Here is a 56,746-nt window from a genome sequence, read left to right on the forward strand (position 1 = left end):
GCGGAGACCGCCACGCCGGTGTCCGCATACCTCGAGCAGCTCGCCGAGCAGACGGCACGGGTGCTGGGCCTGAACCAGCCGGCCGGCTACCCGCAGCCGGTGGCGGCGACGTGGAACGTGTCGATCGAACGGCTCCAGTCCCGCTCCCCCGCCGCCGTGCGGCTGCTCCAGCTGTGCGCCTTCTTCGCGCCGGAGCCGATATCGGCGAACCTCCTCTACAGCAAGGAGATGATCGACGCGCTCAAGCCGTACGACGCCTCCCTCCAGGAGAAGCTGGTGCTGGGCCGGGTGATCCGGGAGATCGGCCGGTTCGCGATGGCCAAGGTCGACCAGGTCGGCAACAGCATCCAGGTGCACCGGCTGGTCCAGGCCGTGATCCGCGCGCAGCTGTCGGAGGAGGAGCAGCGCGAGGCGCGGCACGCGGTGCACCGGATCCTGGCGGGCGCCCGCCCGGACGACGACGAGCCGATAGACAACCCGGAGACGTGGCCGAGGTTCAACACGATCTGGCCGCACCTGAACCCGTCCGAGGCCCGGTTCTGCACGGAGCCGGAGACCCGCAGGCTCCTGATCGACCGGGTGCGCTACCTGTGGAAGCGCGGTGACTTCAAGGCGGCGTACGCGCTGGGCGAGGAACTGCGCGAGGTCTGGCGCGAGATGCTGGGCAGCGACGACCTCCAGTACCTGTACCTGCGGTTCCACCTCTCGAACATCCTGCGTTCGCAGGGCCGGTTCGTGGAGGCGAAGGAGCTGGACGAGGTCACGCTGGACCGGCAGCGGGCCGCGCTGGGCCCCTCGCACCCGCACACGTACATGACCACCAGCGGCCTGGCGATGGACCTGGGCGCGCTCGGCCGGTACGGGGAGGCGATGGAACTGGCCACGGCCGCCCACGAGGGCTTCGGGCAGATCTTCCACGAGGCGCACCCGCGCACCCTGGCCGCGGCGAACAACCTGGCGCTGAACCTGCGGATGGTGGGGCAGTACGCGCGGGCCCGGGAGATCGACCAGGAGGTCTTCGACCGGCGCACCGAGGTGCTGGGCCCGGACCACCCGTACACCCTGTCCTCGGCGCAGAACCTGGCCCGGGACCTGCGCGAGGTGGGCCGGTACGACGATTCGGTGCAGTTGCTGAGCCGGACGTACGAGATCTACAAGCGGCAGCTGGGCCGGGCCTTCCCGGGCACGCTGTCGGCGGCGAAGAACCTGGCGGTGTCGCTGCGGCGGGCCGGGGAGCTGGAGAACGCGCTGCGGCTGACGACGGCGACCCGCAACCGGTACCGGGCCAAGTACACCTCGGTCAATCCCGACCTGCTGGCCTGTGAGCTGAACCTGGCGTCGGACCTGTTCGCGACGGGTGACGCGGGCGCGGCGCGGGACCTGGCGCAGGAGGTCGTGGACGAGTACATGAAGGTGCCGGGCGAGAAGCACCCGTACACCCTGGCGGCGGTCAACAACCTGGCGGTCTTCCACTGGGGGACGGGCGCGGCGGAGACGGCGGAGCCGATGCTGCGGCAGGCGATCCGCGGCATGCGCGAGGTGCTGGGCGACGACCACCCGCACACGATCTTCGCGCATCTGAACCTGGCGAACGTCCGGGCCGATCTGGGGGATCCCGAGGGGGCCCTGGAGCTGGAGCGGGCCGCGGTGGTGCGGTTGCGCGGGGCGCTGGGGGCGCACCATCCGGAGACCCTGGCGAGCGCGTCGAACATGGCGGTCAGCCTGGACATGATGGGCCGCAAGAAGGAGGCGGCGCGGGTGCGGGCGGAGACGGTGTCCGAGCTGACGCGGCTGCTCGGGGAGGACCACGGTCTGACCCGGTACGCCCGTGACGAGCGGCGGGTCCACCGGGACCTGGAGCCGCTCGCGGTGTGATCCGACGGCGGACGGCGGGCCCCGTGGCCGCGGGGTCCCCGGCGTCCGCCACCCGAGAGTGGGGGGGGCGCTGTGCCCGACAGCATGACCTTTCGCAACGAGGACCTGCCGGTCCTCTTCCACCACACCGACCAGGCGGCGGTCTCCCGGCAGCGGGAGTCCACGCTGGCGACGCGCGCGCAGTTGCTGCTGCTGGTCGCGGCGGCGGGGGCCGCGGCCCTGCCGGCCGGGCCGGCGGTGGGCGGGCTGCACGTGTTCGCGGCGGTGAGCGCGCTGGCGTACGCCGGGGTGCTGGCCGTGGGCGTACGGGCGGCCGGGCGCCGGGCCCGTCCGCAGTGGCAGCTCAACCGCAGCGCGGCGGAGTTCATCAAGTCCCTGGCGTGGCGCTACGCCGTGCACGGGGCGCCCTTCGGGTCGGAGGTCGCCGGGCCGGAGGGGGTGTACCGGGCGCGGCTGGAGAAGGGGCTGGACGAGCTGCGCAAGATGGGCTGGCAGGATCCGCGGGCGGCGGGCCTGGTGCCGGAGGGAGGGGAGATCACGGGGGCCATGCAGCGGCTGCGCGGGCTGGACTACCAGGTGCGCAGGGAGACGTACGTCCGGGACCGGCTGATCGAGCAGCGCGACTGGTACCGGCGCCGGACGGAGGGGTCGCGGCGGACGACCGCGCTGTGGTCGTGGACGATCGTGCTGCTGACGTGCCTGGCGCTGCTGCTGGCGCTGCTGGGTGCGTTCGGCTCGGGTCCGGGGGCGGGTGCGGCGGGGCTGCTGAGCGCGGCCGCGGCGGCGGGGATCGCCTGGAACGAGGTGCGCCGCCACCATCCGCTGATCGAGGCGCACGCCCTGATCGAGCAGGACCTGTCGGCGATGATGGTGGTGATGCAGACGACCATCACGGAGTCCCAGTGGCCGTCCGCCGTCTACGAGACGGAGCGGTACGTGTCCCCGCAGCACACCGACTGGCTGGCCCGGCACAGCAGTTGAGCCGGGCGGAGGGGGCGTGGGTCAGTCGCGGGCCACGCCCTCGCGCCAGATGACGGTGACGGGTTTGCCGAGGGCCCGGGCGTAGGCGACGATCTCGCCGGTGCCGCCGTGGCCGCGCGCGGGGAGGCCGTCCCAGACGGCGACGAGCCGGTCGCATCGGTCGGCGATGTAGGTGCCGGCGGCGTAATAGGCCTCGTCGGTGGAGCGGGCGAAGGCCATGCGGACTTCCTGGGCGGCCCGGCGCCGGAGCCGCCGGTAGCGGGCGAGGGCGTCCGGGTCATCGAAGGTGTCCTCGTAGTCCCCGCTGGGGATCACGACGGTGAGGTCCGCGCCGTGTTCCAGGGCGATGCCGGCGAAGAGCTGGTCGGCTCCGTCGGCGAGGCTGGAGTAGGCCTCCAGGGGGCCCCGGTGGCCCGCGAGGACGGCCCGCAGGCCGTCCTCCACGTGGCCGAGCACCTCGTCGGGAATCGACCGGTGGCCGGTCACGCCGATGCGCTTCATAGGAGCTCCTCCCCCGGGACGCCCTGGACATCCTCCCAGAAGCGGGGAGGACGTCCAGGGTGCCTGTGCCGGGGGCCGGCGGATCAGTAGACGCTGACGCCGTAGGCGTTCAGGGCTTCGACGACGGGCTGGAAGTAGGTGGTCCCGCCCGAGGAGCAGTTGCCGCTGCCGCCGGAGGTGAGGCCGACGGCGCGGCTGCCGGAGTAGAGGGGGCCGCCGCTGTCGCCGGGTTCGGCGCAGACGTTGGTCTTGATCATGCCGTAGACGATGTCGCCGCCGCCGTAGTTCACGGTGGCGTTGAGGCCGGTCACGGAGCCGCTGTGGGTGCCGGTGGTGGAGCCGCGCCGGGTGACGGACATGCCGGTGCTGGCGTTGACGGCGCTGGTGATGTCCTGGCCGCCGACGGTACCGGGCGGGACCGGGCTGTTGCTGGCGTACTTGATCAGCCCGTAGTCGTTGGTCGGGAAGCTGCTGCCCGCGGTGGAGCCGAGGACGGTGGTGCGCGCGGAGTTGGCCCACCAGGTGCCCGCGCCCTCGGTGCAGTGGCCGGCGGTCAGGGCGTAGTAGTTGGTTCCGTTGCGGACGTTGAAGCCGAGCGAGCAGCGCCAGCTGTTGGCGTAGATGGCGTCGCCGCCGGAGAGCAGCTTGGTCAGTTTGCCGGGGGTGCGTTCGATGCGCAGGGCGGCGGCGTCCGGGCCGGCCTCGCGGCGGATTCTGGCGATGTCGGCGCTGGTGACGGTGGAGTCGGCGGTGACCACGAGGGTTCCGGTGGCGGGATCGGTGTGCCAGGCGGTGCCGGCGACGTCGGCGCGCAGGACGGAGGCCCCGGCGGCGGCGAGCCGGTCGGCGCTGAAGCCGGTGCCGTTGTCGTCGGCGCTGGCGGCGGTGGGGGCGGCGAGGGCCGCCGTGGCGGCCAGGCCGGCGGCCAGGGCGAGCAGCCGCAGTCGGGTGGTGCTGTTGGTCCTCACTTCACGTCCTCCCGGGTGGGGATCGGGGGCCCGGCTCGGATGGTGGGGGTGCCGGAGCCCGTGAGCGGCGGTGGGGGGACACGGCGGGGGCACGGCCGGGAAGCCGCACTCTCGACGTGACCCTGACAAGTCCGCCGGGTGACGCTGAACGGGAGTGTGCGGGCGTCAGTATCCGGCGGCAAGGGCGCCTTTCAGCCGTCGCTCCCCGGCGGTCACCTCGAAGGGCAGGGTGTTGCCGGGGGGCGGGAACGGGCAGACGAAGTGGTCGGCGAAGGCGCAGGGCGGGAGCTGGGCCCGGTTGAGGTCCACGGTGACGGATCCGTCCGGGCCGGGGGTGCTTGGGTACAGGAAGCGGAAGCGGTAGCTGGAAGTGCCGCTCGTGGCATCGCCGAAGACGGCCCGGAGACTGCCGTCGTCCGCGTCCACGGCCACCTGGAGGGTGTGCGCGACGCCGTCGCGGGTGAAGCCCAGCTCGCCGCCGAGGCCGAGACCGCGGGCGCGGCCGTCGGCGTTCGCGACCTGGACCGTCCGCGGCGCGGGGTAGGGACGGAAGCGTCCCGGCAGCACGAAGGCCGGGTCGTACGGGGTGGCCTCGATGCCTTCGAAGGCGCGCCGGGCCGCCGCTCCCGGGTCGTAGACGCGCACCGCCCACTGCCCCTCGCGGCGGATCACCGGGAGCCGCACCTCCCCGGCGGTCAGCCGGGCCTGCGCGGGCCCGCCCTCGTCCGCGGTGAGGACGGTCCGTCCTGTGAGGGGCCGTCCGTCGAGCGCGAGGCCGTCCCCGGCGGTGGCGGTCAGCACCACCGCCCCGCCCTGGACGCGCCAGTGTCCCGGAACGGCGGGAATTCGACCTTCCGGGTAGTCGGCGATCCAGCGGGTTCCCGTCAGGGCGAGGGGACCGTAGGGGGCGGAGACGGTGGTCACCCGGTGCTCGTGCCACTCCCGCCAGGCCGTGCTCGCTTCTTCGGCGCTCATGCCGCTCAGCCCTTCCCCCGCCGGGCGGACGGGAACCTCCGGGTAACCCGTCCGGACCTGGGCGGCTGACGGCGGATCAGCAGTCGCAGCCGCACCCGTCACAGCAGCAGCCGTCACAGTTGCAGCAGTCGCAGCAGTCGCACCCGTCACAGTTGTCGCACCAGGCATCACGCTTCTGCCGCGACCAGGGGCCTTCGTGTTCGGTGCAGCAGAGCTGGCAGGTGCAGAAGAGGCCGATCGCCACCGCGCAGCCGTGCAGCAGTCCGCGGCGCGGCTTCTGCGGGGGCGGCCCGCCGAAGCCGCCGCCGGGGCCGCCCGGCCCCATCGGCGGCGTCCCGGGCCCGCCCGGGGCGTACGGGGCGTACGGGCCGCCCTGGCCCCCGCCGTACGGGCCCGCGCCGTACGGGCCGCCCTGGCCGTACGCGGCGTGCGGCGCGCCCGCGGCCGGGCCCTGCGGGGGCGGCCCGTACCCCTGCGGGGGCTGCCCGTGGCCCTGGCCCGCGGGGTGCGCGGCGGTGTGCCCGCACGAGGAGGTGCCGAACGCCCGGTCCACGGAGGTGCGCAGCTCGTGCACCAGCAGCCGGTGGGCGAGCCCCGCGTCGGCGAACTCCACCTCCCGCAGCGCCAGCCGTATCCCGCGCAGCGCGTCGTCACACAGCCGGCGGGCCTCGGCGAGGGAGGTGCCGGTGGCGGTGAGCGGGTTCCAGGCGCCCGCCTCGGCGTCGGCGCGCTGGTCCTCGACGGCGTCCAGCAGGTGCGCGAGCCGCCCGAAGTACCGGCCGGCCTCGGCGAGGGCGGGGCCGTTGCCCGGCCGGCCCGCGAGGACCGCGGTATGGGCGAAGGCGGCCGCGGTCGCGGTCTCCGTCGGCTCGGTGACCACCAGCACGGGCGTGCCCGGACCGGCCAGGGTCTCGATGCCGCCCTGGCGGTCCACGGCGTCCACCAGCACCGCCGTGTCGAAGCCGAGCGAGGCTCCGGTGCGGGCGCCGGCCCGGTCCCAGCCCCGGGCCACCCTGCGCGCGGCGGCGGCGATCGGGGCGCGGGCCAACAGCCCGTCCCGGTCGGCCACGTGGTCCCGCACCTTCGCCGAGGCGAGCACCAGCGAGACGGCCGCCGCGAGCCGGGCGCCCTCGCCGTTGGCCACGGGCGCGGTGCGCATGCCGCGCAGCGGGCACGGCCCGGCGGTGTGCCGGGCACCGGGCAGCGGTCCGGACTGAGCCTCCGTCAGAACGGAGACGAGCAGCCCGTCGTAGTTGGTGACGATCCTGGCGAACTGCCCGTGGTCACCGCGAAGTGCCAGGCAGAGCCCGCAGAGATGAGCCGTCCACTCGGTCTTGAAGCGCTCGCCCAGCCGGTGCGCGCAAGGTCTGACTATGCCGAACAACCGCTTCCCCCGTGTGTCATACGCGTATTTCCGGGGCATCGTATCCAGCCTGGCGGATCACTCTTACGCCCCAGCGGCTCACCCGGACGGCAGCGGCGGTCGTATTTTCACTCAGTCAGCAGCGGGAGCGTCCGGGAGCCTCGTCAGTGCAACGGATGTTCTGCACCAGTCCCGTCACGAAACATCTGCGCGGCGGCTATCCACTTGGCGCGTTGTCAGCATCATGGACGACGATAGGGGCAGCGGAGAAGAAGACGACTGGCCACGGTGAAAGGAGGCGTCCATGGGTTCGGTACGCAAGGCGAGTGCCTGGTTGGGTCTCGTAGAGGACAGCGACGACGAGCGGTACTACGACGACGACTACGCGGAGGCGGTGGAGCGCCAGCAGGGCTCGGTCTCCGGCCCCGGTGACCAGTGGGTCACCGACCCGCGGGTGAAGGTGGCCTCGGATTCCGCGGTCGAGCGCGGCCGGCGGATCGCGACCGTGACCCCGGACGGCTTCCGCGACGCGCGCGGCATCGGCGAGCTGTTCCGCGAGGGCGTCCCGGTCATCGTCAACCTGTCGTCGATGGACCCGGCCGACGCCAAGCGCGTGGTCGACTTCGCGGCCGGCCTGACCTTCGGACTGCGCGGGTCGATCGAGCGGGTGGCGACCAGGGTCTTCCTGCTGACCCCGGCCGACACGCAGATCGTCAGCGGCGAGGCGGGCGGCCGCGCCCGCGACTTCTTCAACCAGAGCTGAGTCCGGGGGACACCTCCGGGCGTCCCCCGGACGCGGCGGCCGGGGACCCCGCCGGTCTACCGGAAGGCGTCGAGCCCGGTGAGCGCCTTGCCCAGCACCAACTGGTGCATCTCGACGGTGCCCTCGTAGGTGAGCACCGACTCCAGGTTGGTGGCGTGCCGCATGACGGGGTACTCCAGGGAGATCCCGTTGGCCCCGAGGATGGTCCGCGCGGTGCGGCAGATGTCGATGGCCTCGCGGACGTTGTTGAGTTTGCCGAAGCTGATCTGCTCCGGCCGCAGGGTTCCCGCGTCCATGCGGCGGCCCAGGTGGTGGGCGAGCAGGATGCCCTTGTGGAGTTCCAGCGCCATGTCGGAGAGCTTGGCCTGGGTGAGCTGGAAGCCGCCGATCGGCCTGCCGAACTGCTCCCGCGTCCTGGCGTAGTCGAGCGCCGCCTCGAAGCTGGCGCGCGCCGCGCCCATGGACCCCCAGATGATCCCGTACCGCGCGTGGCTCAGGCAGCCCAGCGGTCCCTTGAGCCCCGTGACGTCCGGAAGCACCGCGTCCGCGGGCAGGCGTACGTCGTCCAGCACCAGCTCGCTCGTCACCGACGCGCGCAGCGACCACTTGTGCTTGATCTCGGGCGCCGAGAAGCCGGCGCTGTCGGTCGGTACGGCGAAGCCGCGGATCCCCTCGTCCGTCTGCGCCCAGACGACGGCGACGGCGGCCACCGAGCCGTTGGTGATCCACATCTTGCGGCCGTTCAGCACCCAGTCGGAGCCGTCGCGCTTGGCGTACGTGCGCATCGCGGCCGGGTCGGAGCCGATGTCGGGCTCGGTCAGCGCGAAGCAGCCGATCAGCTCGCCGGCGGCCATGCCGGGCAGCCAGCGCTGCTTCTGCTCCTCGGAGCCGTACTTCCAGATCGCGTACATGGCGAGGGAGCCCTGTACGGAGACCAGCGAGCGGATCCCGGAGTCCGCGGCCTCCAGCTCCAGGCAGGCCAGGCCGTACTGGACGGCGCTCGCGCCCGCGCAGCCGTAGCCGGTCAGGGACATGCCGAGGGCTCCGATCGAGCCGAGCTCGCGGGCCAGCTCCCGGATCGGGGGGAGCTCCCCGTCCTCGTACCACTGGGCGATGTGCGGCAGGATCCGGTCGGCGGCCCAGGAACGGACGGTGTCGCGGACGGCGAGGTCCTCGGGGCCGAGCAGCTCGTCGAGTCCGAGCGGGTCGGTGGGGGCGAACGGGGTCTTCGGCGCGGACAAAGGGGCCTCCCGGCGGCCACGTGGTTCGGAACCTAGCGGTGCAAGTTTGTCGCCGACCCGGCTCCCGGTCCACCCCCGGCCGGGCGGGAGGCTGGTCCGCTCAGCCCTGGCGGCCGGAGCTGCCGCCCAGCGCCGGATCGCGCTCGGCCCGGCCCGGGCCGGGGATCCCGGCGCCGGCGGACGGCCGGGACGGGCCGTCGGGCTGCGCGGGCAGGCGTACGGCGGCCCCGGTCTCCGCGGCGCCGGCCTCGCCGCGGTCGGCGGCCTCGGTGGTGTCCATGGTGCGCGGCAGCTTGAGCGCCATCACGGCGCCCGCCAGCAGCAGGCACGCGCTGACCACGAGGGTGACGTGCAGCCCGTGCACGAAGGAGTCGCGGGCGGCCGTGTAGAGGGACTCCCCCGCCGGGCCGCCGAGGTGGGCCGCGATCTGGTAGGCCTGCCCGAGGGAGTTCGCGGCGCCCGCCGCGTCCTTGGCGGGGACGCCGGGGACGTCCAGCAGGCCGGGCCGGTAGGCGGCGTTCATCACACTGCCGAGCAGGGCGATGCCCATGCCGGCGCCGAGCTGGTACGAGGTCTCGCCTATGGAGGCGGCGCCGCCGGCGGTTTCCGCCGGGGCCTCGCTCAGCATGGACTCGTAGGCGGCGAAGAGGGTGGTCTGGAGCCCGAAGCCGAGCAGGACGAAGCCCACGGTCAGCAGTGCGGGCCGGTCGTGCTGGCCCATCAGCGTCAGCAGCAGCACCGCGCCGGCGGTGACGACGAAGCCCAGCGAGACCATGGTGCGCGGGCCGACCCGCTGGAGGGTGTGGGAACCGGTGGCGCCCGCGGCCATGGCGGCGAAGGTGAGCGGCAGCAGCCGCAGGCCGGTCTCCAGCGGGCTGAGGTCCAGCACCAGCTGGAGGTACTGGACGGCGAGCAGTTCCAGGCCGACCAGGGCCAGCATGGCGAGGACGATGCAGCCGACGGAGGTGGAGAAGGCGGCCCGGGAGAACATCCGCATGTCGATCAGCGGGTGCTCGCGCCGCTTCTGGCGGCGTACGAAGAGGACCAGCAGCAGCACGCCGAGCACCAGCGGAACCAGCGCCCCGGGGTCGGTGAGCTGGCGTTCCGCGCCGATGCGCTTGATGCCGAGCACCGCGCCGAGGACGCCCGCGGCGGCCGTCAGCGCGCCGAGCACGTCCCAGGGACCGTCGGCCGCGCCCCTGGACTCGGGCAGCAGCCAGCGTCCGACCGGCAGGATCAGGGCCATCAGCGGGATGTTGATGAGGAAGACCGAGCCCCACCAGAAGTGCTGGACGAGGAAGCCGCCGAGGACCGGGCCGCCGGCCGCGCCGATGGCGGCGACGGCGGTCCAGATGCCGATGGCCAGCGCCCGCTCCCGCCGGTCGGGGAAGACCTGGCGCAGGATCGACAGGGTGGCCGGCATGATCATCGCCCCGCCGATGCCGAGCAGGGCGCGCGCGGCGATCAGCACCTGGGCGTTGTCGGCGAGGGCGGCGACGGCGGAGGCGACGCCGAAGAGGGTGTAGCCGAGGAGCAGGATCCGGCGGCGGCCGACCCGGTCGCCGAGCGTGCCGAAGAGGATCAGGAGCGCGGCGCAGACCAGCGGGTACGCGTCGACGATCCACAGGAGCTCCATCGAGCCGGGGCGCAGGTCCTCGGTGACGGAGGGGACGGCCACGTGCAGGATCGTCGCGTCGAGCGCGACGAGCACGAGGCTGACGCACAGGACCGCCAGGACCGCCCAGCGGTTGGCGCCGCCGGAGACCGCGGCGAGCCGCTGCCCGAGGGAGGTCCTCCTGTCGCCGGCCGTGTTCGTCCCCGACATGCATGTACCTCCCAGGTGGTCCCTCGCACTCGGCGGACAGCGTCGTGGGCGCCGCGGGTGGTGCGCTGTGCGGCGTCCTACGGGTCCGGCATCGACACGCGAGTGAAGGGTCAGCGTACGCGAGTTCGCGTGTCCCACACGTGGTCAAGCTCTCATCCCGGCGGGGGCCCGCGTGTGGTGTGCGCCACTCGCCCCGGGACGTTCCTCCCCCGTGTGCGCGGGCCCTCACGGTGGGTGCCCGCGATTGCGTTCCCGCCGGTCGCGGCGTCGATACTCGTCCCCGTGACCACTGTGCCCGTCGACGACGTCCCCGCGAAGCATCCCGGACCGCGCCGTGCCGCGCCCGCGCTCGCCGCCTTCGCCGCGGTGCGGCTGCTGGGGCTGGCGGTGATCGCCTTGTGGTGCGCGGCGGCCGGCAGCAGCCCGCACACCCTGCTCTCGGCCCGCTGGGACTCGCTCTGGTACGCGCGGATCGCCGCAGGGGGGTACGGGTACGAGGTGGTGCTGCCGCGCGGGGCCGTCCATTCCGACCTGGCCTTCTTCCCGCTGCTGCCGTGGCTGGAGCGGCTGGTGGCGGCGCCCACGGGGCTTTCGTACGGCTCGGCGGGCCTGGTGGTCTCCGCCGTGGCGGGACCGGCCGCCGCCTGGGGGATCTTCGCCGTCACCGGCCTGCGGTACGGGCGGCGTGCCGGGGTGCTCGCGGCGGCGCTGTGGGCCGCGCTGCCGGTGGGGATCGTGCAGTCCATGGCGTACAGCGAGTCGCTGTTCACCGCCCTGGCCGCCTGGGCGCTGTACGCGGCGCAGCGCGGGCGGTGGATCGCGGCGGGCCTGCTCGCGGCGGGAGCGGGGCTGACCCGGCCGGTCGGGGCGGCGGTGGTCGCGGCGGTGTGGGTGGCGGCCGCCCTGGCCTGGCGGCGCGGGGCCCGCTCGTGGCGGACGGTGGCCGGGGCGCTGCTCGCTCCGCTGGGGGCGGCGGCGTACGTGCTGTGGGTGGGCGCCCGGACCGGTGGCGGGCCGACGGGCTACCTGGACGTGCAGGCGGGCTGGGGCAACGGCTTCGACGGGGGCTGGGCCTTCGCCCGGTTCATCGGGTCGAAGCTGGGCTCCCCCGCCTTCCTCGCCGGCGCGGGCCTGGTCGCGGGGGTGCTGCTGGTGCTGTGGCTGTACCGGCTGTGCGTGCGCGACCGGCAGCCGGCCGCGCTGCTCGTGTACTGCGGGATCGTGGTGGCGCTGGCCCTGTGCGCCTCCGGGTACTTCGGCTCCAAGCCCCGGCTGCTGCTGCCGGCCTTCCCGCTGCTGCTGCCCCCGGCGGTGGCGCTGGCGCGGTGGCGGACCGGGCGGGCGGCGGCCGTAGTGGGTGCGCTGGCGCTGGCCTCGGCGGCGTACGGGGCCTTCTGGCTCAACGGTTCGGGACCTCCGTAGACCGGTGGCGGCGGGCGCGCGGGGACGGGGAACCGATCACGGAATGGATCATTCCTATCCATGATTGCGCAAAAGAATTGGCCGGCGGCAATACATCGCGTGTAAGTATGCCGATAATTGCGGTGGCGGGACTGCCGGAGTTGAATGCGGCGAGTTCCAACAAGTGTCGGAAGAAGGGGAATTAAGTCCCCCGTGAGACGCACTCCACATCACATGGTCATCACAAAGCGCGCGATTCGCCCGGGCTGCGCTTCAACGCGCGGTAACGTCGATTGAGTGCGTACCGACCAAATGCTTGCCCGTCTGGAGCCGGTGTTCGCCCGGCTCGACCGGGAACCAGAGCGACCGGCTCATCTGCAAACTCCGCAGATGAGCCGGCATCGCGTCGTGCTCCTCTCCGCGACGCTCGCCTTCTACCTGGTGACCGTCGTGGCCGTGCTGACGACCTCCTGGCTCGTCCGCCTGGACTGGCAGATCATGTTCTTCCGGCCCTACGAGCAGTGGCCGCAGGTGCACGCCTTCCTCGACTACCTCGTCGTGCTCGGCCAGCGCGGGCCCACCGCCGTGATGGTCGCGGCCTGGCTCGGCTGGCGCTCCTGGCGCCAGCACACCCTGCGCCCGCTGATCGCGCTCGGCGTGGCACTGCTGCTGCTCAACATCACCGTGGGCTCCGTGAAGCTCGGCCTCGGCCGGCTCGGCCCGCACTACGCCACCCAGATCGGTTCGGCCGAACTCTTCGCCGGCGGCGATATATTCCCTTCGGGCCACACCGCCAACGCCGTGGTGACCTGGGGGATCCTGGCCTACCTGGCCTCCACCACCGTCACCCGCCGGGTGCTGTCCGTGCTCTCCGCCGTCGTCTCGCTGAGCGTCGGCGCCACCACCGTGTACCTCGGCACCCACTGGGTGAGCGACGTGCTCCTCGGCTGGACCGCCGGACTGCTCATCATGCTGGCGCTGCCCTGGTTCGAGCCGCTCATCAGCCGCGCCGAAGCCTACGTCTTCGAGCTGCGCGAGCAGTGGCGCCGCCGGCTGGAGGAGGGCCGGATCTCCGAACCCGTCGCCGCCGCGATCACCCCGCTGCTCTCCGCGGGCGGCAAGTGGCAGCCCGGACGCGCCGGCGCCGACGGGGAGGAAGGGGCCCCGGCGCCCGCCGCCCAGGCTCCCACCGCGCACTCCCCCGCGCTGCGCCCCGCGGCGCACCAGCTCTCCCGCCAGCACGTCATCCGCTCGGAGCGGACGCCGCTCACGCCGGGGGGCAGCCGCCGCCCGGCCCACACCGAGCGGGCCTCCGCCCGGGGGGCCTCGGCCCGCCCGGCCACCGGCGGCTGACCCGCGCGGGGCCGGTACGCACAGCCCCACCCCGCACCGCGAGAAACGGCGGGCCGGTCCCTCGGACCGGCCCGCCGTCGGCGTTCATATGTCCGGACACGTCAGCCCGGTGAGCGGATGTTCCTCCGTGCCGGGTCACACTTGTGTCACGGGTTGTCGACAACCACCGCGGTAATCCCGGCGCGGCGCGGCACCTTTCGAATTCCGCCCGCTAAACGGAAATCCGGGGCCCGGACTTACTCCTGCCGGACTTCCGCGGTCCTGTCCACCGCCCGGCCCAGCAGGTCCCTCAGAGCCCGGATCCGGTCCGACAGCTCGGGCGGCTCCACCACCTCGAACTCACAGCCGAGCATCATCACGTGAATCACCAGGACGTCGAGGCTGACCGCCCCGGTGCGCAGCAGGCAGCTCTCCGCGTCGACCGGTTCCAGCACCCCGTCGGCGGGCCCGACGATCCCCGCCGCCTCCTCGGCGGGGACGCGCAGCCGCAGCAGCGCCCGTGCCGCGTACGCGCCGTGCGACACGCCCCGGGACACGTAGGCGGCGAGGTCATCGGCCGGTGCCGGGCGCGGTACGAAGCGCGGACCGTGCGGCGGGCGGGGCTCGATCCGGTCCGCGCGGAAGGTCCGCCAGTCCTCCCGGTCGAGGTCCCAGGCGACGAGGTACCAGCGCCGCTCGGTGCACACCAGCCGGTGCGGCTCCACGACGCGCCGGCTGACGTCGCCGCCGTGGTCCCGGTAGCCGAACCGGAGCCGCTCGCTGTCCCGGCAGGCGGCGGCGAGCTCCGTGAGCACCGAGGGGTCGACGGTGGCCGGACCGGGGCCGCGCAGCATGGGCACGGTGAACTCGTTGAGCGCCGAGACCCGTCGGCGCAGCCGGGACGGCAGCACCTGCTCCAGCTTCGCCAGGGCCCGTACGGAGGCCTCCCCGATCCCCTCGACGCCGTGGCCGGCGGCCGTGCGCAGCCCGACGGCGACCGCGACGGCCTCGTCGTCGTCCAGCAGCAGCGGCGGCAGCTCCGCCCCGGCCCCGAGCTGGTAGCCGCCGCCGGTGCCGGGGCTGGCGTTCACGGGGTAGCCGAGCTCGCGCAGCCGGTCGACGTCCCGGCGCACGGTGCGGGACGTGACTCCGAGCCGGGCGGCGAGGTCGGCACCGGTCCATTCCCGGTGGGCCTGGAGGAGGGAGAGCAGGCGAAGCAATCGCGCGGAGGTCTCGAGCACGCCCCCAGTGTGCCGCCTCCCCCCGCACCCGGCGGGCGGCGGACTCCCGTCAGGGCGCCGGGGCGGGGGACGGGGCCGCGGGGCCCGGGAACGCCGCGGACGGGACGGGCTCCGCCGGAGCGGGGGCGGCGGAACTCGCGGGCGCCGGCTTCACGGCCGGCACCGCGGGAGCCGGGGCGGCGGAACTCACGGGGGCCGGGCTCGCCGGGGCCGGGCTCGCCGGAGCCGGCGCCACGGGACCCGGGGAGGCCGACTGCGCCGGGGCCGGCTTCGCCGGAGCCGGGGTGGCGGGCCCCGCGGGGACCGGCTCCGCCGGGGGCTCGGCGGGCGGCTTCACCGGGGGGAGGGTGAGGAAGAGGCCCACCTTCAGCCGCGTCGGGGCCGGCCCGATCAGCGGGCGGTTCGCTTCGTAGAGGGGACGCCAGCCGCCGGGCACCCGGCGGCGGCGGGCGATGCCGTCCAGCGTCTCCCCCGCCCGCACCACGTGCATCCGCCCCGCCAGCCCGTACCGCTGCGCGCACACCGGCCACGCCTCCCAGCCCTGCGCCGCCAGCACCTCCTCCGCGACCCGGATCTGCTGCTCACGGCTCGCCAGGTCGGCCCGCGCGGCGTACACCGGCCCCCCGTACGCCTCCCACGTCGGCTGCGAGAACTGCAGGCCCCCGTAGAAGCCGTTGCCCGTGTTCACCGCCCACCGCCCGCGGCTCTCGCAGTCCGCGACGCAGTCCCACGGCCACTGCCCGCCCGGACCGCAGTCCCCCGGCCCGGTGCCGATCACGCCCGGCGAACCCGGGTGCGCGGCACCCGCCGGGCCGGACACCGGTGGCGGCGGGGCGGCGACCGCGCCGGCTCCCGGCGGCAGGACGAGCACCAGCGCGGCGACCGCCGCGGCCACGGCGGCGGCCGCCGCGCGCCGCATACAGAGATCGGGCATCGGCTCACGCTACGGAGCCCCGGCTCCCCGCCCGCCGCGCCACGCGGCACCCGTCCCCGCCCCACCCGGACGGCCGATACGGACCGCACCCCCCGCACGACAGAAAACAGGCGCCAACTGGGCACGAACGGGCAACAGTTGGCATCAAGCAGAACTCCCGGTCGGACGGTTCACTCTTCCGGGTGGCCGGTTCGATTCCGTTCCCTCAAACGGCGTGACCCCGGCCACCGCTCCTCCGTTGATCCCGGCGAGCCGGGAACCCCCCGGCCTCCGCACGAATGAGGAGCCACCCCGTGCCGCGCATGCTCGACGTCAGTCTTGAGGTACGTGCCGAGATCGGTGACGAAGAAGCCGACAGGCTGCTCACCGGCGACGACGCCCCGGGCAGTTACGACTGCACCTCCTGCCGCACTCCCGGCGACCCCGAGACCGACCCCACGAGCACCGTGCTCTTCGTGGGCGAGGAGACCGCCGTCCTCGCCTTCGCCCACGCCGCCTGCATCCCCTCGCAGGTCGTCGCCGTCTCCGAGGAGCAGCTCCAGGGCGCGGTCCGCAGCATCACCGGCGACAGCCCGGCCCCCGCCCAGGAGCAGGCCGGCGGCACGGCTCCGCAGTCGGTCCCCGGCGGCCAGGCGGTCCTCGGCATCACCAGCGGCCTGGTCCTGATCGCCGGGGAGCTGCACCCGGCGCTGGTCGTCGAGCCGACCGCTCCCATCGCCCGGCCCGGCACCACCGGCCCCGGCGACGACTTCCTCCCGCTCCTCATCGAGCAGGGCTTCATCCCGGTCACCGACACCAACGAGGTCCCGTCCGCCCTCGCCGGCTGGTCGGTCCTGCTGGCCGGCGGGCAGCTGCACGCCGTGCTCCAGCCCGGCCCCGAGGGCGGGCAGCAGGTGGCGTGGTGGCAGGCGCACCAGGCGCTGAGCGTGACCGACGGCTGGCGGGCCGCCGTCAACAAGACGCAGCGGGTGCTCCTCTACGCCGCCCCGGTCGGCTCCATCGGCCAGCAGCCGCGCGAGGACCTGCTCCGCGACGCCCTCGACAAGGCCGCGAGCAATGGCAAGCTGGTCGGCGCCTCCATGCCCCTGGCGGGCACGCCCGGCGCCTGAGTTCCTCCCCTCCCCGCCCGGAAACGGCCGTCTCGCCCCCGCCGAGGGGGCCGGGCGGCATGCGCCGGGGGTGCGCGGTCCGTCCCGCGCACCCCCGGCGATCTGCGTTTTTTCCGCCCCTTCACCCCGCATCCGCAGGGCGCCGGTTTCGTTGGCTGATACGTGCATTCATACGACCCCTCCCGCGCCCCGTTCCGTGCGAGCAGCGCCTCGCACACCCCGATCTACGACAGCCTGTACTCGGAGTACCTGCGCGCCTTCCGGGCGCTGCCGGGCGACCGTACCGGCGAGGAGGACCTCGGCTTCACCGCGTTCTCGTACGGCAGCGGGTACACCGGCACCTCGTACGGCGCCGGCACGGGCAGCTCGTACGGCAGCGGCTGGAACGGTTCCTCGTGGCAGCAGGCCGATACCTGGCAGCCCTCGTACGTCCCGCAGCAGGCCCAGCCGGCGTACTCGTACGCGGGCGGCTCCGGACACGGCGGCGGGCGGCAGCACCAGACCGGGATGCAACACGTCCCGGCGGCCCTGCCGCCCGCTCCGCGCCGGGGCTACTGATCCCGGACCGCCGCTACTTCTTCTTCTTGTACTGCGCGCCGCGCTTCTCGCGCACCCGCACCGAGATGTGGAGCGGGGTGCCCTCGAAGCCGAACTCCTCGCGCAGGCGGCGCTCGATGAAGCGACGGTAGCCGTGCTCCAGGAAGCCGGAGGCGAAGAGGACGAACCGCGGCGGCTTGCTGCCCGCCTGGGTACCGAACAGGATGCGGGGCTGCTTGCCGCCGCGGATCGGGTGCGGGTGGGCCGCGACGATCTCGCCGAGGAAGGCGTTCAGCCGGCCGGTCGGGACGCGCGTCTCCCAGCCCGCGAGGGCGGCCTCGATCGCCGGGACCAGCTTCTCCATGTGGCGGCCGGTCTTCGCGGAGACGTTGACGCGGGGCGCCCAGGAGACCTGCTGCATCTCCGTCTCGATCTCGCGCTCGAGGTAGTAGCGGCGCTCCTCGTCCAGCTCGTCCCACTTGTTGTAGGCGATGACGATCGCGCGGCCGGCCTCGACGGCCATGGTGATGATGCGCTGGTCCTGGACGCTGATGTTCTCGGTGGTGTCGATCAGGATGACCGCCACCTCCGCCTTCTCCACGGCGGCGGCCGTGCGCAGCGAGGCGTAGTAGTCGGCGCCCTGCTGGAGGTGGACCTTCTTGCGGATGCCCGCGGTGTCCACGAACTTCCAGGTGACGCCACCGAGTTCGATCAGCTCGTCGACCGGGTCGCGGGTGGTGCCGGCCAGCTCGTTGACGACGACGCGGTCCTCGCGGGCGACCTTGTTCAGGAGGGAGGACTTGCCGACGTTCGGGCGGCCGATCAGGGCGATGCGGCGCGGGCCGCCGAGGGCCGTGCCGCCGAAGCTCTGCTCGGGGGCCTCCGGGAGGGCCTCCAGGACGGCGTCGAGCATGTCGCCCGTACCGCGGCCGTGCAGCGAGGAGACCGGGTGCGGGTGGCCGAGGCCCAGGGACCACAGCGCGGCCGCGTCGGCCTCGCCGCTCTGGCCGTCGACCTTGTTGGCGCACAGGACCACCGGCTTGCCGGAGCGGCGCAGCAGCTTGACGACGGCCTCGTCGGTGTCGGTGGCGCCGACCTTGGCGTCCACGACGAAGACGACCGCGTCGGCGGCCTCGATGGCGTACTCGGCCTGGGCGGCGACGGAGGCGTCGATGCCGAGGACGTCCTGCTCCCAGCCGCCGGTGTCGACGACCTTGAAGCGGCGGCCGGCCCACTCGGCCTCGTACGTGACGCGGTCGCGGGTGACGCCCGGCTTGTCCTCGACGACGGCCTCGCGGCGGCCGATGATGCGGTTCACCAGGGTCGACTTGCCCACGTTCGGGCGGCCGACGACGGCGAGGACCGGGAGCGGGCCGTGGCCGGCCTCCTCGATCGCGCCTTCGACCTCCTCGAGGTCGAAGCCTTCCTCCGCGGCGAGCTCCATGAACTCCGCGTACTCGGCATCGCCAAGTGCTCCGTGGTCGTACTGGTCGTTCATGAAGTCCGTTCCTCGTCGTTCGTGGTGATCGGTGGCACCCGCGCAGCGCGGTTCCACTACTAGGTCAAGTCTCGCTCAGCGCCCGGTGAGGCGCTTGGCGTCGGCCAGGTGGGCGGTCAGCCGTCCCTGGATGCGTACGGTGGCCTCGTCCAGCGCGGTGCGCGTACGACGGCCCGTGCCGTCCCCGGCGTCGAAGGCCGAGCCGAAGACCACGTCGATGCGGCTGCGCAGCGGCGGCAGGCCCTTGACGAGCCTGCCCCTGGCCTCGGTGCTGCCGAGGACGGCGACCGGCACGACCGGGGCGCCGCTGCGGACCGCGAAGTAGGCGAGTCCGGCGCGCAGGGACGCGAAGTCGCCGTCGCCGCGGGTGCCCTCGGGGAATATGCCGAGCGCGCCGCCGTTCTCGAGGACGGCCAGGGCCCGGGTGACCGCGGTGCGGTCGGTGCCGGTCCGGTCGACCTTCACCTGCCCGATCCCTTCCAGGAAGGGGCCGAGCGGGCCGACGTACGCCTCCTTCTTGATCAGGAAGTGCAGCGGCCTCGGCGCGGTGCCCATGACCATGGGTCCGTCGATGTTGTGCGCGTGGTTCACGGCCAGGATCACGGGGCCGGAGGCGGGCACCTTCCAGGCGCCCAGCACGCGCGGCTTCCACAGCCCGTACATGAGGCCGATGCCGATGCGCCTGCCGGCCGCCGCCCCCTTGAGGGAGGGCGCTTCGCTCACTTGCCCCGCCGCTCTTCCACCAGGGTGACCACGCATTCGATCACCCGGTCGAGCGTGAGGTCGGTGGTGTCCACCTCGACGGCGTCGTCGGCCTTGGCCAGCGGGGAGGTCTTGCGCCCGGAGTCGGCGGCGTCACGCTTGATCAGGGCCGCCTTGGTGGCCGCGAGGTCCGTGGCCTCCTTGCCGCGCAGCTCACCGCTGCGGCGTGCGGCGCGGGCCTCGGCGGAGGCCGTCAGGAAGATCTTGAGGTCGGCGTCGGGCAGGACGGTGGTGCCGATGTCCCGGCCCTCGACGACGATCCCGTCGGCCTCCTCGGCCGCCGCGGCGGCGATGGAGCGCTGGAGGTCGGTGATCAGGGCGCGCACCTCGGGGACGGCGCTGACGGCGCTGACCTTGGAGGTGACCTCCTGCGTGCGGATCGGGCCGGAGGCGTCCAGGCCGTCCACCGTGATGGTGGGGGCGGCCGGGTCCGTACCCGAGACGATGGCCGGCTTGCCGGCGGCGAGGGCGATCGCCTGCGGGTCGTCGGTGTCGACGCCGTTGGTGATCATCCACCAGGTGATGGCCCGGTACTGGGCACCGGTGTCCAGGTAGCGCAGCCCGAGCTTGGCGGCCACGGCCTTGGAGGTGCTGGACTTGCCCGTGCCGGAGGGACCGTCGATGGCGACGATCACGGCGGACGGAGCGGCGGTTTCCACGGTGCGGGCACCTTCCTGGTTGCGCGTACGTGTGCGGGCGCGCCAAAAGCGCCCCCGCACCAGGTTACCGGCCCCGGGCGCCCTCCGTTCCCGGCCGGTTCCGGCCGCCCCTCGCGGGGCGCCATCACTGCTGCCTGAGCGCCCAGCCCCGCTCGCGCAGCTCGGCGGTGAGCGGGGCCACGGCCCGCGGCTCGACCATGAGCTGTACCAGGCCGGCCTGCTGGCCGGTCGCGTGTTCGATCCGCACGTCCTCGATGTTGACCCCGGCCCGGCCGGCGTCCGCGAAGATCCGCGCCAGCTCGCCGGGCTTGTCGCTGATGAACACCCCGACGGTCTCGTACGCCGTCGGCGCCGCGCCGTGCTTGCCGGGGACGCGGACCCGGCCCGCGTTGCCGCGCCGGAGGACGTCCTCGATGCCCGCGGCGCCGCCCTTGCGCTCGGCCTCGTCGGCGGACTGGAGGCCGCGCAGCGCCTCCACGGTCTCCTCCAGGTCGGCGGCGATGCCGGCCAGGACGTCGGCCACCGGTCCCGGGTTGGCCGAGAGGATCTCCACCCACATCCGGGGGTCGGAGGCCGCGATGCGGGTCACGTCCCGGATGCCCTGCCCGCACAGCCGGACCGCCGTGTCGTCGGCCTCCTCCAGGCGGGCGGCGACCATGCTGGACACCAGCTGCGGGGTGTGCGAGACGAGCGCCACCGCCCGGTCGTGGGCGTCGGCGTCCATCACCACGGGGACGGCCCGGCACAGGGCGACCAGCTCCAGGGCGAGGTTGAGGACCTCGTGGTCGGTGTCCCGGGTGGGGGTCAGCACCCAGGGCCGGCCCTCGAACAGGTCGGCCGTCGCCGCCAGCGGGCCGGAGCGCTCCTTGCCGGCCATGGGGTGGGTGCCGATGTAGGCGGAGGTGTCCGCGCCCAGCGCGGCGAGCTCGCGGCGCGGGCCGCCCTTGACGCTGGCCACGTCCACGTAGGCGCGGGCCAGGCCGGCGCCGATCGCGTCGGCCAGCGCGGCGGCCACGTGGGCCGGCGGTACGGCGACGATCGCGAGGTCGACCTGGCCCTCGGGGGCGTCGTCGGTACCGGCGCCCAGGGCGGCGGCCGTGCGGGCCTGCGCCGGGTCGTGGTCGACGAGGTGGACGCTGATCCCGCGGCCGGTCAGGGCGAGCGCCGCCGAGGTGCCGATCAGTCCGGTTCCGATGACGACGGCGGTTCTCACGGAGCGCTCCAAGGGTGATGCGTAACGGCGGGGCCTGACTCAGGGTAGCCACTCCGTACCGCGCGAGGACCCGGCGGTCCGCCCTGTGGACGGTGCCGGGTGCTCGCGGGGGTCGGGGCGTCGCCGACGGGCCCGGCGTCGCCGGTACCGATCCGGGACCGTGCTGCGGGCCGGGCCTCGGACCTGGCTCCGGGCCGGGGCTCCGGGACCCGGACGAGGTCACCCGGGTCGCCCGGTACCGCCACTCGGCGCCCGGCGGCCCGGTCCGGTGCGGTAGAACCACCCGCATGATCTTCCACATCGTTCCGCTCGCCGCGTGGAGTGCCGCTCCCGGGTCCCCGTACGCCCCCGCCTCGCTCGCCTCCGAGGGGTTCGTGCACTGCTCGGCGGACCGGGACACCGTGCTCGCCCTCGTGGAGTCCCGCTACCGGGAGACGCCCGGGCCCCTGCTCGCCGTGGAACTCGACGAGGCCGCCCTGACCTCCGAAGTCCGCCGGACGGGCCCCGGGGACCGGTACCCCCACGTCCACGGGCCGTTGAACCGCGACGCCGTGCTCCGCGTGTGGGAGGTCGTACGCACACCCGGCGGCCGGGCGGACCTGGTCCCCCGTCAGCCGGAGTGAGACGGACGGTGTGGCGGGCTTCTCCTCGGGCCCGCCGCGCGCCAGGATGCACCTCGCCAGCCCGGCCACCCAGCAAGGAGCCCCGCATGACCGAATCCCCCACCGCCCGGCGCACCGTACTGGCGGCCGGAGCCGCCGCCCTGGCGGGCGGCACCCTCGCCGCCTGCGGCTCCGGCACGGAGAAGCCTCCGACGGGCACCTCGGCCCCGGGCACGGCCCCGGAGCCGCTCCTGAAGTCCTCGGCGGTACCGGTGGGCGGCGGCACGGTGCTCAAGGAGGAGAAGCTGGTGGTCACCCAGCCGACGGCGGGCTCCTTCCGCTGCTTCACGGCGGTGTGCCCGCACCAGGGCTGCCTGGTGAACAAGGTCGAGAACGGCACGATCGACTGCCCCTGCCACGGCAGCAGGTTCAAGGTGGCCGACGGCGCGGTGGCGCAGGGGCCGGCGACCAAGCCGCTCGAGGAGAAGAAGATCAGCGTGTCCCCGCAGGGGGAAATCTCGCTCGCGTAGCGGGCGCCGCGCCGCCTACCCTCCCGGGATGGACGACCTCACCCTGGTCCGGGACCACACGATCTACGCCTGTGTGATGGGCTCCCGCGCCTTCGGACTGGCCACGGAGGCGAGCGACACCGACCGGCGCGGTGTCTTCCTCGCCCCCACGCCGCTCTTCTGGCGGTTCGAGAAGCCCCCGACGCACGTCGAGGGGCCCCGGGAGGAGGAGTTCTCCTGGGAGCTGGAGCGCTTCTGCGAGCTGGCGCTGCGCGCCAACCCGAACGTCCTGGAGTGCCTGCACTCCCCGCTGGTGGAGCGGATCAGCCCGGTCGGCGAGGAACTGCTCTCCCTGCGCGGGGCCTTCCTCTCCCGCCGGGCCCACACCAGCTTCAGCCGCTACGCGGTCTCCCAGCACGGCAGGCTCCTCGCGGACGTCCGCCTCCACGGCGCCCCCCGCTGGAAGCACGCCATGCACCTGCTGCGCCTGCTGGCCTCCTGCCGGGACCTGCTGCGCACCGGCCGGCTCACGGTCGACGCGGGCCCGGACCGCGAGCGCCTCCTCGCGGTCCGGCGGGGCGAGCTGGGCTGGGACGAGGTCGACGCCTGGATGACCCGCCTCGCCGAGGAGTCCGAGGCCGCCCTCGCCTCCACCCCGCTGCCCGCCGAACCGGACCGGGCCCGCGTCGCCGACTTCCTCCACCGCGCCCGCCGCGCCTCGGCGGTCTGACCACCGGGCACCGCCGGACGCCGCCGGGAAGGGCTCAGGCGTCCCAGAGCGCGCCGAAGGCGAGCAGTTCCTCGCGGTACTCGATGCGGCCCTCCCAGTCCCGGGGCCAGACGTCCGCGCCGAGGTGGGCGCCGGCGAAGGCACCGGCCAGGCAGGCGATCGAGTCGGAGTCCCCGGCCGTGCAGGCCGCGCGGCGCAGGGCCGTCAGGGGCTCCTCCGGGAAGAGCAGGAAGCACTGGAGGGCGGTGGCCAGGGCCTCCTCCGCGATCCACCCCTCGCCGGTGGTCAGGCAGGGGTCGGTCTCGGGGGACGGCGTGCGCAGGGCGGCGGCGAGGCGGTCCAGCACGGCCAGGCACTCGTCCCAGCCCCGGGCCATGAAGGACTCCGGGGAGGCGTCGCAGGCCGTCCGCGTCCACAGGTCCCCGAGCCAGCGCTCGTGGTAGCGGGTGCGGTTCTCCAGGGCGTACGAGCGCAGCTGCCCGACCAGGCCGGTGACCTCGGCTCCCCGGGCGAGGAGGTGCACGGCGCGCGCGGTCAGGTCGGAGGCGGCCAGGGCGGTGGGGTGGCCGTGGGTGAGGGCCGACTGGAGCTGGGCGGCGCCCGCCCGCTCCTCGTCGGTCCAGCCGGGGACCAGCCCGACCGGGACCACGCGCATGTTGGCGCCGCAGCCCTTGGAGCCGATCTGGCTGGCGTCGCGCCAGTCGCGCTCCGGATCGTTCAGCAGGCCGCAGGCGACCAGGCAGGTCCGGCCGGGGGCCCGGTTGTTCTCCGGGGAGTGGTACCAGTCGACGAACTCCTCGCGGACCGGCCGCGCCAGCCGCAGCGGGCCCACCCGGCCCCGGTCGGCGGCGGTGCGTATGCCGCGCGCCAGCGCCAGGGTCATCTGGGTGTCGTCGGTGACGAGCGCGGGGCGGGGCAGCCGCATCTCGCGCCACGGACCGGTCTTGGCGAGGATCGACGGAACGTCGTGGAACTCCGTCGGGAAGCCGAGGGCGTCGCCGAGGGCCAGGCCGATGAGGGCGCCCGTCGCGGCACGCTTGGTGGCGGTCACAGGGTGGGTCCTTCCGAGGGGCGGAGCAGGGGCGGGTGCAGGGTGGTCGCCGGTCCGGCCCGGTACAGGGCGGCGGGTTTGCCGCGGCCCCCGGTCAGCCGGGCGGCTCCCGGCACGGCCTCGACGAAGCCGGGCGTGGCGAGCACCTTGCGGCGGAAGTTCGGGCGGTCCAGGGAAGTGCCCCAGACGGTCTCGTAGACGGCCTGGAGCTCCCCGAGGGTGAACTCGGGCGGGCAGAAGGCGGTGGCCAGGCAGGTGTACTCCAGCTTCGAGCCGACCCGCCGCCGGGCGTCCGCCAGGATCAGCCCGTGGTCGAAGGCGAGCCCCTCGGCCCCGCCCACCGGCACCCACCGGGCCCGGTCGGCGTCCCCGCCGCCCTCCTCGGCCGGTTCCGGCATGTCGGGGACCAGGGCGGTGAAGGCCACCGACACCACCCGCATGCGGGGGTCCCGGTCCGGCTCGCTGTAGGTGCGCAGCTGTTCCAGGTGAAGGGCGGCGACGACCTCCGGCGGCAGGCCGGTCTCCTCGGCCAGCTCGCGGCGGGCGGCCGTCTCGGCGGACTCCCGGGGCAGGACGAAGCCGCCGGGGAGCGCCCAGGCTCCCGCGTACGGTTCCCGGCCGCGCCGGATCAGCAGGACGTGCAGGGCTCCGCCGCGCACGGTGAGGACGGCGAGGTCGACGGTCACCGCGAAGGGCTCGAAGGCGTGCGGGTCGTACGACGCGGGGGCATGCGGTCCGGGACGGTCCTCACGGCCGCCCGCCGCCGGGGCGCTCACCGGCGCTCCGGGAGGGGCGCCGCGAAGTGCCAGCCCTCGGCCAGCAGGCCGTCGACCGCCGCCACGGCCGTTTCGAGCCGGGTCCGCCGGTCCCCGCCGACGACCAGGAAACGCCTCCCGGTGCGGGTGAGTTCCCGCCGGAAGCGGGCGGTCATCCACGGTCTGAGTCCGGGGCCGTCGCGCAGCCCGTCGTCCTCGAAGGGGACGCCCTCGTGGTCGGTCAGCAGGTAGAGGTCGCGGGGGCGGCGGGCGGCGATCTCCTCGACCTCCGCGTTGCGGCCGCCGAGGTAGCGCTGGTGCCAGATGCCGGTGGCGAAGGAGTCGGTGTCGCAGAAGAGCACCGGGGAGCCGAGCCGGGCGGCCCGCTCCTCGGCCTCGTCCTGGCGGCGGGCGATCACCGGGAACTCCGGCGAGCCGAAGGACACGTCCTCCCAGGAGGCGGCCGGGTCGGCCGCGCGGGCGGCCGCGAGCTTCTCCTCGCTGTACTGCCGCCCGTACTCGGGGACCCAGCCCGTCTTCGCCCACACGCCGCCGCGCCGCCGGTAGTGCGCCGCCAGTTCCCGCGAGAGGGTGGTGGTGCCGGTGGACTCGGCGCCCAGGACGACCACCCGCCGGGCGAGGGCGGCCCGTACGCCGGGTCCGAGGAACTCCCAGCAGCGGACCGGGTCCTCGCGCACGGCGGTGCCCGACACGGGGAACAGGGTGCGCGCCGGGTCCACGCTGACCTCCTGGGCGCCGAACCGCCGGGCGAGTTCGGTCCCGTACTCCTCCGAGGTGAAGACGGCGTCCACGCGCCGGCCCACGGCGCTGCGGAAGACCGCCATGTGCGCCTCCCAGACGTCGGGGTCGTGCAGGTCGACGGGGATGTCGTCGACCGCGCCGACCACCTCGGCCCCGGGGTGCGCCTCGCGCATCCAGGCGACCCGGTCGGCGAGCGGAACCGACTCGACGGAAGCGGCGCAGACCAGGACGGTCAGCCGCTCGCACTGGTCCTGGGCGGTGCGCACCAGGTGGTGGTGGCCGGCGTGCGGCGGGTAGAACTTGCCCAGCACCAGCCCGTGGCCGTAGCGCTCGCCGCCGCTCATGCCGTCGCCTCCAGGGCCGTGCGGGCGCCGCGGGCCGGGAGCGTCCGGTGCCAGCCGACGAGTCCGGCCACGCACAGGGCGAGGAAGCCCGTGTAGAGGACCGAGGTCAGGTACAGCCCCTTGGACGCGTAGAGCGGGATGAAGACGAGGTCGGCGGCGATCCACAGCCACCAGGACTCCAGGAGCTTGCGGCACTGGCCGTAGGTGGCCATGAGGGAGAGCCCGGTGGTGAGGGCGTCCCAGAACGGGACGGTGGAGTCGCTGACCCGGCCGAGCAGCAGGGTCAGGGCGGCGGTCCCCACCGCCCCCGCCACCAGCAGCCCGGCCCATTCGGCGCGCGTGGTGCGGCGCACCGGCAGGGCTCCGGCGGTTCCTGGTCCACCCCCGTGGGTCCAGGACCACCAGCCGTAGGCGGCGAGGGCGATGAAGACGATCTGGAGCCCGGCGTCGGCGTAGAGGCCGGCCTGGGTGAACAGCACGATGAAGAAGAGGTTGTTGGCGATCCCGACCGGCCAGTTGGCGAGGTGCTGCCGGGCCACCAGCCAGACGCACACGGCGCCCGTGGCGAAGCCGAGGATCTCGGTCCAGCTCGTGTTCCAGCCCATGGGGCCGCCCTCCCTTTATAGTCACTCTGACTATAAACACGGGGGCGGCCGGCGGCAAGCACCGGGACGGACCGGGGCGCCGAGCGGCGGCGGCAAACGGAGAACCCGCGGCGCCGGAGGGCGCCGCGGGTTCTCGGGGACTTCGGGGGCGGGGGCCTACAGGCCGACCTCGCGCATCAGCATGCCGACCTCGGTGTTGGTCAGGCGGCGCAGCCAGCCGGACTTCTGGTCGCCCAGCTCGATCGGACCGAAGGCGGTCCGGACGAGCTTGTCCACCGGGAAGCCGGCCTCGGCCAGCATGCGGCGGACGATGTGCTTGCGGCCCTCGTGGAGGGTCACCTCGACCAGGTAGTTCTTGCCGACCTGGTCGACGACGCGGAAGTTGTCGGCGCGGGCGTAGCCGTCCTCCAGCTCGATGCCCTCCTTGAGCCGCTTGCCGATGTCACGCGGCAGCGAGCCGGTGATGGCGGCGACGTAGGTCTTCTGCACGCCGTACTTCGGGTGGGTGAGGCGGTGGGCCAGCTCACCGTGGTTGGTGAGCAGGATGATGCCCTCCGTTTCGGTGTCGAGCCGGCCGACGTGGAAGAGACGGGTCTCACGGTTGGTGACGTAGTCGCCGAGGCACTGGCGGCCGTCCGGGTCCTCCATGGTGGAGACGACACCGGCGGGCTTGTTCAGCGCGAAGAACAGGTACGACTGCGTGGCGACGGTCAGGCCGTCGACCTTGATCTCGTCCTTCGGCAGGACGCGCTTGCCCTGCTCCAGCACGATCTCGCCGTTGACCTCGACGCGGGCCTGCTCGATGAGCTCCTCGCACGCCCGGCGCGATCCCATGCCGGCACGGGCGAGCACCTTCTGCAGACGCTCGCCCTCCTCCTCGGCGCCCGGGAAGGTCTTCGGGGTCTTGATCACGGGCTTGTCGGCGTACCGGTCGCGCACGCGCTCCTCGATCCGCGCCTCCAGCTCGCGGGGACGCGACTGGCCGCTGCGGCTCCCCGGACCGCGGCGCGGGCCGCCGGCCCCGCCGATGCCGGGCGTCCGGGAGGTCTTGGGGCCGCCCTTGGCACCGCCGCGCGCGGCCGCGCCGCGGGCGCCGCCGCCACCGGCCTTGGGGCCGCTGCGGCCGTTGCGCTCGCCCTCGGGGCCGACGTCGTAGCGGCGCTCCTCGGGGCGGGGGTTGCGGGGCCGCTGGGGCGCCTGGTCGCGGTCACGGTCGCGGCCGCGGGAGTCGGAGCCGCCGCCCTGGTACCCGCCGGAGGAGCCGCCGCGGTAGCCGCCCCCACCGGAGGAGCTGCCGCCGGAGGAGCCTGCGCCCCGGTAGCCACCGCCCCCGCCGGAGGAGGAGCCACCGCGGTAGCCACCGCCGCCGGAGGAGCCGCCGCGGGAGCCACCGCGTCCGCCGCCACCGCCGCCGCTGTTCCTGTTGCCGCCACCGTTGCCGTTGCCGCTGCTTCGCATCAAAGTTCCGTCGTCTTGTCGTCGTCTACGTCAGTGTCCGGTGCGTCCGGATCGAACGACGGCACACCTTCTTGCGTCTCGGCTTCGATCGCGTCCGCCTCGGGAAGGAAGGGCGCGAGCTCCGGGAGCTCGTCCAGGCCTCGCAGGCCCATCCGCTCCAGAAAGTAGTTCGTCGTCCTGTACAGGATCGCACCTGTTTCGGGTTCCGTGCCCGCCTCGGCCACCAGACCCCGCTGGAGCAGGGTCCTCATGACCCCGTCGCAGTTGACTCCGCGGACCGCCGAGACCCGCGAGCGGCTCACCGGCTGGCGGTACGCGACCACCGCCAGGGTCTCCAGGGCCGCCTGGGTGAGCCGGGCCTGCTGACCGTCCAGGACGAAGGCCTCCACGGCGGCCGCGTACGCGGGCCGGGTGTAGAAACGCCAGCCCCCGGCGACCAGCCGCAGCTCGAAGCCGCGGCGCTGCGCGGTGTACTCGTCGGCGAGGGCGCGCAGGGCGTCGTCGACCTCGCGCGGTGTGCGTTCCAGCACCTTGGCGAGGTGTTCGGCGGTCGCGGGCTCGTCCACGACCATCAGGACGGCCTCCAGCGCGCCCTTCAGCTCCAGCCGGTCCTGCACCCCGGTCTGCACTCCGGTCACCGCGCCACCTCCACGACTCGGTCGAACTCGTCCGTCACCCTCGGCGTCCCGTCGCCGTCGCCGCCGCACCAGCGCACCGTGAGGGTGAGCAGGGCCTCGGGCTGGTCGAGGGCCACGGCCTTCTCCCGGTACAGCTCCAGCAGCGCCAGGAAGCGGGCGACGACGGTGAGGGTGTCCGGGGCGTCCTCGGTCAGCTCCTGGAACGTCGCCTCGCCGCGCGTCCTGAGGAGGCGTACGACGTGCCCGGCCTGCTCCCGCACGCTGACGAGGGGGGCGTGGATGTGGTCGACGTACACCTGCGGCGCGGCCTTGGGCCGCATGGCCCGCACCGCGAGGCGGGCGAGGCCGTCGGCGCCGATGCTGATGACCACCTCGGGCAGCAGCTCGGCGTGGTGCGGCTCCAGCCCGACGGTCCGGGGGTAGCGCCTGCCCTCCGCCTCGGCACGGTCCTGGAAGATCGCGGCGATCCGCTTGTACGCCTTGTACTGGAGCAGCCGGGCGAAGAGCAGGTCCCGGGCCTCCAGCAGGGCCAGGTCGGCCTCGTCCTCGACCTCGGCGGCGGGCAGCAGCCGGGCGGCCTTCAGGTCGAGCAGGGTCGCGGCGACGACGAGGAACTCGGTCGTCTGGTCGAGGTCCCAGTCGGGGCCCATGGCCCGGATGTGGGCCATGAACTCGTCGGTGACCTTGGACAGCGCGACCTCGGTGACGTCGAGCTTGTGCCGGGAGATCAGCTGGAGCAGCAGGTCGAAGGGGCCCTCGAAGTTGTCGAGGCGCAGCGTGAACCGCCCCTCGCCCGCGCCGGCCGCGCCGGGCGCGTCCGGGGCTCCGGGCTCCGGCAGCGCTCCGGTGACGCTCCTGTCCGGCCCCTCAGGGGCCGGTGGGACCGTCGCGGCGCCCTCTCCGCCGCCGGACGTGCCGCGGGCCGCTGCGGGCGCCCCAGGGGCCTCCTGGGCCGCCCCTGGCCCTCGGCCGAGGCTCCGGCGGGCCGGGCGGGCGGCGTCTTCGTTCGGGGGCATCGCGGTCCAGGGTGGTACGGGAGGTCGGCCGGCCGGCCACATGCAGCCTAGGCCCTGACCGGGCGGCCGCGCGGACGCCGCCGCCCCGGCGCGGGGTGGCCGGCCGGACAAAGGGCCGGGCGGCGGGCCGGCGGACGGGGCCGCCGGAGCCAGGGGTCCGACGAGCGGGCAAGCCGTCAGCGGCCGCGCAGGCGGCGGACCAGGATGCTGGCGTCGCCCCGGGACTCCAGGTCCGCGAGGACCACCGCCACCGCCTCGCGGACGATGCGGCCGCGGTCCACGGCGAGCCCGTGCTCACCGCGGAGCACCAGGCGGGCGTGTTCCAGGTCCATGAGCTCCTCGGCGGAGACGTAGACCGTGATCTTCTCGTCGTGCCGTTCGCGCCCGCTCGGCCGCCGGTTCGCGCCCCGGCCCTGGCCCTTGCCGGGCCGGGGCGACGACGCCCCGGCCGCGGTGGCAGAACCTTCCTGCGGCCTGCGCTGCGCGCCCACCGCCGGTTCGCCGGCCTCCCGGCCCCGGGCGTCCCCCGTGGTCCGCGTCGTGCCGTCCGCCGGTGCGGCCGTGCGCTCCGTGCCCGTGGCGCCCGGCGCCTCCTCGGCGCCCCGCCGCGGCGAGGACGACTGGAGGGCCGTCCCTCCGGTGGTGCGGAACAGTTCGTCGGCGCCGGGCAGACTCACTCGGCGGGACACCGGGCGAGCACCTCCCTGGCCAGCTGGCGATAGGCGGCCGCGCCGACGGAGTTCGACGCGTACGTGGTGATCGGCTCGCCGGCGACCGTGGTCTCCGGGAAGCGCACCGTCCGGCCGATGACCGTGTGGTAGACGTGGTCGTCGAAGGCCTCGACCACGCGGGCCAGCACCTCGCGGCTGTGCACCGTACGGGAGTCGTACATGGTGGCGAGGATGCCGTCGAGTTCCAGCTCCGGGTTGAGCCGCTCCTGGACCTTCTCGATGGTCTCCGTGAGGAGGGCGACGCCCCGCAGTGCGAAGAACTCGCATTCCAGCGGCACGATGACCTTGTGAGCCGCCGTCAGGGCGTTGACCGTCAGCAGGCCGAGCGAGGGCTGACAGTCGATCACGATGTAGTCGTAGTCGGCCATCAGGGGCTTCAGCGCCCGCTGGAGCGTCGACTCGCGCGCGACCTCGCTCACCAACTGCACTTCGGCGGCGGACAGGTCGATGTTGCTCGGCAGCAGGTCCATGTTGGGGACCGCGGTCTTGAGCAGCACCTCGTCGGCCGACATGCCCCGCTCCATGAGCAGGTTGTAGACCGTCAGGTCGAGTTCCATCGGGTTCACGCCGAGGCCCACGGACAGCGCGCCCTGCGGGTCGAAGTCGACGAGCAGCACGCGGCGCCCGTACTCGGCGAGCGCGGCACCCAGGTTGATGGTCGACGTGGTCTTGCCCACGCCGCCCTTCTGGTTGCACATCGCGATGATCTTCGCCGGACCGTGGTCGGTCAGCGGACCCGGGATCGGGAAGTACGGGAGCGGGCGTCCGGTCGGGCCGATCCGCTCGCGGCGCTGGCGGGCAGCGTCGGGCGCGAGGGTGGCCGCGTACTCGGGGTCGGGCTCGTATTCCGCGTCGGGGTCGTAGAAGTGCCCCTCGGGCACCTGGTCGTAGTCGGCGAAACCAATGGGCGTATCGCCACCGTGGTCGCCGGCCGTGGAGTTCACGTCTAGGCCGTCCATGCTCTTTTGGGGCGTCGTCATGTGCTGGTGGTTTGCGAAGGTGCGGACCGCGACGGAGCCGACAGCTTCGAGCCCGGCAGGACCCTGTCCCCGCTCAGGCGTCCCTGCTCGACCACCTCCAGGAGCAAATGTCGACTCATTCACAAGTCGTCTTACCTCCTCGGACGTGACCAGGACACTTATCGATAGGTCAGCGTTGCACCATGCCGACGGTTGGCGACTCTATGGCGTGTCACCGCCCAGCGGCAACACAATCCACCGGACCCGGCACGATGTGTCGGCAACCGAACACCACTCTGTCAAGGGCGTGCGCGCTGTCACTGCGAATTTTCGCGGGTGTGCGAAAGGGTTAAAGGGTTACGTTCGAGGCGAGTTGAGCGGGCCCGGCGGGCGGCCCGCGAACGCGTCCGGCCGGACCTTGCGGGCAAGGTCCGGCCGGAGACGTGAGATTGACGTCAGTCGTTGACGGTTCAGCCGAGCAGCGTGCCGAGCTCGAGGGTCTCGAGGCCGTGGGCCTCGGCGACGGGACCGTAAACGACCTTGCCCTCATGGGTGTTGAGGCCCAGCGCCAGGGCCGGGTCACGGCGCAGCGCCTCGACCCAGCCGAGGTTCGCGAGCTGCACGATGTAGGGCAGGGTCGCGTTCGTCAGGGCGTAGGTGGAGGTGTTCGGCACCGCGCCCGGCATGTTGGCGACGCAGTAGAAGACCGAGTTGTGGACCTGGAAGGTCGGCTCGGCGTGGGTGGTCGGACGGGAGTCCTCGAAGCAGCCGCCCTGGTCGATCGCAATGTCGACAAGGACACTTCCGGGCTTCATCTTGGCGACGAGCTCGTTGGTGACCAGCTTCGGGGCCTTCGCACCCGGGATCAGCACGGCACCGATGACGAGGTCGGCCTCGACGACGGCCTTCTCCAGCTCGTAGGCGTTGGAGACGATCGTCTTGATCTTCGTGCCGAAGATCTTGTCGGCCTCGCGGAGCTTGTTGATGTCGCGGTCGAGCAGGGTCACGTGGAAGCCCATGCCGATGGCGATCTGCGCCGCGTTCCAGCCGGAGACGCCGCCGCCGATGACCACGCACTCGCCGGCGTGGGTGCCGGGGACGCCGCCGGGGAGGACGCCGCGGCCGCCGGCCGAGCGCATCAGGTGGTAGGCGCCGACCTGCGGGGCCAGGCGGCCCGCGACCTCGGACATCGGGGCGAGCAGCGGGAGCGCGCGGTTGGCGAGCTCGACCGTCTCGTACGCGATGGCGGTGGTGCCGGACTCGAGGAGCGCGTCCGTGCACTCGCGGGAGGCCGCCAGGTGCAGGTAGGTGAAGAGGGTCTGGTCCTTGCGGAGGCGGTGGTACTCCTCCGCGATGGGCTCCTTGACCTTCAGCAGCAGGTCAGCGGTCTGCCAGACCTCGTCGGCGGTGCCGAGGATCTCGGCACCGGCGGCGACGTACTCGGCGTCCGTGATCGAGGAGCCGACACCGGCGTTCTGCTCGATGAAGACCTGGTGGCCGTTGCGGACCAGCTCATGCACGCCGGCGGGCGTGATGGCGACCCGGAACTCGTTGTTCTTGACCTCGCGGGGGATGCCGACCTTCATCGTCGATCACGGTCCTTGGCTCAGGGGATTTTACGGGGCACTTCCATACATACCCGCCCACAAGAACGCGCAACGGGATGCACCACTGATGTCGTGGTGAAGCCAGTCTAATGAAGGATGAGGCGCTGTCTAGCCTTGCAAACGAATAACTTCAGTCGGACACACTGCGGATTTCGCAGGCTGCGGGGTCGTCTCCCAGCAATCTGTCGGCTGCGGATCGGTGCAGCCTCGCCGCCGCCGGGTCCCCCAGCCGGTCCAGCGTGTCGGCCAACCGCACCTGGAGCGCGGCCTGGAGCCGCTGGTCCCCGGCACGGCGCGCCAGCTCGATGGCCTCGCGGCAGGTGTGCAGCGATTCCTCGGGCCGGCCGGCGTACTCCTGGACCCGTGCCATCTCGCTCAACGCCTTTGCCTGGCCCGGCACATCGGCCAGCCGGCGGTAGCCCGCGGCGGCGGCGCGCCAGCTGCGCAGGGCCTCCCCGTACCGGCCCGCGTAGGTGTGCACGTTGCCCAGCCGGCCGTACAGCCTCGCCTCGTCCAGCCGCTCGCCGCGCGCCAGGGCGTGGGCCAGGGCGCGGCCGAACCAGTCGGAGGCACGGGGCCAGTCCGCCAGCTCCTGGTACGCGCCGCCTACGGATTCCATCGCGCGGCCCGTCGCGTACGGGTCGTTCGCGGCCTTTCCCGCGTCCAGCGCGGCCCGGTACCGGGCCAGCGCCTCCTCGGTCCGGCCGGTCCGGGCGTCCAGGTCGGCCAGGTTCAGCAGGGCGGCGGCCCGCTCCCGGTGCAGGTCCCGCCGCTCGGCCACGTCCAGGACGAGGCGGTGCAGCCCGTACAGCTCGGGGGCGGCCGCCTCGGTCCCGCGGTGTCCGGCCAGCGCCCGGACCAGGCCGGAGACCAGCCTGCGGGCCAGGGTGTCCAGCCCGCCGTCGGCCACGGCCAGGCGCGCGGCCGAGGTCAGCGCGGGCAGCCGGGTGTCCAGCCAGACGGCGGCGGAGCGCCGGTCGGGGAAGCGCAGGGCGCGGGGGGTCCCGTCCAGGCGCTCGCGCACGTCGTCGTCGTCCTCGTCGGCGTCCGTCATGGCCCGGCACGAGGTGAGCAGTCGTACGGTCCGCTCCAGCATCCGGGCGCGCGCCAGCTGCACCTCGGCGGGACGCTCCTTGGTCTCCAGCAGTGCCTGGAGGAAGGGGGCGAGGCAGCCGGGCAGCAGGAAGAGGCCGTCCGGGGCGGTCCGCACGAGGCCCAGGGCGGCGAAGTCCTCCAGGGTGGACTGGGCCGCGGCCACCGAGCAGCCGGCCAGGGCCGAGGCGGTGTGCGAGTCGAGGTACCCGGCGGGGGCGAGCGGCAGCAGGTGCAGGGTGCGGCGGGCCGGCTGCGGCAGGGACTCGTAGACCAGCCGGAAGGCGCGGCCCAGCGGCCCGGTGGTGCCGGGCGGCATGTCGTGGAGCTGCTTGGCCAGGTCCGCGACGGTGGCCTTGGGGTGCGCGGCGAGCCAGCCGCCGGCGAGGGCCAGCGCGGCGGGCAGCCCGCCGCACTCCTCGGCGAGGGCCTCGGCGGCGCGGGGGTCGGCGGTGACGCGCGTGTCGCCGATGCGACGGGCGAGCAGGCCGACGGCGGAGGTGGGGTCGAGGCCGCCGAGCGTGCAGGGGCGGACGTCGGGGATCCCGGTGAGCGGGCCCTCCGCGGTGACCACGACGAGGCACTCGGGGTTGTCGGGGAGCAGGGCGTCGACCTGGTGCGGGTCGGCGGCGTCGTCGACCAGCAGGATCGCCCGCCGCTCCGCCAGCGCCTCCCGCAGGGCGGCGCTGAGGTCGTCCTCGCCGGCCCCGGGCGGAGTGGCCTCCCCGAGCCCCTCGAGCAGGGTCCGGACGGCCCGCTCCGTGGCGACGGGTTCGCCGCCGGGTTCGGCGAGCCGCACCCTGACCAGGCCGTCGGGGTACTGTTCGGCCACCTCGCGCACGAACGCCTCCGCGAGCGCGGTCCGCCCCGATCCGGGCCTCCCGGCGACCAGCAGCACCCGTGCGCGGGGAGCCTTCGCCTTGCGGCCCGAGAGGGTGTCGAGCCCGGTCCGCGCGATGTCCTCGCGCAGCTCCTTGAGCTCACGCCGCCGCCCGACGAAATCCGCCACGGATCCGCTCCTCTCCCTGCCTTCGGGTTGCTGAGCGTAGTTCACGCAGAGCGACGGACCGTGGGGAGCGCGGCCTACAGATCGCCCGATCGGATCAGCGGATGGGCCTATTTAATGCGCCGCTCCCCCGGCCGCTCCGGAACACGGGCGCGCCACGCCGTGCCCGGGGCCGCCGGACCGCCGCGAGCGGCGCCGCGGGGGCGGCGGCTACGCCCCGTACGGCCGCTGCGGCCAGGGGGCGTCGGCGGGGCGCAGGGCGTCGGTGCCGGAACCGGAGGCGAGGGCGGCGGTCAGGGCCAGTACGCCCGTCACCAGCGCCGGGTTGCCCAGCTCGCCGGCCAGGATGCCCCGCACCAGCTCCTCCCGGGCCACCCATTCCACCTGCATGTCGGCCTCCTCGGAGTCCGTCTCGGCGTACCGCTCGCCGTCCGCGGCGGCCACGTCCCGCGCCAGGAAGACGCGGATCGCCTCGTCGGAGCCGCCCGGGGAGGCGTAGAAGTCGGCCAGCACCCGCCAGTCCCCCGCCGTGACGTGGGCCTCCTCGTACAGCTCCCGCCGCGCCGCGCTCAGCGGGTTCTCCCCCGGTACGTCCAGCAGCCCGGCCGGCAGCTCCCACAGCCGGTGGCGGACGGGGTGGCGGTACTGGCGGATCACGAGCACCCGGTCGTCCTCGTCCAGGACGAGCACGCACACCGATCCGGGGTGCACCTGGTAGTCGCGGCGGGCCACCGAGCCGTCGGGCATCCGCACCTCGTCGGAGGCCACCGCCGTCTTGGCGCCCTGGAAGGGCCGCCGGGTCGACAGGGTCTCCCAGCTTTCGGACGTGTCCTTGATGCTGGTGCCGGTGTCCATTCCGATGCCCTCCGAGATCGTGGAAAAACGGCGGACGCGCGAACGCGCGACAGCCGGGCACGGATGGTGATCCGTGCCCGGCTGTCTACGTTACCGAGCGTCAGCCCTGCTGCTGGCGCTCCACTGCGGCCTTGACCAGGCCCGCGAAGAGCGGGTGCGGGCGGGTCGGGCGGGAGCGGAGCTCCGGGTGGGCCTGGGTGGCCACCAGGTAGGGGTGGACCTCGCGCGGGTACTCGACGTACTCGACGAGCTTGTTGTCCGGGGAGGTGCCGGAGAAGACCAGGCCGGTCTTCTCCAGCTCGCCGCGGTAGGCGTTGTTGACCTCGTAGCGGTGGCGGTGGCGCTCGTCGACGTAGGCGTCGCCGTAGACCTCGCGCACGATCGAGCCCTCGGCCAGCTTGGCCGTGTACATGCCCAGGCGCATGGTGCCGCCCAGGTCGCCGGCGCCCTCGACGAAGGCCAGCTGCTCCTCCATGGTCGAGATGACCGGGTGCGGGGTGGAGGCGTCGAACTCGGTCGAGTTCGCCTCCTCGATGCCCGCCAGGTTGCGCGCGGCCTCGATGACCACGCACTGGAGGCCCAGGCACAGGCCCAGCAGCGGGATCTTGTTCTCGCGGGCGTAGGTGATCGCGCCGACCTTGCCGTTGACACCGCGGTCGCCGAAGCCGCCGGGCACGCAGATCGCGTCCACGTCGCCGAGCTGCGCCGCGGCACCCGCCGGGGTCTTGCAGTCGTCGGAGGTGACCCACTTGATCTGGACGCGGGCCTTGTTGGCGAAACCGCCGGCGCGCAGCGCCTCGGTCACCGACAGGTAGGCGTCGGGCAGGTCGATGTACTTGCCGACGAGCGCGACCTTGACCTCGTGGTCGGGGTTGTGGACGCGGTCCAGCAGGTCCTCCCACACCGTCCAGTCGACGTCGCGGAAGGGCAGGTCGAGCTTGCGGACGACGTAGGCGTCCAGGCCCTCGGTGTGCAGCACCTTCGGGATGTCGTAGATCGACTTGGCGTCGATCGCCGCGACCACGGCCGCCTCGTCCACGTCGCACATCAGCGAGATCTTGCGCTTGATGGAGGTGGGGACGTCGCGGTCGGCGCGCAGCACGATCGCGTCGGGCTGGATGCCGATGTTGCGCAGGGCCGCGACGGAGTGCTGGGTGGGCTTGGTCTTCAGCTCGCCGGAGGGACCGATGTAGGGCAGCAGCGAGATGTGCACGACGAAGACGTTGTCGCGGCCGACCTCGTGGCGGACCTGGCGGACGGTCTCCAGGAACGGGAGCGACTCGATGTCGCCGACCGTGCCGCCGACCTCGGTGATGACGACGTCGACGTCCTCGGTCGCCATGCGGCGGATGCGGTGCTTGATCTCGTTGGTGATGTGCGGGATGACCTGCACGGTGTCACCGAGGTACTCGCCGCGGCGCTCCTTGGCGATGACCGTGTTGTAGACCTGGCCGGTGGTGACGTTGGCCGAGCCGTCGAGGTCGACGTCGAGGAAGCGCTCGTAGTGGCCGATGTCCAGGTCGGTCTCGGCGCCGTCGTTGGTGACGAACACCTCACCGTGCTGGAAGGGGTTCATCGTGCCGGGGTCGACGTTCAGGTACGGGTCGAGCTTCTGCATCGTGACCCGCAGGCCGCGCGCCTTCAGCAGCGCACCCAGGCTGGAGGCCGTCAGCCCCTTGCCGAGGGACGAAGCGACACCTCCGGTGACGAAGATGTGCTTGGTCGTCATGGCTGTGCTGTTTCGAAAAGCAGCGGGCGGCATAGCCAAGAGGGGGCTCCCGTGGTCGCGAGGTGAGGTGCGTCCGGCGACTTCTCCCGTTTCCGGGGGTGCCGAAGCTGCGGTTTCGGGGCCCCTGATTCGCACAGGCAGACCACCGGTCCACGGGGTACCAGCCTATCAGCGCCCGGACGGGTCCGCCTCCGGGCGCGCTGCGCGCCGCCCCCTCCGGCTCCCCGGCGGCGCGCGTTCCCGCAGGTCACCCATTCGGCCGAGTGACATTGTCCCCATACTTAAGGAGATCACTAGGGTTCGCGCATACCTTGCTCGGATACCGCTGCACATCGTCGCCGAGCAGTCCGGCAGACGGCGTAACCACGCCGGTTCCGGCAATCTAGGACTCGACGCGGGGATCCCTGCGCACAGGAGACCGCGCAACAGCGCATTGCAAGCGCCCTTCGGGGCGGACGTGGCCTTTCGACTGGAGAGCAACGTGTCCGGGCGCATCGAGGATTACGCACTGATCGGGGACATGCAGACCGCGGCGCTGGTCTGCCGGGACGGCGCGGTGGACTGGTTGTGTCTGCCCCGCTTCGACTCCCATGCCGTCTTCGCGAGCCTTCTGGGCACCGAGGAACACGGGTTCTGGCGCATCGGCCCGGCGTTCGCGCCGGGCACGGAGCCGCCGCGGGCCGCGCGCCGGCGCTACCGGGGCGATTCCCTGGTGCTGGAGTCGGAGTGGGACACCCCGCGCGGGACCGTCCGCGTCATCGACTTCATGCCGCCGCGCGAGGACCACGCGCCGCAGCTGATCCGCATCGTGGAGGGGGTCAGCGGGCGCGTCCCGATGCGCTCGGCGCTGCGGATGCGTTTCAGTTACGGGCGGGTCGTGCCGTGGGTGCACAAGGTGGACGGGCGCACCGTGGCCGTCGCCGGCCCGGACTCCGTCTGGCTGGACACCGAGGCGCAGACGTACGGCAAGGACCTGACGACCTACTCCGACTTCACGGTCGCCCCGGGCGACCGGGTGGCCTTCGCCATCAGCTGGCAGCCGTCCCACAAGGGCGCGCCGGAGGCCCCGGACGCCGAGGCGGCCCTGGAGGCCACCAGCGAGTTCTGGCACGAGTGGGTGGACCTGTGCACGTACCACGGGCCCTACCGGGAGGCCGTGGTCCGCTCGCTGATCACCCTCAAGGCGCTCACGTACGCGCCCACGGGCGGGATCGTCGCCGCGCCGACCACCTCCCTGCCGGAGGAGATCGGCGGCGTCCGCAACTGGGACTACCGCTACACGTGGCTGCGCGACGCGGCCATCACCCTGTCCTCGCTGCTGCGCACCGGCTACCGCGGGGAGGCCGCCGCCTGGCGGGACTGGCTGCTGCGCGCGGTCGCCGGCGACCCGGAGAACCTCCAGATCATGTACGGGATCGCCGGTGAGCGGGAGCTCGGCGAGACGGAGCTGGACTGGCTGCCGGGGTACGAGAACTCGGCCCCGGTGCGCGTCGGCAACGGCGCCGCCCACCAGCTCCAGCTGGACGTGTACGGCGAGGTCACCGAGGCCCTGCACCTGGGGCACATGACGGGCCTGGCCCGCAACGACTACGCCTCGGTGCTCCAGCTGAAGCTGATCCGCTACCTGGAGACCCACTGGAACGAGCCGGACGAGGGCATCTGGGAGGTGCGCGGCCCGCGTCGGCACTTCGTGCACTCGAAGGTGATGGCCTGGGTGGCCGTGGACCGCACGATCAAGCTGGTCGAGAGCGGGGACGCGGACGGTCCGCTGGACCGCTGGCGCGAGCTGCGCGACCGGATCCACGCGGACGTGTGCGAGAAGGGCTACGACCCGGAGCGCAACACCTTCACCCAGTCCTACGGCTCCCGCGAGCTGGACGCCTCGCTGCTGCTGATCCCGCAGATGGGCTTCCTGCCGCCGGACGACAAGCGGGTCATCGGCACCATCGAGGCGATCCAGCGCGAGCTGTCGACCCCGGACGGCTTCATCCTGCGCTACCCGACGGCCGGCGAGGAGGCGGGGGTGGACGGGCTGGAGGGTGACGAGGGCGCCTTCCTCGCGTGCTCCTTCTGGATGGCCGACGACCTCGCGATGATCGGCCGGGTCGACGAGGCGCGCCGGCTCTTCGAGAAGCTGCTGGCGCTCCGCAACGACCTCGGCCTCCTGGCGGAGGAGTGGGACCCCAAGCTCCAGCGGCAGGTGGGGAACTTCCCGCAGGCCTTCAGCCACGTCCCGCTGATCGACACGGCGCTGCGGCTGACGGCGAGCGGGGCCTACGGCGGCTGACGGGCGGGGCCGGTGGGGCCCGCCTACGCTGGAGGGGTCCTACGCCCCTTCCGGGAAGGGAGGGTGGCCATGGCGCCCCTCTCCAAGGCGGGCGCGGCACTCGCCGCGCTCCGCGAGGATCTGGCCGGCGAGGTCTTCGCACCGGACGATCCCGGGTACGACGGGGCCCGGACCGTGTTCAACGCCATGATCGACCGCCGGCCGGCGGTGATCGCCCAGTGCGAGGGCGCCTCGGACGTGGTCACGGCCGTGCGCTTCGCCCGGGAGCTGGACCTGCCGGTCGCGGTGCGCGGGGGCGGCCACAGCGTCGCGGGGATGGCCCTGAACGACGGGGGGCTCGTCGTGGACCTGCGCCGGATGCACGGAGTGGAAGTCCGTCCGGCGGCGCGGACCGCGCGCGTCGCCGGCGGGGCCACGATGAGCCACCTGGACCGGGCCTGCGAGCCGTACGCGCTGGCGACCACCGGGGGCCGGGCCTCCACCACCGGCGTGGGCGGTTTCGTGCTGGGCGGGGGGACGGGCTGGCTGGACCGGACGTTCGGCCTGGCGGTGGACAACCTGCTCGGCGTCGAGCTGGTCACCGCCGACGGCGAGCTGCTGCACGTCACGGCGGAGGAGCACCCGGACCTGTTCTGGGGGCTGCACGGCGGCGGCGGCAACTTCGGGATCGCCACCTCCCTGACCCTGCGGCTGCACGAACTGCCCCACATGTCGGTCGCGTTCCTGCTGTACCTGCCCGAGCGCGGTCCGGAGGTGGTGCGCACCTTCCGGGACGTCATCGAGTCGGGGCCGCCGGAGGCGAGCGGCGGCGCCTTCTACCTGACGGGGCCGCCCGAGGAGTTCGTCCCGCCGCACCTGGTGGGGCTGCTGCTGGCGGGCGTGCTGCTGACGTACGCGGGTCCCGAGGACGAGATGCGCAGGCTCGTGGAGCCGCTGCTGGCGGTCCCGCACGAGGCGGAGATGGTCACGGCCATCCCGTACGCCGACCTCCAGTGCATGATCGACGACCCCCCGGGGCTGCGCAACCACTGGTCGGCGGAGTACCTGACCGGGGTGCCCGACGCGTTCGTGGAGGTGTTCTGCGCCCGCGCCGCCTCGATGCCCGTGCCGACGGGCACCCAGCACGTGGTGTGGCCGCAGGGCGGGGCCGTCGCCTCCGGACCGGCCGGCTACCCCGTGCCCTACCGCGACGCCCCGTGGGCGGTGCACCCCTTCGGGATGTGGGAGGACCCGGCCGACGACGACCGGGTCCGGCAGTGGGTCAGGGACGTCCGCGCCGACGTCCGGCCGTGGAGCACCGGCGCGGTGTACCTCAACTTCACCGGGGACGAGGGCGCGGACCGGGTCGTGGCCGGCCTGGGCGCCGGGAACATGCGGCGCCTGGGCGAGTTGAAGCGGCGTTACGACCCGGACAACGTGTTCCGCTCCAACCACAACGTCAAGCCGCTGTAGCGGCCGCCCGGCGGGGTTCAGGTGAGGGCGGTGATCACCTCGCGGGCGGCCCGTTCGCCCTCGGTGGCGCCGCCTTCCATGAAGCCCTGGAAGTCGTAGCTGCAGTGCTCGCCGCCGATGTGGACGTTGCCCTGCGCGGTGCCCTCGTACTTGGCGTACCGGTGCAGGTAGCCGGTGGGCCAGTACGAGTAGGCGCCCAGCGCGTAGGGGTTGCGGTGCCAGGCGGAGAGCTGGGCGCGGCCCGTCCAGACGGCCTTGGTGCCCGGGTAGAAGGCGTCGATGCCGGTGAGCACGCGGTCCGCGAGGGCGCGTACGTAGGGGTCGGTCTCGGTGGCGAAGGGGCTCGCGGGGGTGAGGGACCCGGCGAGGCGGCCGCCGCCGTACTGGAGGAGGATGCCGCCGTTGCCGGGCTGGACCTTGGTGGTGTCCCAGGTCTGCTGGACGTCGGAGTCGGTGAAGCAGTCGCCGGCGGAGACTCCCGGCCAGGGGCCGGTGCCGCGCCAGGGCCGTGCGGTGAACTGCATGTTGAGCTTGGTGCAGTGGCCCATGCGCGCGTCGCGCAGCAGGTCGCGCATCAGCGGGTCGAACCCGGCCTGCGAGGTGTCGAGGTTCTGGAGGACCGGCAGCGGCAGGCACAGGACGGTGTGGTCGGCGACGGCGGTGCGGGTGGAGCCGGAGTCGTCGAAGGTGAGGGTCTGGGTGCCGTCGGCGTTGGCCCGTACCGCGAGCAGCCGGCGGCCCATGACGATGGTGCCCGGGTCGAGGGCCGCGGCGATGGCGTGGGGGAGCCGGTCGTTGCCGCCGGTGATGTGGTAGCGCTCGTTGGACAGGCCCCAGACGTTGAAGTTGCCGGGGTTGGGCTGGTAGCCCATCAGCAGGACGAGGGCGAGGGCGGACTGGGCGGTGGTGTCGGCGCCGTACTCGACGGTGTAGGCGACGTCGATGAACCGGCCGAGACGCGAGCCGTGGCCGCCGGGGATCCGGGTCTCGATCCACTCGTGGAGGGTCATGTTGTCGAGGGCGGTGCCCGCGGGGGTGGTGCTGTTCCAGCTGACCTCGCCGGCTTCCTGGAGGTCGCGGTGCAGTGCCTGGTAGACGGGCTTGAAGTCCTCGTCGGCCTGGGTGCGGGAGTAGTAGGCGCCGTTGAACCAGAGCACTTCCTCCGCGCCGTTGGGTCCGCCGCCGAGGAAGTCCTCGGTGGGCAGGCCGAAGCGGCGGCACAGTTCGAGGATCTTCTTGTGGCTGGTGTCGATCAGTTCGCCGCCGATCTCGGAGGTCTGCCCGTACGCCCAGTGGCCGCGCTGCGTCCACATGCGGCCGCCGACGCGGGCGGGGTTGGCCTCGTAGAGGGTGCAGGGGATGCCCGCGTCCTGGAGGGTGAGGGCGGCGGTGAGGCCGGATATCCCGGCGCCGACGACGGCGACGCGGGCGGAGGAGGCGGGCCGCTGGGCGGGGGCGCCCGACACGGCGGGCGCGGCGGCGGCCGTCGTGGTGGAGGCGAGGGCGGTGCCCAGCCCGAGGGCGGCGGCCCGGCCGAGCAGTTCGCGGCGGGTGGAGCCGCGCACCTCGGCGGCGGGCATGCGCAGCCGGCGGGCGGCGGCGTGTTCGGCGGCGAGCTGCCGCAGGGAACGCATCAGGGGGGTACGGGCCATGGCGGGGCTCCTCAGACGGTGGCGGCGGTCGGGCCGGAGGGGGTGGCGGCGGGGTCCTCGGGGTCGTCGGTGCGTTCGGCGGCGTCCTCCAGGACGATCCGGCCGATGACCTCGTAGCGGGCGGGGGCCTTCGCCTTGAGCCAGAAGCCGAGGGCCAGGCCGCCGAGGAAGACCGTGCCGACGATCCAGGGGATGAGCTTGAAGAACAGCGATCCGGCGGCGGCGCCGGCGGCGGTCTCCATGTTGAGCACCAGCAGGACCACCACGGCCGTCATCCCGATCCCGCCGAGCAGCGGGGCGGTGAAGGTCCTGAACCAGTGCCGGTCCTCGGGGTGGTTGGCGCGGAAGTAGCCGATGACGGCGAAGGAGCACAGGGTCTGCACGATCAGGATCGCCATCGTGCCGAGGATCGCGAGCAGCGTGTACAGGTGCAGGTACGGGTCCTGGCCGGTGAGCCAGAAGCCGGCGACGAGGGCGGTGGCGATGGCGGTCTGCGCCACGGAGGCGACGTACGGGGAGCCGTGGCGGTGGTGGGTGCGGCCGAGGCCGGGGTGCAGGAAGCCCTCGCGGCCGATGGCGTACAGGTAGCGGGCGGCGCACTGGTGGAAGGCCATCCCGCAGGCGAAGGAGCCGGTGAGCAGCAGCCACTGGAAGGCGTCGACGGCCCAGGCGCCGATGAAGGTCCTGGCCGGGGCGAAGAACAGGTCCAGGGGGCTGGCGGAGGCGGAGAGGGTGACGGAGTCGGCGAGGCCGTTGCCGGCGATGGTCATCCAGGAGACGTAGATGTAGAAGAGGCCCACTCCGACGACGGAGACGAGGGTGGCCTTGGGGATGACCCGCTTGGGGTCGCGGGACTCCTCGCCGTACATGGCGGTGGACTCGAAGCCGACCCACGACCAGAAGGCGAAGAAGAGGCCGAGGCCGGCGGAGGTCCCGGTGAAGGCGTTCTTCGGGTTGATGGGCTCCAGCGGGATCCCGTCGGGGCCGCCGCCCGCGAGGAGCACGGCGGTGGCGACGGCGAAGAGGACGGCGATCTCGGCGACGAGCATCACGCCGAGGGCCTTGGCGGTGAGGTTGATGTCGAAGTGCGCGAGGACGGCGGTGACGGCGAGCATGCCGGCCGCGTAGAGGACCCAGGGCAGGTCCACGCCGAGCTGGTCGTGGACGGTGGTCTTCGCGAAGTAGGAGAAGACGCCGACGATCGAGGCCTCGAAGACGATGTACGCGAGGACGGCGAGCATCCCGGAGGCCATGCCGGCGATCCGGCCGAGGCCGTGCGAGATGTACCCGTAGAAGGCGCCGGCGGCGGTGATCCGCTTGGCCATGGCCACGTAGCCGACCGCGAAGACGGTGAGGACGACCGTCGCGAAGAGGTACCCGGCGGGGGCGCCGGTGCCGTTGCCGAAGCCGACCGCGATGGGGAGGTTGCCGGTCATCGCGGTGATCGGCGCGGCGGTGGCGACCGCCATGAAGACGACGCCGACGAGGCCGACGGAGTTGGCCTTGAGGCGCTGGACCGGGGGCGTGGCCCCGGTGGTGGGCGGAGGCGTGGCGCTGGCTCTGCTCATGGAGTCCTCGTTCCTGCTTCCTGATCTGTCCGAGGGCCGACACTCTCCACCCGGGTGACGCACGCCACAATCGGCACGCGGTCCGATAATCGCCTTGCCGGGGCGACGAGTTGTCGGTCCGGACGGGGGCATATCGGACTCCGTGACCGCCCGGTGATGTGCGGGCGACAGAGCGGCCGGTAGCGTCCGCGATATGGACGACCAGGGCGGAATCACGGTTCAGCGGGCACTGGAGCTGCCGGGACTGCGCAGCGGGCTCCCCGAGGTGGTCGCCTGTGCCGACCGGCTGGGACGCACCGTCCGCTGGGTGCACGCGGGCGAGGTCCCGAACATCGCCTCGCTGCTCAAGGGCGGCGAGCTGCTGCTGACCACCGGCCTCGGCCTGGGCACGCGCCCCGCCGAGCAGCGCGCCTTCGTACGCCGCCTCGCGGACCGGGGCATCGCCGCACTCGTCGTGGAGCTGGGCCCGCGCTTCACCCGCCTGCCCGCCACGCTCGTCGAGACGGCCAGGGCGGCCGGGCTGCCGCTGGTCCAGCTCCACCGCGAAGTGCCGTTCGTGGCGGTGACGGAGGAGGTCCACACCGAGATCGTCAACGGCCACTACGCCCTGCTCCAGCGGGCCGAGGAGGTGCACCGGCGCTGTACCGAGGCCCTGTTGGGCGGCGGCGGCATCCCGCAGGTGCTGCGCATCCTGTCCGACTTCACGGGCAACCCGGTCTTCCTGGAGACCCCGGACGGCCAACTGCTGTACGCCGCCGGACCCGTGGCCGGGGAGGGCGCGGCGGACCCGCTCCAGGTGTGGGAGGGGCTGCGCGGCCAGCGCGCCTCCGAGCCCCCGGCGAACGCCGTGGTGGTCGACGTACCGGGCGGCGGTCACGGCACCGGCTCCGTCCGGGCCCGGGTCGTCCTGGTGGGGGTCTCGGCGCCGCTGCTCCCGGTGCACCGGATGGCGGCGGAGCGCACGGCGGGGGTCCTGGCGGTGGTCCTGATGCAGGCCCGGCAGGAGGAGGAACTGGCCGCGCGCGGCCGGGGGGACTTCCTGACCGACCTCGCGGAGGGCCGGATCTCGGCCGAGGACGCCCCGGCGCAGGCCCGGGTCCTGGGCTTCCGGCCCGGCACGGGGCCGCTGCTGCCGATCGTGATGCGGCTGTCCACGGACCTGGGGGCCTCGGGGAACTGGGCGGTGCTGGCCCGGGCGGTACTGGAGGAGCTGTCCTCGGTCGGAGTGCCGGTGCTGCTGGGCGTCCGCCCCGTCGAGGGGCGGGTGCCGCTGCTGGTCTCGCTGCGCACCGAGTCGGAGCGCACCCCGGTCGCCGACCGGGTCGCCGCCGCGCTGCGGGCGGGCGTCGAACGGGCCGGCCTCGACCGGGCCGCCGCACCGCCCGCCGTGGTCGTGGGCGTCGCGGGCGGCTGGGCGGCCGCCTCCTCGGGTCTGCGGCACGCCGCCGAGACGGCCACGGCGGCCCACGGCCTGCCGGCGCGGCCCTGGTACGACGCCCGCCGCCTGGACATCGACCTGCTGCTGTGGCGCCTGCGCGAGCACCCGGACCTGGCGGCGTTCGTGGACCGCGCGATCGGCGCGCTCCGCGTCCACGACGCGACGTCCCGCCCGCCGCTCCTGCCCACCCTGGAGACGTACCTCGCCCACGCGGGCCGCAAGGCGGAGACCGCGCGCGAGCTGCACCTGAACCGCCAGACCCTGTACAACCGGCTGGCCCGCATCTCCGAGCTCCTGGGCACGGACCTCGACGACCCCGAAACGGTCCTCTCCCTGAGCCTGGCCCTGCGCGCCCGCCGCCACACGTCCTCCTGACGCGCCGTCGCGTCAGGACAGGGGCCGCTCCATCAGTTCGTCGTACACCGCGAGGACCTGCGCCACCGTGTCGTCCTCCGAGGGCCACGTCGCCGCCTGGGCGCGGCCCGCCACCGCGAGGGCCGCCCGGCGATCGGGGTCGGCCAGGAGCCCCGCCACCGCCCCCGCCAGCGCGCCCGAGTCCCCGTACGGGACCAGGACCGCCGCGTCACCGACCAGCTCCGGGACCGCCCCGACCTCGGTGGCCACCAGCGCCACCCCCGCCCGCAGGGCCTCCTGCGCCAGCAGGGACCGCCCCTCCCAGCGGCTCGGCAGCACCGCCACGTCCGCCGCCGCCAGCAGCCGGTCGGCGTCCCGGCGCCGCCCCAGCAGCCGCACCGGGAGCCCCTCCTCCTCGATGCGCCGGGTCAGCTCGGGCCGCAGCGGCCCCTCCCCCGCGATCACCAGCAGCGGCGGCGGCTCCAGCACCCGCCACGCCCGCGCCGCGTCCAGCAGGACGGAGTAGCCGCGCCCGGCCACCAGGCTGCCGACGGCGATGACCAGGGGGCGCTCCACCGCCCCCAGTTCCGCCCGGGTCTTGCCCGCGTCGGGCCGTGCCGCCGCGGCGGGTACGGCCACCGCCGCCAGCCGCGCGTCCCGCGCCCCGCGCCGCCGGGCCAGGTCGACCTGGTCGGAGGAGGACCCGAGCACCACGGCCGCCGTCCGGGCCACGTGCCGCTCCAGGAGGCGGCTCAGCGGCCCGAGCGGACCGGCCGGCTCCGGCGCGCTGCCGTGCCAGGTCACCACCAGCGGCGGCCGGCGCCCGCCGCCGCGCAGCGCCAGCGCGGCGCGCATCCCGGCCCGGATCCCGTGGGCGTGCACCACGTCGGCCCCGGCGCAGACGGCCCGCAGGGCGTTCGCCGCGTCGGGGGTGAACTCCGCCCCGGCGCCGGTGAAGTCGTACTCCCCTTCGGCCGCGGCGGGGGCGCACACGGTCACCCGTACGCCGCGCGCCGCCAGCCCCGTCGCCAGGGACCGCACGTGCGCGCTGCTGCCCGCGCCCGCACCGCCGAGGACCTGGACGGTGCGCAGCGGGGGCCGGCCGTACGGCTGTGCGGGGGCCGGGAAGGAGGCCGGGGAGCTGCTCACGGGCCGTAGCTCCAGGGTGAGGGGGCAGAGACGTCGCCCAGGATGCCAGTCCGCACGCGCGTTCCGGGACCATATGGGTGCGGAGCCCGTGCGGGATACCGCAGTGCGCCCCCCAGCCTCACCCACACGGGTTAACGCCCGCTCGTCACGCGTCCGCCCGCGCCGCCTCCAGCAGTTCCTCCGCATGGGCCCGCGCCGTCTGCGAGTCCTCCTGGCCGGCCAGCATCCGCGACAGTTCGCGGATGCGGTCCTCGCCCTCCAGCACGGTCACCCCGGACCGGGTCACCGATCCGTCGACGGTCTTCTCCACCAGCAGCTGCCGGTCCGCGAAGGCGGCCACCTGCGGCAGGTGCGTGACGACGACGACCTGCGCGGTCCTGGCCAGCTTCGCGAGCCGCCGCCCGATCTCGACGGCCGCCTTGCCGCCGACACCCGCGTCGACCTCGTCGAAGAGGTAGGTGGGCACCGGGGCGGACCCGGCGAAGACGACCTCCACGGCCAGCATGACCCGAGACAGCTCACCGCCCGAGGCACCCTTGGCGATCGGCCGCGGCTGCGCCCCGGGGTGCGGGGCCAGCAGCAGCTCGACCTCGTCCGCGCCCGTGGGCCCGTACGCGACCGGGCGCCCGCCGACCTCGACGCCCTCGGGATCCTCCGTCTGCCGGATCTCGATGGTCACCCGCGCGTGGGGCATGGCGAGGGAGGCCAGCTCGGCGGTGACGGCGGCGGCGAACCGCTCGGCGGCCTCGGTCCGCGCGTCCGTCAGCGCCTGGGCGAGCACGGACAGCTCCTCGCGCAGGGCGTCCCGCTCGGCGGTCAGTTCGGCGATCCGCTCGTCGTCGCCGTCCAGTTCCAGCAGCCGCGCCGAGCCCTTCTGCGCCCAGTCCAGCACCGCGTCGACGGAGTCCCCGTACTTGCGGGTCAGCTGGGTCAGCGCGGCCCGCCGCTCCTCCACCGCGGCCAGCCGCAGCGGATCGGCGTCCAGGTCGTCGGCGTACCCGGCGAGTTCCCCGGCGACGTCGGAGAGCAGGATGCCCAGCTCCCCGATGCGGTCGGCGAGGGCGCCGAGCGCCGGGTCGTGGGAGCGTACGGACTCCAGCGCGCGGTGCGCGCCGGCGACGAGGGTGTTGGCGTCGACGCCCTCCGGGTCCTCCACGTCACCGGCCAGCGCCGCGTGCGCGGCCTGGGCGGCGGAGGCCAGGGACTCGGCGTGCCCCAGCCGTTCGGCCTCGGCCGCGAGCTCGGCGTCCTCGCCGGGCAGCGGTTCCACGGCGGCGATCTCGTCCAGCCCGAACCGCAGCAGGTCCGCCTCCTGCGCCCGCTCACGGGCGCGGGTGGTGAGGGTGTCGAGTTCGGCGGCGGCGGCGCGCAGTCTCCGGTAGGCGCCGGCGTACTTCTCCAGGGGGACGGCGACGGCGTCGCCGGCGTACCGGTCGAGGGCCCGTCGCTGGCGGGCCGGGCGCAGCAGGCCCTGCTGGTCGGTCTGCCCGTGGACGGCGACGAGGTCGTCGGCGAGTTCGGCGAGCAGGCCGACCGGTACGGAGCGGCCGCCGACGTGGGCGCGCGAGCGGCCCTCGGCGGACACGGTCCGGCTGATCAGCAGGGCGCCGTCGTCGAGCTCGGCCCCGGCCTCCTCGGCCCGCACGGCGGCGGGCGAGTCGGGGCTCATGACGACGCGGCCCTCGACCACCGCCGCCTTGGCCCCGATCCGCACCAGGGCCGGATCGGCGCGGCCGCCGAGCAGCAGCCCGAGGCTGGTGACGACCATCGTCTTGCCCGCACCGGTCTCGCCGGTCACCGCGGTGAAACCGGGCGACAGCTCGACCACCGCGTCGTCGATGACCCCGAGCGACCGTATCCGCATCTCCTCAAGCACGGGACGACGATACCGAGGTTTCACCGGTGCCATGTGACCTCACCCGCCCGAAGTTTCTCGAACGGATGTGCTATTGGGGGACTAGTGCGGTGCTCCGCGCCATCCGGAGACCGGCAGCGCGAACTTCGCCACCAGCCGGTCCGTGAAGGACGCGTGGTGCAGCCGGGCGAGCCGCACCGGCACCGTCCCCCGGCGCACCTCCACCCGGGCCCCGGCGGGCAGCTCCAGCGTCCTGCGCCCGTCGCACCACAGGGCACCGTGCGGGGTGCCGTTCTGCACCTCCACCGCCAGCACCGAGGTGGGCGAGGTCACCAGCGGCTTCGCGAACAGCGCGTGCGCGCTGATCGGCACCATCAGCAGCGCCTCCACCTCCGGCCACACCACCGGTCCGCCCGCGGAGAAGGCGTACGCCGTGGAGCCCGTCGGCGTCGCGCAGACGATGCCGTCGCAGCCGAAGCCGGTCACCGGGCGCCCGTCGATCTCCAGGACCACCTCCAGCATCCGCTCGGCGGACACCTTCTGGACGGCGGCCTCGTTCAGCGCCCAGTCCCGGTGCACCACGTCCCCGTTGGTCCGTACGAGGACGTCGAGGGTCATCCGCTCCTCGACCTCGTAGGAGCGGGTCACCACCCGGTCGACGACCTGGTCCAGGTCGTCGCGCTCGGCCTCGGCGAGGAACCCCACCCGGCCCAGGTTGACGCCCAGCATCGGCACCCCCGAGCCGCGGGCGAACTCCGCCCCGCGCAGCAGGGTCCCGTCCCCGCCCAGGACGATCAGCAGCTCGCACCCCTCGAGCGCCACGGGCGTGCACTCGGCGACGAGCTGCACCTCGGGCGGCAGCGGCAGGTCCCGCGCCTCGTGCTCCAGGACCCGCACCCCGATTCCCGACTTCAGCAGCCCCTGCACCACGAGTTCCGCGCTGCGGATCGCGGCGGGCCGGCCCGTGTGCGCGACGAGGAAGACGGTCCGCGGCCCGGTCGGCTCAGCGGCCTCCCCCGCCTTCGCCCCCGCCCCCGGGTCCCCCGATTCCACCCGACGTGCTGAACCTGCTGAACCTGCTGACACACCTGTCACTGCGGCCCCTCCGCCACTGCACGGTCGACATCCCCCGGGTCGAGTGCCGGTGCCCCCGCCCGAAGCCACAGAAAGTACTCGACGTTGCCCGACGGCCCCGGCAGCGGGCTCGCCGTCACCCCGAGCACACCCAGCCCCAGCTTCCACGCCTGCGCCGCGACCTCCCGCACCGCCCCGGCCCGCAGCTCGGGGCTGCGCACCACGCCGCCGCTGCCCAGGCGCTCCTTGCCGACCTCGAACTGCGGCTTCACCATCAGCACCAGGTCGGCGTCCGGCGCCGTGCACCGCACCAGGGCCGGCAGCACCAGCCCGATGGAGATGAAGGACAGGTCGCCGACGACCAGGTCCACGGGGACGCCGTCGATCAGGTCCACGGTCAGCTCGCGGACGTTCGTACGGTCCTTGACGGTCACCCGCTCGTCGCTCTGCAGCGACCAGGCGAGCTGTCCGTAGCCGACGTCGACGGCGACGACGTGGGCCGCGCCCGCGCGCAGCAGCACATCGGTGAAGCCGCCCGTCGAGGCCCCCGCGTCCAGCGCCCGGCGGCCTTCGACGGCCAGCCCCTGCGGCTGGAACGCCGCGAGCGCCCCGGCCAGCTTGTGGCCGCCCCGGGAGACGTAGTCGGGGTCGCTGTCGTCCTCGAGGACGACGAGGGCCGCGCTGGTCTCGACCTGGGTGGCCGGCTTGGTGGCGGTGGTACCGCCCACGGTCACCCGGCCCGCGGCGATCAGCTGGGCCGCGTGCTCGCGCGAGCGGGCCATGCTGCGGCGTACCAGTTCGGCGTCCAGGCGGCGGCGTGCCACTCCTGCCACGTTCGGTTCAGCTCCTGTTTTCGTAAGGTCCGGGGACGGGTGGTGCGTCCAGCGCGTCCAGCGCCTCGCGCAGTCCCCTGTGCACATCCTCGTACACCTCGGCGTGCCGGTCCGCCGCCAGGTGGTCCGCGTCCGCCAGCCGCTCCAGGTGCGCGTCCACCCCGGCGTGGCCGGTGGGGGTCCGTACGAGGCCCAGCGGCGCCGGCCCGGCGGGTTCGACGGCCGGCCCGGCGGCGGGGGCCCCGGGCTCGCGGGGGACGTCCGGAACGCTCCCGGACTGTGCGTCGGTCATGCCCCGACGCTACCCCGAAGCGCGGCGGCCACCACCCGCGGCTCTGCGGTACGGTCGTGATCACCATGGCTACGATCCAGGAGTGCCGCGCGGCACTCGACCGACTCTCCGACAACCTGGCCTCCGCCGACGGCGACGTACGCGGCGCCGCGGCCCTCGACCGCTCGCTGAGCTGCCACATCACCGACCTCGACGAGACCTTCACCGGCCGCCTCGAGGGCGGCCGGATCCGGGTGGACGGACTCGCGCCGGGCGCGCCCCGCGCCAAGGCGGAGATCCGGCTGGCGATGACCGGCGACGACCTCCTCGGACTGGTCGCCGGGGAGCTGCGGTTCGCCAAGGCCTGGGCCTCGGGCCGGGTCCGGCTGGAGGCGGGCTTCCGCGACCTGCTGCGCCTCAAGAGCATGCTCTAGCCGTCTCCTCGACGCGCCCCGGCCCGTCGACGCGCCCGGCCCGTCGACCGGCCGCGGCTCGTCGACCGGCCGCGGCCCTTACGTCCTCGCCGGCCGGTTCCCGCTCAGACCGCGGCCTTCGCGCGCGCCTTGCGGGCCGCCGGGACCACCAGCGGGGTACCGGTCTCCGGGTCGTCGATGACCTGGCAGCGCACCCCGAACACCTCCTCCACCAGCCCGGCGGTGACCACCTCGGCCGGCGGGCCCTCGGCGACGACGACGCCGCCGCGCAGGGCGATCAGGTGGGTGGCGTAGCGGGCCGCGTGGTTGAGGTCGTGCAGCACCGCCACCAGGGTGCGGCCCCGCGTCTCGTGGAGCTCCGCGCACAGGTCGAGCACGTCGAGCTGGTGCTGGATGTCCAGGTAGGTCGTCGGTTCGTCCAGCAGCAGCAGCGGGGTCTGCTGGGCCAGGGCCATCGCGATCCACACCCGCTGGCGCTGGCCGCCCGACAGCTCGTCCACCGCCCGGTCGGCGAGCTCCGCCACCCCGGTGGAGGCCATCGACTCCACGACGATCCGCTCGTCCTCCGCCGACCACTGGCGCAGCAGCCCCTGGTGCGGGTAGCGGCCGCGCGAGACCAGGTCGGCGACCGTGATGCCGTCCGGGGCGATAGAGGACTGCGGGAGCAGGCCCAGCGTCCTCGCCACTTTCTTCGCGGGCAGCGAGGAGATCGCCTGGCCGTCGAGCAGCACCCGTCCGGCGGCCGGCTTCAGCATCCGCGACAGGGCCCGCAGCAGCGTCGACTTGCCGCAGGCGTTGGGGCCCACGATCACGGTGAAGGAGTTGTCGGGGATCTCCACCGACAGGTTCTCCGCGATGACCCGCTGGTCGTAGCCGAGGGTGACGTCCTCCGCGCTCAGCCTCTGCACTTGTCCACTCCTCGTTTCGGCCTGCTTGTTCATATGCGTCCCGCCCTGCGCTCCGTGACGAGCAGCCAGAGCAGGTAGACGCCGCCGACCAGCCCCGTGACCACGCCCACCGGCAGCTGGTCCGCGCCGAAGGCCCGCTGCGAGGCCAGGTCCGAGGCCAGCAGCAGGACGGCGCCCATCAGCGCGCCGGTCAGCAGGTTCGACCCGGGCGACCGTGACAGCCGCCGGGCCAGCTGCGGTGCGGCCAGCGCGACGAAGCTGATCGGTCCGGCCGCGGCCGCGGCGGCGGTGGTGAGCAGGACCGCCGCCAGCATCAGCAGCATCCGGGTCCGCTCCACCGGCACGCCCAGCGCGTACGCGGCGTCGTCGCCCATCTCCATCGTCCGCAGCGCCCGGCTCTGCCCGAGGACCAGCGGGAACAGCACCGCGCAGGTCGCCAGGAGCGGCCACACCTGCGCCCAGTCCCGCCCGGCCAGCGAACCGGTCAGCCACACCATCGCCCGGGTGGCCTCGGCGATCTGCGCCCTGGCGATCAGGTACTGGATGAGCGCCACGAGGACGGCCGAGGCCCCGATGCCCACGAGCACCAGCCGGTACCCCTGGATCCCCTGCTTGTACGCGAGGAGGTAGACGGCGGCTCCGGCCAGCAGGCCGCCGACGACCGCGCCGAGCGCGACCTCGGTGGCGCCGCCCTTGAAGAGGACGATGACGACGAGCGCGCCGACCGCCGAGCCGTACCCGAAGCCGAGCAGGTCCGGGGAGCCGAGCGGGTTGCGGGAGACGGACTGGAAGACCGCCCCGGCCATCCCGAGGGCCGCGCCGACGAGCACGGCGACCAGGACCCGCGGCAGCCGGAGGTCGTTGACGATGAAGTCGTCGGCGGGGGCTCCGTCGCCCAGCAGGGTCCGTACGACGTCCCAGGGCGCGATCTCGAAGTCGCCGGTGCCGAGGAGCACGACGGCCAGCAGCAGCGTCACCGCGGCCAGGACCAGCCCGGTCACCAGCGCGCGCGGCTCGACGCGCAGCGAGATCCTGCCGGGTCCGCGCAGGGCCCGGAGCCGGGAGGGCGGGGCGGCGGGGGTCGCGGTCACAGCTGGGCCATCCTCTTGCGCCGAACCAGGTGGATGAAGACGGGGCCGCCGACGAGGGCGGTGACGATGCCGACCTGGAGTTCCGAGGGCCGGGTGACGACCCGTCCCACCACGTCGGCGCCCAGCAGCAGCACCGGTGACAGGACGGCCGAGTACGCGAGCACCCAGCGCATGTCGGGGCCGGTCACCAGACGGGCCAGGTGCGGGATCATCAGCCCGATGAAGACGATGGGCCCGCAGGCGGCCGTCGCCGCCCCGCACAGCAGGGTGATGGCGGCCATCGCCAGGATCCGGGTCCGCGTCAGGTGCGCGCCGAGCGCCCGCGCGGTGTCGTCGCCCATCGCCATCGCGTTGAGCGGCCGGCCCAGCACCAGGGCGAGCACGGCTCCGGCGAGCAGGAAGGGGGCCACCTGCCGGACGGTGTCCATGGTGGCCGAGGCCAGCGAGCCCACCGTCCAGAAGCGCAGCTTGTCCAGCGCCTTGGTGTCCATCAGCTGTACGGCGTTGATGTAGCCGACGAGCGCCGCGCTGGCCGCCGTACCGGCGAGCGCGAGGCGCACCGGTGTCGCGCTGCGGCTGCCGCCGAGTACGTAGACGACGACGGAGACCACGGCGGCGCCGAGGAAGGCCCACCAGACGAACTCGCCGAGCGTGGTGGCCCCGAGGAAGCTGATCGCCGAGACGACGGCGGCCGCGGCGCCCGCGTTGACTCCGAGGATGCCGGGCTCCGCCAGCGGGTTGCGGGTCAGCGCCTGCATCACCGCGCCGGACAGGCCGAGTCCGAGCCCGACCATCACCCCGAGGACGGTGCGCGGGACCCGCAGGTCCCGTACGACCACGTCGTCGGTGGTGCCGGTGTAGTGGAACAGGCCGTGCCAGACGTGGTCCAGCGACATCGGCTTGGCGCCCACGGCGATGCTCGCCACCGCGACCAGGGCCAGCACGGCGATGGCGATCAGCAGGCCGGCGACGCGCACCGCGTGCCGTGGACGGGCCACGGGCGACGGCGCGCTCCGCTCGGATTCGGGGGGACTCTCAACCAACACGAAGGTTAGGTTAGCCTACCCTGCGTCTACTGATCGCCCGGTGGGCCGGGACAGCGGTACGCCAGGTCAGAACCCCAGCCTCGCCAGCGCCTTCTCCACCTCACCCGTGTACGCCCCGTCCCCGGCCCGCGACCAGGCCACCGCGCACAGCGCCCGCAGCCCGTCGACCGGATCGCCCGCCGACCCGTCCGCGGACCCCGCCGGCTCCACGTCCAGACCGCCGTCCACGTGCGCCGCGGTCCAGCCGCCGCACCGCCGGCCGCCCGCGTGCTCCACCACCTCCGGCTGGCCCGTCAGCAGCCCCCGCAGGTCCCGGTCCACATAGGTCGGCCGGTGCCTCGGCTCGGCCCGCAGCAGCTGCGCCGCGTCCGTCACCCCGGTCAGCACCAGCAGCGAGTCCACGTCACCGTTGAAGGCGCCCTCGATGTCGGTGTCCAGCCGGTCGCCCACCACCAGCGGCCGCCGCGCCCCGGTCCGCAGCACCGTCTCCCGGTGCATCGGGGGCAGCGGCTTCCCCGCCACCTGCGGCTCCGCGCCCGTGGCGATCCGCACGACCTGCACGGCCGCCCCGTTGCCAGGCCCGATCCCGCGCGCCCCCGGAATCGTCAGGTCGGTGTTCGACGCGAACCACGGCACCCCGCGGTTGATCGCGTACGCGGCCTCCGCGAACCGCCCCCACGCCAGGTCCGGGCCGCCGTAACCCTGTACGACCGCCGCGAGCCCCTCCTCCTCCGCGGAATCCACCGGCACCAGCCCGCGCTCGCGCAGGGCGACCCGCAGCCCCTCGCCGCCGATCACCAGCACCTTCGCGCCGGGCTCCGTCTGCTCCGCGATCAGCCGGGCCACCGCCTGCGCGGAGGTGATCACCTCACCCGCCTCCGTCGGGATGCCCAGCTCGCTCAGGTGCTCCGCGACGGCGTCCGGGGTCCGCAGCGCGTTGTTCGTGACGTACGCCAGGTGCATCCCGCCCTCCCGGGCCGCGGCCAGGGACTCCACCGCGTGCGCGATGGCGTGCCCGCCCGCGTACACCACCCCGTCCAGATCGAGCAGCGCCGTGTCGTACGCCTGGTGCAGACTCCGCTCGCTGCCTGCGGGGCCGGTCCTGCTCTGCCGGGTCATCTGGCCACTCCTTTTGAACTGTTCCAGCAACGCTCGAGACATCGGGATTCTTACGATCGATCTTGTCCGAGTTTGCGCTAACCCGTGACTCCCCCGATCATCCCGTATCCCGAGACGGGTCTTACCATGCACCAATGACCACACCTGGCAACGCGGAGCACGGCCTGCGCCTGATCCCCTTCCACGGACTGCGCTACGTCCCGGAGCGCGTCGGCAGCCTGGCGGCAGTGACCTCGCCGCCGTACGACGTGGTCGTACGCCCCGACGGAGTCGACTACCTCGAATCCGCCGACCCGCACAACATCGTCCGGCTGATCCTCCCCCAGGCCGGGACCCCGGCCGCGCGCAACGAGCAGGCCGCCCGCACCCTGCGCGACTGGCTCGCCGAGGGCGTCCTCAGCGACGATCCGCAGCCCGCGCTCTACGTCTACGAGCAGCGCAGGCCGGGCCTCCTCCAGCGCGGCGTCATCGGCGCCCTCGCCCTCTCCCCCGCCGAGGCGGGCGTGGTCCTTCCCCACGAGGACGTCATGCCGGACGTGGTCACCGACCGGGCGGGCCTGATGCGCGCCACCTCCGCCAACCTGGAAC

Annotated in this window: 51 protein-coding genes (2 of these 51 running past the window's edge); 15 read left to right on the forward strand and 36 right to left on the reverse strand. The window is 73.8% G+C overall.

Annotation, left to right across the window (positions count from 1 at the left end; all coding sequences use genetic code 11):
• On the forward strand, window positions 1-1,875 hold the 3' portion of the coding sequence (gene fxsT, locus ACZ514_RS28160) for an FxSxx-COOH system tetratricopeptide repeat protein (RefSeq protein WP_469125980.1). The gene continues 2,103 nt to the left of window position 1, outside the view; the window shows 1,875 of its 3,978 coding nt (coding positions 2,104-3,978); its start codon lies off the left edge, out of view; its stop codon occupies window positions 1,873-1,875.
• A gap of 84 nt (window positions 1,876-1,959) precedes the next feature.
• A complete protein-coding gene (locus ACZ514_RS28165) occupies window positions 1,960-2,856 on the forward strand; it encodes a DUF4231 domain-containing protein (protein ID WP_469125981.1) in 897 nt (298 codons plus the stop codon).
• 21 nt (window positions 2,857-2,877) lie between these two features.
• Here ACZ514_RS28165 and ACZ514_RS28170 read toward each other — a convergent pair whose 3' ends face one another.
• The 4 genes from ACZ514_RS28170 to ACZ514_RS28185 form a co-directional block, all read right to left on the reverse strand.
• A complete protein-coding gene (locus ACZ514_RS28170) occupies window positions 2,878-3,357 on the reverse strand; it encodes a hypothetical protein (protein ID WP_468173267.1) in 480 nt (159 codons plus the stop codon).
• 83 nt (window positions 3,358-3,440) lie between these two features.
• Window positions 3,441-4,325: a S1 family peptidase gene (locus tag ACZ514_RS28175; RefSeq protein WP_468173269.1), complete on the reverse strand. Its 885-nt coding sequence runs from the start codon at window positions 4,323-4,325 to the stop codon at window positions 3,441-3,443.
• A gap of 165 nt (window positions 4,326-4,490) precedes the next feature.
• Complete coding sequence (locus tag ACZ514_RS28180) at window positions 4,491-5,300, reverse strand: DUF1684 domain-containing protein (RefSeq protein WP_469125982.1); 810 nt, start codon at window positions 5,298-5,300, stop codon at window positions 4,491-4,493.
• 76 nt (window positions 5,301-5,376) lie between these two features.
• Window positions 5,377-6,684, reverse strand: coding sequence for a DUF5685 family protein (locus tag ACZ514_RS28185; protein WP_469125983.1), 1,308 nt, complete (start codon window positions 6,682-6,684; stop codon window positions 5,377-5,379).
• A gap of 283 nt (window positions 6,685-6,967) precedes the next feature.
• On the opposite strand from ACZ514_RS28185, the gene ACZ514_RS28190 reads away from it, so the two are divergent.
• The gene (locus ACZ514_RS28190) at window positions 6,968-7,426 is read left to right on the forward strand and encodes a cell division protein SepF (RefSeq protein ID WP_388943378.1); all 459 of its coding nucleotides are present in this window, start codon (window positions 6,968-6,970) and stop codon (window positions 7,424-7,426) included.
• A 56-nt stretch (window positions 7,427-7,482) separates the two neighbouring features.
• Here the strand turns inward: ACZ514_RS28190 and ACZ514_RS28195 are convergent, their stop codons facing one another.
• Both ACZ514_RS28195 and ACZ514_RS28200 read right to left on the reverse strand, forming a co-directional pair.
• Window positions 7,483-8,667, reverse strand: a complete 1,185-nt coding sequence (locus ACZ514_RS28195; RefSeq protein WP_468173275.1) for an acyl-CoA dehydrogenase family protein — start codon at window positions 8,665-8,667, stop codon at window positions 7,483-7,485.
• Between the two features lie 100 nt (window positions 8,668-8,767).
• Window positions 8,768-10,492, reverse strand: coding sequence for an MFS transporter (locus ACZ514_RS28200; protein WP_469125984.1), 1,725 nt, complete (start codon window positions 10,490-10,492; stop codon window positions 8,768-8,770).
• Window positions 10,493-10,783: 291 nt separating this feature from the next.
• Here ACZ514_RS28200 and ACZ514_RS28205 point away from each other — a divergent pair, with 291 nt between their 5' ends.
• Window positions 10,784-11,914 (forward strand): hypothetical protein, encoded by a 1,131-nt coding sequence (locus tag ACZ514_RS28205; RefSeq protein WP_469125999.1) that lies wholly within the window; start codon window positions 10,784-10,786, stop codon window positions 11,912-11,914.
• Between the two features lie 276 nt (window positions 11,915-12,190).
• Window positions 12,191-13,246 (forward strand): phosphatase PAP2 family protein, encoded by a 1,056-nt coding sequence (locus tag ACZ514_RS28210; RefSeq protein WP_468173279.1) that lies wholly within the window; start codon window positions 12,191-12,193, stop codon window positions 13,244-13,246.
• Window positions 13,247-13,482: 236 nt separating this feature from the next.
• Here the strand turns inward: ACZ514_RS28210 and ACZ514_RS28215 are convergent, their stop codons facing one another.
• Both ACZ514_RS28215 and ACZ514_RS28220 read right to left on the reverse strand, forming a co-directional pair.
• Window positions 13,483-14,466, reverse strand: a complete 984-nt coding sequence (locus ACZ514_RS28215) for a helix-turn-helix transcriptional regulator (protein ID WP_469125985.1) — start codon at window positions 14,464-14,466, stop codon at window positions 13,483-13,485.
• 49 nt (window positions 14,467-14,515) lie between these two features.
• Window positions 14,516-15,400: a LysM peptidoglycan-binding domain-containing protein gene (locus tag ACZ514_RS28220; RefSeq protein WP_469125986.1), complete on the reverse strand. Its 885-nt coding sequence runs from the start codon at window positions 15,398-15,400 to the stop codon at window positions 14,516-14,518.
• A 293-nt stretch (window positions 15,401-15,693) separates the two neighbouring features.
• Between ACZ514_RS28220 and ACZ514_RS28225 the strand changes: the two genes are divergently transcribed.
• Together ACZ514_RS28225 and ACZ514_RS28230 are read left to right on the forward strand one after the other, a co-directional pair.
• Window positions 15,694-16,509, forward strand: coding sequence for a hypothetical protein (locus ACZ514_RS28225; RefSeq protein ID WP_468173286.1), 816 nt, complete (start codon window positions 15,694-15,696; stop codon window positions 16,507-16,509).
• Window positions 16,510-16,671: 162 nt separating this feature from the next.
• Entirely contained in the window at window positions 16,672-17,067 is a 396-nt protein-coding gene (locus tag ACZ514_RS28230) for a hypothetical protein (RefSeq protein ID WP_469125987.1), read from the forward strand.
• A 13-nt stretch (window positions 17,068-17,080) separates the two neighbouring features.
• On the opposite strand, the gene der is transcribed toward ACZ514_RS28230, so the two are convergent.
• The 4 genes from der to ACZ514_RS28250 all read right to left on the reverse strand — a co-directional run bounded on the left by der (window position 17,081) and on the right by ACZ514_RS28250 (window position 21,178).
• Window positions 17,081-18,544, reverse strand: a complete 1,464-nt coding sequence (der, locus tag ACZ514_RS28235) for a ribosome biogenesis GTPase Der (RefSeq protein WP_467893416.1) — start codon at window positions 18,542-18,544, stop codon at window positions 17,081-17,083.
• A 75-nt stretch (window positions 18,545-18,619) separates the two neighbouring features.
• Complete coding sequence (locus ACZ514_RS28240; RefSeq protein ID WP_468173290.1) at window positions 18,620-19,303, reverse strand: lysophospholipid acyltransferase family protein; 684 nt, start codon at window positions 19,301-19,303, stop codon at window positions 18,620-18,622.
• The gene (gene cmk, locus ACZ514_RS28245) at window positions 19,264-19,965 is read right to left on the reverse strand and encodes a (d)CMP kinase (RefSeq protein ID WP_468173292.1); all 702 of its coding nucleotides are present in this window, start codon (window positions 19,963-19,965) and stop codon (window positions 19,264-19,266) included. The genes ACZ514_RS28240 and cmk overlap by 40 nt, the downstream gene beginning before the upstream one ends.
• Before the next feature lie 124 nt (window positions 19,966-20,089).
• Window positions 20,090-21,178, reverse strand: a complete 1,089-nt coding sequence (locus tag ACZ514_RS28250) for a prephenate dehydrogenase (RefSeq protein ID WP_468173294.1) — start codon at window positions 21,176-21,178, stop codon at window positions 20,090-20,092.
• A gap of 287 nt (window positions 21,179-21,465) precedes the next feature.
• Here ACZ514_RS28250 and ACZ514_RS28255 point away from each other — a divergent pair, with 287 nt between their 5' ends.
• The 3 genes from ACZ514_RS28255 (at window position 21,466) to ACZ514_RS28265 (ending at window position 23,019) form a co-directional block, all read left to right on the forward strand.
• Window positions 21,466-21,801 carry a DUF952 domain-containing protein gene (locus ACZ514_RS28255; protein WP_468173296.1) on the forward strand — a complete coding sequence of 112 codons (336 nt, stop codon included), beginning with the start codon at window positions 21,466-21,468 and terminating at the stop codon, window positions 21,799-21,801.
• Between the two features lie 86 nt (window positions 21,802-21,887).
• Window positions 21,888-22,310 (forward strand): Rieske (2Fe-2S) protein, encoded by a 423-nt coding sequence (locus ACZ514_RS28260; RefSeq protein ID WP_468173298.1) that lies wholly within the window; start codon window positions 21,888-21,890, stop codon window positions 22,308-22,310.
• A 28-nt stretch (window positions 22,311-22,338) separates the two neighbouring features.
• Window positions 22,339-23,019, forward strand: coding sequence for a nucleotidyltransferase domain-containing protein (locus ACZ514_RS28265; RefSeq protein ID WP_468173300.1), 681 nt, complete (start codon window positions 22,339-22,341; stop codon window positions 23,017-23,019).
• Between the two features lie 34 nt (window positions 23,020-23,053).
• Here the strand turns inward: ACZ514_RS28265 and ACZ514_RS28270 are convergent, their stop codons facing one another.
• From ACZ514_RS28270 to ACZ514_RS28330, 13 genes are all read right to left on the reverse strand, one after another.
• Entirely contained in the window at window positions 23,054-24,070 is a 1,017-nt protein-coding gene (locus ACZ514_RS28270; RefSeq protein ID WP_469125988.1) for an ADP-ribosylglycohydrolase family protein, read from the reverse strand.
• The gene (locus tag ACZ514_RS28275; RefSeq protein ID WP_468700054.1) at window positions 24,067-24,846 is read right to left on the reverse strand and encodes an NUDIX hydrolase; all 780 of its coding nucleotides are present in this window, start codon (window positions 24,844-24,846) and stop codon (window positions 24,067-24,069) included. The genes ACZ514_RS28270 and ACZ514_RS28275 overlap by 4 nt, the downstream gene beginning before the upstream one ends.
• Entirely contained in the window at window positions 24,843-25,931 is a 1,089-nt protein-coding gene (locus tag ACZ514_RS28280; protein WP_468173306.1) for an AAA family ATPase, read from the reverse strand. The genes ACZ514_RS28275 and ACZ514_RS28280 overlap by 4 nt, the downstream gene beginning before the upstream one ends.
• Window positions 25,928-26,536, reverse strand: a complete 609-nt coding sequence (gene pnuC / locus ACZ514_RS28285; protein ID WP_468173308.1) for a nicotinamide riboside transporter PnuC — start codon at window positions 26,534-26,536, stop codon at window positions 25,928-25,930. The genes ACZ514_RS28280 and pnuC overlap by 4 nt, the downstream gene beginning before the upstream one ends.
• Before the next feature lie 156 nt (window positions 26,537-26,692).
• Complete coding sequence (locus ACZ514_RS28290) at window positions 26,693-27,994, reverse strand: pseudouridine synthase (RefSeq protein WP_468173310.1); 1,302 nt, start codon at window positions 27,992-27,994, stop codon at window positions 26,693-26,695.
• On the reverse strand, window positions 27,994-28,632 hold the full coding sequence (scpB, locus tag ACZ514_RS28295) for an SMC-Scp complex subunit ScpB (RefSeq protein WP_468173312.1): 639 nt from the start codon (window positions 28,630-28,632) through the stop codon (window positions 27,994-27,996). Before scpB ends, ACZ514_RS28290 begins: the two co-directional genes overlap by 1 nt.
• The gene (locus ACZ514_RS28300) at window positions 28,629-29,648 is read right to left on the reverse strand and encodes a segregation and condensation protein A (RefSeq protein ID WP_469125989.1); all 1,020 of its coding nucleotides are present in this window, start codon (window positions 29,646-29,648) and stop codon (window positions 28,629-28,631) included. Before ACZ514_RS28300 ends, scpB begins: the two co-directional genes overlap by 4 nt.
• 176 nt (window positions 29,649-29,824) lie before the next feature.
• A complete protein-coding gene (locus ACZ514_RS28305) occupies window positions 29,825-30,337 on the reverse strand; it encodes a hypothetical protein (RefSeq protein ID WP_468173316.1) in 513 nt (170 codons plus the stop codon).
• A complete protein-coding gene (locus ACZ514_RS28310) occupies window positions 30,322-31,482 on the reverse strand; it encodes a ParA family protein (RefSeq protein WP_125604141.1) in 1,161 nt (386 codons plus the stop codon). Before ACZ514_RS28310 ends, ACZ514_RS28305 begins: the two co-directional genes overlap by 16 nt.
• 326 nt (window positions 31,483-31,808) lie before the next feature.
• Window positions 31,809-32,924 (reverse strand): alanine dehydrogenase, encoded by a 1,116-nt coding sequence (gene ald, locus ACZ514_RS28315; protein ID WP_468173318.1) that lies wholly within the window; start codon window positions 32,922-32,924, stop codon window positions 31,809-31,811.
• A 151-nt stretch (window positions 32,925-33,075) separates the two neighbouring features.
• Window positions 33,076-35,091 carry a tetratricopeptide repeat protein gene (locus tag ACZ514_RS28320; RefSeq protein WP_468173320.1) on the reverse strand — a complete coding sequence of 672 codons (2,016 nt, stop codon included), beginning with the start codon at window positions 35,089-35,091 and terminating at the stop codon, window positions 33,076-33,078.
• Between the two features lie 162 nt (window positions 35,092-35,253).
• On the reverse strand, window positions 35,254-35,898 hold the full coding sequence (locus ACZ514_RS28325) for an NUDIX domain-containing protein (protein ID WP_469125990.1): 645 nt from the start codon (window positions 35,896-35,898) through the stop codon (window positions 35,254-35,256).
• Between the two features lie 100 nt (window positions 35,899-35,998).
• A complete protein-coding gene (locus tag ACZ514_RS28330) occupies window positions 35,999-37,660 on the reverse strand; it encodes a CTP synthase (protein WP_468173368.1) in 1,662 nt (553 codons plus the stop codon).
• Window positions 37,661-38,108: 448 nt separating this feature from the next.
• On the opposite strand from ACZ514_RS28330, the gene ACZ514_RS28335 reads away from it, so the two are divergent.
• Together ACZ514_RS28335 and ACZ514_RS28340 are read left to right on the forward strand one after the other, a co-directional pair.
• Window positions 38,109-39,914 (forward strand): glycoside hydrolase family 15 protein, encoded by a 1,806-nt coding sequence (locus ACZ514_RS28335; RefSeq protein ID WP_468173324.1) that lies wholly within the window; start codon window positions 38,109-38,111, stop codon window positions 39,912-39,914.
• A 69-nt stretch (window positions 39,915-39,983) separates the two neighbouring features.
• Complete coding sequence (locus ACZ514_RS28340) at window positions 39,984-41,366, forward strand: FAD-binding oxidoreductase (RefSeq protein ID WP_469125991.1); 1,383 nt, start codon at window positions 39,984-39,986, stop codon at window positions 41,364-41,366.
• A 17-nt stretch (window positions 41,367-41,383) separates the two neighbouring features.
• Here ACZ514_RS28340 and ACZ514_RS28345 read toward each other — a convergent pair whose 3' ends face one another.
• A complete protein-coding gene (locus ACZ514_RS28345) occupies window positions 41,384-43,018 on the reverse strand; it encodes a flavin monoamine oxidase family protein (RefSeq protein WP_468173328.1) in 1,635 nt (544 codons plus the stop codon).
• An 11-nt stretch (window positions 43,019-43,029) separates the two neighbouring features.
• Window positions 43,030-44,586: an APC family permease gene (locus tag ACZ514_RS28350; RefSeq protein ID WP_469125992.1), complete on the reverse strand. Its 1,557-nt coding sequence runs from the start codon at window positions 44,584-44,586 to the stop codon at window positions 43,030-43,032.
• Window positions 44,587-44,779: 193 nt separating this feature from the next.
• On the opposite strand from ACZ514_RS28350, the gene ACZ514_RS28355 reads away from it, so the two are divergent.
• Window positions 44,780-46,399: a PucR family transcriptional regulator gene (locus ACZ514_RS28355; protein ID WP_468173332.1), complete on the forward strand. Its 1,620-nt coding sequence runs from the start codon at window positions 44,780-44,782 to the stop codon at window positions 46,397-46,399.
• Between the two features lie 12 nt (window positions 46,400-46,411).
• Here the strand turns inward: ACZ514_RS28355 and ACZ514_RS28360 are convergent, their stop codons facing one another.
• The 5 genes from ACZ514_RS28360 to ACZ514_RS28380 all read right to left on the reverse strand — a co-directional run bounded on the left by ACZ514_RS28360 (window position 46,412) and on the right by ACZ514_RS28380 (window position 51,581).
• On the reverse strand, window positions 46,412-47,527 hold the full coding sequence (locus ACZ514_RS28360) for a glycosyltransferase family 4 protein (protein ID WP_468173334.1): 1,116 nt from the start codon (window positions 47,525-47,527) through the stop codon (window positions 46,412-46,414).
• 145 nt (window positions 47,528-47,672) lie between these two features.
• Window positions 47,673-49,391 carry a DNA repair protein RecN gene (gene recN / locus ACZ514_RS28365; RefSeq protein ID WP_468173370.1) on the reverse strand — a complete coding sequence of 573 codons (1,719 nt, stop codon included), beginning with the start codon at window positions 49,389-49,391 and terminating at the stop codon, window positions 47,673-47,675.
• Between the two features lie 93 nt (window positions 49,392-49,484).
• Entirely contained in the window at window positions 49,485-50,435 is a 951-nt protein-coding gene (locus ACZ514_RS28370) for an NAD kinase (protein WP_469125993.1), read from the reverse strand.
• A 38-nt stretch (window positions 50,436-50,473) separates the two neighbouring features.
• On the reverse strand, window positions 50,474-51,289 hold the full coding sequence (locus ACZ514_RS28375; RefSeq protein WP_468173338.1) for a TlyA family RNA methyltransferase: 816 nt from the start codon (window positions 51,287-51,289) through the stop codon (window positions 50,474-50,476).
• A 7-nt stretch (window positions 51,290-51,296) separates the two neighbouring features.
• Entirely contained in the window at window positions 51,297-51,581 is a 285-nt protein-coding gene (locus tag ACZ514_RS28380; RefSeq protein WP_468173340.1) for a hypothetical protein, read from the reverse strand.
• A gap of 65 nt (window positions 51,582-51,646) precedes the next feature.
• Here ACZ514_RS28380 and ACZ514_RS28385 point away from each other — a divergent pair, with 65 nt between their 5' ends.
• On the forward strand, window positions 51,647-51,994 hold the full coding sequence (locus tag ACZ514_RS28385) for an SCP2 sterol-binding domain-containing protein (RefSeq protein ID WP_468700032.1): 348 nt from the start codon (window positions 51,647-51,649) through the stop codon (window positions 51,992-51,994).
• Between the two features lie 104 nt (window positions 51,995-52,098).
• Here the strand turns inward: ACZ514_RS28385 and ACZ514_RS28390 are convergent, their stop codons facing one another.
• The 4 genes from ACZ514_RS28390 to ACZ514_RS28405 form a co-directional block, all read right to left on the reverse strand.
• Window positions 52,099-52,935: an ABC transporter ATP-binding protein gene (locus tag ACZ514_RS28390; RefSeq protein ID WP_468173344.1), complete on the reverse strand. Its 837-nt coding sequence runs from the start codon at window positions 52,933-52,935 to the stop codon at window positions 52,099-52,101.
• Window positions 52,932-53,993 (reverse strand): FecCD family ABC transporter permease, encoded by a 1,062-nt coding sequence (locus tag ACZ514_RS28395; RefSeq protein ID WP_468173346.1) that lies wholly within the window; start codon window positions 53,991-53,993, stop codon window positions 52,932-52,934. Before ACZ514_RS28395 ends, ACZ514_RS28390 begins: the two co-directional genes overlap by 4 nt.
• Window positions 53,990-55,039 (reverse strand): FecCD family ABC transporter permease, encoded by a 1,050-nt coding sequence (locus ACZ514_RS28400; protein ID WP_468173348.1) that lies wholly within the window; start codon window positions 55,037-55,039, stop codon window positions 53,990-53,992. The genes ACZ514_RS28395 and ACZ514_RS28400 overlap by 4 nt, the downstream gene beginning before the upstream one ends.
• A gap of 66 nt (window positions 55,040-55,105) precedes the next feature.
• Complete coding sequence (locus ACZ514_RS28405) at window positions 55,106-56,158, reverse strand: HAD hydrolase-like protein (RefSeq protein WP_468700026.1); 1,053 nt, start codon at window positions 56,156-56,158, stop codon at window positions 55,106-55,108.
• A 134-nt stretch (window positions 56,159-56,292) separates the two neighbouring features.
• On the opposite strand from ACZ514_RS28405, the gene ACZ514_RS28410 reads away from it, so the two are divergent.
• Window positions 56,293-56,746: the start of a DUF1015 family protein gene (locus ACZ514_RS28410; protein ID WP_468173352.1), read on the forward strand. Its footprint extends 818 nt past the window's final position; the window shows 454 of its 1,272 coding nt (coding positions 1-454); it begins with the start codon at window positions 56,293-56,295; its stop codon lies beyond the right edge, outside the window.

Source organism: Streptomyces sp. NPDC034086 (assembly GCF_055575515.1).

Excerpts from the sequence above, each read along its gene's own strand:
- ACZ514_RS28165 (WP_469125981.1), top strand. The coding sequence starts at position 1,960 with ATGACCTTTCGCAACGAGGACCTGCCGGTCCTCTTCCACCACACCGAC.
- ACZ514_RS28170 (WP_468173267.1), bottom strand. The coding sequence starts at position 3,357 with ATGAAGCGCATCGGCGTGACCGGCCACCGGTCGATTCCCGACGAGGTG.
- ACZ514_RS28180 (WP_469125982.1), bottom strand. The coding sequence starts at position 5,300 with ATGAGCGCCGAAGAAGCGAGCACGGCCTGGCGGGAGTGGCACGAGCAC.
- ACZ514_RS28190 (WP_388943378.1), top strand. The coding sequence starts at position 6,968 with ATGGGTTCGGTACGCAAGGCGAGTGCCTGGTTGGGTCTCGTAGAGGAC.
- ACZ514_RS28200 (WP_469125984.1), bottom strand. The coding sequence starts at position 10,492 with ATGTCGGGGACGAACACGGCCGGCGACAGGAGGACCTCCCTCGGGCAG.
- ACZ514_RS28220 (WP_469125986.1), bottom strand. The coding sequence starts at position 15,400 with ATGCCCGATCTCTGTATGCGGCGCGCGGCGGCCGCCGCCGTGGCCGCG.
- der (WP_467893416.1), bottom strand. The coding sequence starts at position 18,544 with ATGAACGACCAGTACGACCACGGAGCACTTGGCGATGCCGAGTACGCG.
- ACZ514_RS28240 (WP_468173290.1), bottom strand. The coding sequence starts at position 19,303 with ATGCGTGGTCACCCTGGTGGAAGAGCGGCGGGGCAAGTGAGCGAAGCG.
- ACZ514_RS28255 (WP_468173296.1), top strand. The coding sequence starts at position 21,466 with ATGATCTTCCACATCGTTCCGCTCGCCGCGTGGAGTGCCGCTCCCGGG.
- ACZ514_RS28260 (WP_468173298.1), top strand. The coding sequence starts at position 21,888 with ATGACCGAATCCCCCACCGCCCGGCGCACCGTACTGGCGGCCGGAGCC.
- ACZ514_RS28265 (WP_468173300.1), top strand. The coding sequence starts at position 22,339 with ATGGACGACCTCACCCTGGTCCGGGACCACACGATCTACGCCTGTGTG.
- ACZ514_RS28280 (WP_468173306.1), bottom strand. The coding sequence starts at position 25,931 with ATGAGCGGCGGCGAGCGCTACGGCCACGGGCTGGTGCTGGGCAAGTTC.
- pnuC (WP_468173308.1), bottom strand. The coding sequence starts at position 26,536 with ATGGGCTGGAACACGAGCTGGACCGAGATCCTCGGCTTCGCCACGGGC.
- ACZ514_RS28290 (WP_468173310.1), bottom strand. The coding sequence starts at position 27,994 with ATGCGAAGCAGCGGCAACGGCAACGGTGGCGGCAACAGGAACAGCGGC.
- ACZ514_RS28300 (WP_469125989.1), bottom strand. The coding sequence starts at position 29,648 with ATGCCCCCGAACGAAGACGCCGCCCGCCCGGCCCGCCGGAGCCTCGGC.
- ald (WP_468173318.1), bottom strand. The coding sequence starts at position 32,924 with ATGAAGGTCGGCATCCCCCGCGAGGTCAAGAACAACGAGTTCCGGGTC.
- ACZ514_RS28325 (WP_469125990.1), bottom strand. The coding sequence starts at position 35,898 with ATGGACACCGGCACCAGCATCAAGGACACGTCCGAAAGCTGGGAGACC.
- ACZ514_RS28330 (WP_468173368.1), bottom strand. The coding sequence starts at position 37,660 with ATGCCGCCCGCTGCTTTTCGAAACAGCACAGCCATGACGACCAAGCAC.
- ACZ514_RS28340 (WP_469125991.1), top strand. The coding sequence starts at position 39,984 with ATGGCGCCCCTCTCCAAGGCGGGCGCGGCACTCGCCGCGCTCCGCGAG.
- ACZ514_RS28345 (WP_468173328.1), bottom strand. The coding sequence starts at position 43,018 with ATGGCCCGTACCCCCCTGATGCGTTCCCTGCGGCAGCTCGCCGCCGAA.
- ACZ514_RS28350 (WP_469125992.1), bottom strand. The coding sequence starts at position 44,586 with ATGAGCAGAGCCAGCGCCACGCCTCCGCCCACCACCGGGGCCACGCCC.
- ACZ514_RS28355 (WP_468173332.1), top strand. The coding sequence starts at position 44,780 with ATGGACGACCAGGGCGGAATCACGGTTCAGCGGGCACTGGAGCTGCCG.
- recN (WP_468173370.1), bottom strand. The coding sequence starts at position 49,391 with ATGCGGATACGGTCGCTCGGGGTCATCGACGACGCGGTGGTCGAGCTG.
- ACZ514_RS28380 (WP_468173340.1), bottom strand. The coding sequence starts at position 51,581 with ATGACCGACGCACAGTCCGGGAGCGTTCCGGACGTCCCCCGCGAGCCC.
- ACZ514_RS28385 (WP_468700032.1), top strand. The coding sequence starts at position 51,647 with ATGGCTACGATCCAGGAGTGCCGCGCGGCACTCGACCGACTCTCCGAC.
- ACZ514_RS28390 (WP_468173344.1), bottom strand. The coding sequence starts at position 52,935 with ATGAACAAGCAGGCCGAAACGAGGAGTGGACAAGTGCAGAGGCTGAGC.
- ACZ514_RS28405 (WP_468700026.1), bottom strand. The coding sequence starts at position 56,158 with ATGACCCGGCAGAGCAGGACCGGCCCCGCAGGCAGCGAGCGGAGTCTG.